Genomic DNA, 56,007 nt, shown 5'->3' on the forward strand with positions numbered 1-56,007 from the left:
GGCCCCCGACTTGGCGGCCGGCGCAGCGGCCGCGACGGGGGCCGGAGCGGGCGCCGGATCGGGAACGGGCGCCGGCGGGGGCGCGGGCGGCGCCGCGGGGACCGGGGCCGGCTCGACCGCCGGCGCGGTCAGCGGCACGACGTCGCGGACGGCGGGGAGCCGCGCGGCGTCCTGGGCGAGCGCGGCGACGAGGGCCGCGGGCGGGGACGCGCCCGCTTCGGCGGGGGGCTCGGTCGGCTGCGGGAGCGCGACCAGGGCCACGACGGTGAGCCCCGCGGCGACACCCGCCGGGACGTGCCGTCGGACCGTCATCGGGCCGACTGCCCGACCGGCTCCACCGCCCGGGCACGCGGCGATCGTCGTGTCCGCGGAAGCTCGTCGGGCATGTGGTCCCCCATCGCCGACCGTGTTCCGGCACGCCGGTGAGGGCGTGCCGGGGGCCTACCTAACTCCGATACCCCGGCGTCCGGAAGCCCTCGGCGCATCCGTGGCGCACGCGCCGGGGGACCGCGCGACCCCGAGCATCGACCGGCCGGGCCGGGACGGCCACTCGGACGCGAACGGGGGCCACGGCGCAGTGCGCCGTGGCCCCCGTCGTACCGCGTCCGGGATCAGACGGGGCGGACGTTCTCCGCCTGCGGGCCCTTCTGGCCCTGCGTGACGTCGAACTCGACCTGCTGCCCCTCCTCGAGGGACTTGTAGCCGCTACCGGTGATCGCCGAGTAGTGGCAGAAGACGTCGGCGCCGCCGCCGTCCTGGGAGATGAAGCCGAAGCCCTTCTCCGCGTTGAACCACTTCACAGTGCCCTGAGCCATGTCGTTCTCATTCCGTGCTGGAGGTCTCCGGGCCGACGAGAGAGGGCCCGGGGTCGCCGCACCGACCGGCAGGACCGAGAGGAACGTCAGGCAGAGACGACTGCGGACGTTCGAGAACGAAGCAGAGGTACGACAGCGACCGTCACCACTGTAGTCCACGACGGCCGTGAGGGGGACCCCACGCCGCGAGCATCACACTCACAGGGAGGAGCCGTGGGCCCGACGGTGCCGGTTCCTCCCGGCCGAAGGAGGGTGACCCGCATGGACATCACCACCGTCAACGACCGACACCTCTACGAGGGGCGCGTCGTCCTGCTGGACACCGACGTCCCGGCGGGACGGGTGGAACTGCCGCGACGGATCGTCCGGTTCGGTCCGGCCGGCTGGATCACGGTCGTGGACGGCCTGACCGAGGACGCCGACGTCGAGCTGTACCCGACGTGGCGGGTGCTCTCGGTGTCCGACCTCCGCGAGCTGGGCGGGGCCGCGCTCCGGTCGAGCGCGGCCCATTAGCGGTTCACCAGCGCAGCGGGTCGGTCAGCCTCGTGTGCGCCGTCCGGCAGACCCGGCAGTTCCCCCACGTGACGATGGCCAGCGGAGTCGTGGCCGAGCCGCACTCGGGGCACTCCACCGGCTCGTCCGACCGGGCTCGCGCGTCGGTGATCGCGCGCGACCGTTCCTCGTGGATCGTCTCGTCGCCCCGGCAGGGACACCCGAGGTGAGCATCAGCGCAGCGTCCGCGGTGTGTGGTGATGGGGTCCCCTCTCGTCGCCGTCGACGCTACCCCCCGCATGCGCCCCGGCGGGGTCAGCGGCGACGGCGGTTCACCCGGAGGACCTTCCCGTCGGCACCCGCGACGACGACGCGGTCACCGCGCCGGAACCGGTCCGCGACGGCGTGTCGGGGTCGGGGGAGACGTCGTCGGGCGCGTCGAGGCAGCGCTGGACGTCGGCGAGGAACGTCACGATGGGCGGGGGCCTGCGTCTCCGAACTCGTACGCGACCGGCCCCAGGGATCGCATGGTCAGATCTGACCCCCTGCCACGGTCAGGGGAAGTCGAGCAGTTCTGGTCATGTCCTGACAAGCTCCGTCGGCCACTCTGAGCAGGACGACGTCCCGCTCGTCCCGAAGGAGCAACTCATGGCTGCACCGTCCCCCGTCCTCCCCGAGCGGAGGACGGAGGAGGTCATCCCGGCGCCACTGGTGGAGGCCGCCCCCGACGAGGTCCGGCCCGGCACCCGCTGGCTGCTGAGGGCCTTCCTGGGGCTCACCCTGCTCGCCGTCCTGCAACTGCTGGTCCGGACCACGAGCGCGCACGAGGACTTCGCCTGGCCCATCCACACGGAGCTGACCGCGGCGTGGCTGGGCGCGGCGTACGGGGCCGGAGCCGTGCTGTCGCTGCTGGCCCTGCGGCGGCGGAGGTGGGACGAGGTCCGCGTCCCCGTCCTCACGGTCGCCATCTTCACCTGGCTCACCCTCCTCGCCACGCTGATCCACACGCACCGCCTGCACCTGGTCGAGGGTGGGACCACCGGGCGGCTGGCGGCGTGGGTGTGGCTGCTGGTCTACCTCGTCGTCCCGCTGGCCTGCCGGTCGGTCATCGCGGGGCAGCAGGACGCCCGGAGCGGGGCACGGCCGGCCCACCGGCCGCTCCCGCGCTGGCTGGCCGGCTGGCTCGGCGCCCAGGGCCTGGTGCTGTCGGCGGCCGGTGCGGTCCTGTTCCTCGGCGGCGTCGCGGTGCACCACGAGGCCGAGGTCGTCACGCGGTTCTGGCCGTGGGACCTGATGCCGCTGAGCGCGCAGGTGATCGGCGCGTGGTTGATCGCGCTGGGCATCGGTGCGGCGCTGGTGATCCGCGAGCGCGACCTGCTCCGCCTGCGGGTGCCGGCGGCGGTCTACACCGTGTTCGGCGTGCTGCAGCTGGGCGTGCTGGCCCGGCACCGGGCGGTGTTGGACACCGGCGACCCGTGGCTGTGGGGCTACGTCGCCGTCCTGGTGGTCGTCGTCGTCACCGGCGGGTACGGCTGGTGGGCCGCCCGCGGGTGCGCCTGCGGCGCCTGCGTCGCCGGCCGTCAGGTCACCCGCCGTACGGCCGGGTGATGATCTCCAGCACGTGCCCGTCCGGGTCCTGCCAGTAGACGCCGCGGCCCCCGTCGTTGGTGTTGATCTCGCCCGGTCGCTGCTGGAACGGGTCGGCCCAGTGGTCCAGCCCCCGCGCCCGGATCCGCCCGAAGACCTCGTCGAACTCCGCCTCGCTGACGAGGAAGGCGTAGTGCCGCGGGTGGACCTCCGCCTCCTCCATGAAGTCCAGGGAGACGTCGTTGTCGAGCTGGACGACCGCGAAGGGGCCGTACGTCGTCGGGCTGGCCAGGCCGAGGAGGTCGGCGAGGAAGGCCGCCGACGCGTGCCGGTCGCGGGCGGCGACGATGGTGTGGTTGAGCTGCACGGGCATGGGGACTCCTCCCGGCGCCGGGGCGGTGGCGGGGTCAGCCCAGCACGGATGCCGCCCGCGCGTCGAGGGCTGCCGGCCCCGGCTCAGCGGAGGTCGAACTCGACCCAGAGCGGGTAGTGGTCCGAGATCCGCCAGGACAGCTGCTGGCGGGTGTCGTCGGCCTGCAGCCACGGCACGAAGTCGAACATCCCGGCTCGCTCCGTGTAGCGCAGGGTCAGCTGCGGCACGTCGTGGGCGCCGGTGAACCAGGCGATCTGGTCGTAGAAGTGGCCGGACCCGGCGTCGTCGAAGATCGTCCGGGGCACGTCGTTGAGCTCGTCGGGTGGGCGCAGGCCGGTCGACGTGAACGCCTCGAAGAGCGCGTCGCCGCGGCGGTCGATGTTGAAGTCGCCCAGGGCCAGCAGGTTGTGCCCCCACTGCCGCTCCCGGCGGGCCCAGTCGGCCATCCACTCGGCGATGGCCTTCAGCTCACCGATCCGGTCGGCCGGGGCGTCCCCGTACCGGACGTGCAGGGTGACGAGGATGAACGTCGTCGACCCCGCGAGGAAGCTCACCGCGTAGGGGGTGCGGGCGAACTGGCGCAGGCCGGGCGGCCCCGCCGCCGGCGCACCGTCGTCCTCGGGCAGCACCAGCTCGCAGGCCAGCCCGGACGGACGGACCCGCCGGGTGTCGAAGACGAAGGCCAGGCGCTCGTCGTTGCCCTGGGAGCCCCTGGTGACGTCGGTGAGGATCAGCCCCCAGTGCGGGCCGAGCAGCTTGAGGGCGTGCCGCAGGCTGCGCAGGTTGCCCCGGACCTCCTGCACCGCCACCACGTCGAAGCGGCTGATGACCTCCGCGATCGCCGACAGTGCGGCCAGGTCGCGGCGCGGGCTGTCGCCGTCCTCGGCGTGCCACTTCTCCGTCAGGTCGCCGAAGGCGCGGATGTTCCACGTCGCGATGAGCAGGTTGTGGTCCAGCTGCCGGGCGGGGACGAGGAGGTCGAGGGCGTCGGACAGCCGCCGCAGCTCGTCGGCGACCTCGGGCGGCGCGGGCTCGAGGACCAGCGGCATGGCGCTCTCCCGGGGGTCGGCAGGCCGTGGGGGAGCGGGTGCGGCTCTCCCCGGCGGCGGACCGTAGCCGGGGCCGCGTCACCTCGGCGTCACCGGCGGCAGGTGGCGGCCGGTCGGCTCACCCGCCGGCGAGCAGGCCGCGGATCGTGTCGATCGTGTCGGCCTCGGCGGCGGACTTGTCCGGCCGGTACCGCAGCACCCGCGCGAAGCGCAGCGCGACGCCGCCGGGGTAGCGCGGGCTGCGCTGCGCCCCGTCGAGGGCGATCTCCACCACCAGCTCCGGCCGCAGCACCACCCCCCAGTCGGCGTGCTCGCTGGCGTGCTCGGGGAAGGTGCGGGTCTGCCAGTCCAGCAGCTCGTCGGTCATCCCCTTGAAGGTCTTGCCGACCATGACCGGCGGACCGCCGTCCGGGTCCCGGGCGCCGAGGTGGATGTTCGACAGCCGCCCCGACCGCCGGCCGTACCCCCACTCCGCGCCGATCACGACCAGGTCGAGGGTGTGCACCGGCTTCACCTTCTGCCAGGCCCGGCCGCGGCGGCCCGCCGCGTAGGTCGCGTCGAGCGCCTTGACGACGACGCCCTCGTGGCCGGCGCCCAGGGCGTCGTCCAGCACGCCGGCCGCCTGCTCGGCGCTGGGGCTGCGGACGCCGGGCATCCGGAGCGCGGCGTGCGCGTCGTCGGCGAGCAGGCCGGCGAGCGCGTCGAGGCGGACGTGCAGCGGCTCGTCGAGGAGGTCGCGACCGTCGAGGTGCAGCACGTCGAAGAAGAACGGGCTGAGCAGCACGCCGGCGTCGGCGGAGTCGCTGCCGAAGCGGCTCATCGTGTCCTGGAAGGCGCGCGGCCGGCCGTCGTCGTCCAGCGCGAGGGTCTCCCCGTCGAGGACGGCGGTGGCGCACGGCAGGGCGCGGACCCGCTCGACCAGCTCGGGGACGGCGTCGGTGACCTCGCGCAGCGTGCGGGTCCAGACCCGCACGACGTCGCCGTCCCGGTGCACCTGGATGCGGGCGCCGTCGAGCTTGAACTCCACGGTGACGTCGGTGCCGAGGTCGGCGAGCGCGGCGTCCAGGGAGGAGCCGGGGCTGGCGAGCATCGGCTGCACCGGGCGGCCGACCTGCAGGTGCACCGCGGCCAGCGCCTCGCTCCCGCCGCGCAGCGCCGTCGCGGCCGTCTCCGGCAGCCGGCCGGAGAGCATGAAGGCGCGCCGGACGTCCGCCGCGGGCACGCCGGCCGCCGCGGCGACGGCGTCGAGCACGACCCCCTCCAGCGCGCCCTGGCGGAGCTCACCGGTGAGCAGCCGGAGGAGGAACTGCTGCTCGTCGGCGGTGGCGGCGGACAGCAGGCCCCGGACCAGGGCCTCCCGCCGGGTCACCGAGCCGGCCCCGGACGTCGCGGCCAGGTCGGTGAGGGTGTCGTCGACGGCGCCGACGGTCAGCGTGGGCGCCGGTGCGGGGGCGCCGGCCAGCCGGGACAGGGTGCGCCAGCCGACGCCGAGCCGGCCCTGGCGCGGCTCACCCGCCAGCCACGCGGTGACCGGCTCGATCTCGGCCGGCTCGGCCCGGCGCAGCAGCTCCGCGATCGCTCCGGCCTTCGCCGTGCGGGACCGGGTGGCCGTGACGGCGGTCGAGGTGGCGAGGACGTCGGCGAGCAGCACCCCGCCATGGTGTCAGCGGGGGCGGACGGTCCCGGCCCACGTCGGTCTCCGGACCGGCGAGCCGAGCGGCGGGTGACGTCGCGCCACCCGCCGCCCGCCCGTGCGGATCAGGTGCCGGACTGCCCGGCGTCGTCCTGGCCGATGCGCTGGTCGGCCAGGTCGCCGACCTTGTCCGACTGCTGGTCGAACTTGCCGCCGGTCTTGTCGTCGGCGAACTGCTCGGCCTTGTCCAGGGCCTGGTCGCTGCGCTGTTCGCCCTGCTCGCTGTTGAGCGCGTCCTTCGCCTTGTCTCCGAGGCCACCGATGTCCATGCCGTTCTCCTTCGTCGGGTGCGGGACGGCTGACTACCCACCCGGGACGCCGCGACGCGTCGCGGGGCCCGGAGCGGTCAGGAGGTCTCGGCGTCGAGCGCGGCCGCGACGCGGCGGTGCGCCGCCCAGATCTCCTCCGGCACGCCCTCGAACGTCGACAGGTGCTCCTCGCGGTGCGCCATCTCCTGGCGCCAGCGCTCGGTGTCGATGGTGAGCAGCGTGTCCATGTCGCCGGGGCGCAGGTCGACGCCGGTGAGCTCGAGCTCCTCCTTGGTCGGCACGATGCCGACCGGCGTCCGGGTGCCGGTGACCTCGCCGTTGCGCAGCTGCATCAGCCAGAGCAGGGGGCGCAGGTTGTCCCGGTATCCCGGCCACAGGAAGTGGCCGTCCTCCGGGTCGCGCTGGAACCAGTTCACGTGCGCGAAGATCGGCTGGTCGGTCGCGGCGCCGATGACCTTCAGCCAGTGCGCGGCGTAGGGACCCTCGGCGTAGGACATGAACGGCCGCATCGACATGGGGTCGTAGCGGAGGACGCCCTCGGTGCCCTCCGCGGCGAAGGTCGCCTCCGCGCCGAGGGTGAGGCCGTCGTAGACGCCCTCGGCGAGGTCGGTGATCGCGCGGATCAGCGGCTCCCGGTCGCGGGTCCGGCCGCCGAAGATGATCCCGTCGACCGGGACGCCCTTGGGGTTCTCGTAGTCCGGCGCGATGTTGGGCACGTTGGCCAGGGTGGTGGTGAAGCGGCTGTTCGGGTGCGCCCACGGGGCGTCCTTCGCGTCCGCCGGCCGCTCGGAGATCAGCTGCCCGGCCCAGTCGCGCCAGCCGGTGGGGTCCGCCGGCGGCCGCGGCGTCTTGCCCTCCCACCAGACCTCGTGGGTCTGCTCGTTGTAGGCGACGTTGGTGAAGATGGTGCCGGTGCCCTCGGCGATGGCCTCGACGGCGGTCGGGTTGGTGACCTCGTTGGTGTCCTTGGCGACCCCGAAGGCGCCGAACTCGGGGTTGATCGCGTAGACCCGCCCGTCCTCGGGGTCGACCCGCAGCCAGGCGATGTCGTCGCCGTAGAAGTGCACCTGGTAGCGGTCGCCGAGGGCGTCGGGGGCCAGCATCATCGCGAGGTTGGTCTTCCCCGACGCGCTGGGGAAGCCGCCGCAGATGTGGTACGCGCGGCCGGTCTGCTTGTCGGTGATCCCGAGGAGCATGAACTGCTCGGCCAGGAACTGGCCCGACGCCCACCCGTCGTAGGCGGCCTGGCGCAGGCCGTGGGCGATCTTGCCCAGCAGCGCGTTGCCGCCGTAGGAGGACCCGTAGTGCAGGATCGTCCGCTCGTCGGCGACGGTGACGAAGTAGCGCTGGTCGTCCGCGGTGCCCTGGCCCAGGTTCTCCAGGTCACCCGTGACGTGCACCGCGCGGACGAAGCTGTCCTGGTCGGCGAGGTCGTTGACGTGGTCCACGCCGACCCGGGCCATGCGGATCATGTGCAGGACGACGGTGCGGGTGTCGGTCAGCTCGACCCCGGCGGCGAAGGCCTCGAGCGGCGAGCCGGGCGGCGCCATCAGGTAGGGGACGACGTACATCGTCTTGCCCGCCGACGCCCCGCGCATCCGCTCCTCGAGCAGCGGCCGCATCTCCGACGCGGGGCGCCAGTTGTTGTAGACGCCCTTGTCCGCGGGGTTGTTGGTGGCGACGACGGTGCGCTCCTCGGAGCGCGCGGTGTCCTTGGGGTGGCTCCGTGAGTAGTAGCGACCCTCACCCGCGGGGAGCAGTTCGCCGGCGTCCAGGGACTCCTGCACCAGGCGGGCGTCATCGGAGGCGTTGACCACCTCGATCCGGTCGGCGCCGGTGAGCTCGGCGTACCGGTGGACGAACTCCCGGACGCGAACGTTCTTCAGTCCTGCCTCGTCGAGCACGGCATCGATGGCGGCCACGACCCACCTTCTCCCTCACCCGGAGTTCCCGCCACCGCGCCACCGGGTGGCAGCGCGACACGGCCTGTTGATCGGGAAACTACCGAAGGCGACGACGGCCGGACGCCGGGGCGGGGCCCGCGGGCGCACCGGCGGGGGCGCGGGGCGGGACCGGGTCAGGGGCCGGCCTCGGCGCCCACCGTGTGCAGGTGCCCCAGGACGAGCCCGTACGAGGCGAGCAGTCCGGTCTCGGCGTAGCGGATCCCGTGGTCCGCGCAGAACGCCGCGACCAGTGGTCGTGCCCGGCGCAGGTTCGGTCGCGGCATGCTCGGGAAGAGGTGGTGCTCGATCTGGTAGTTCAGCCCGCCGAGCAGGAGGTCCACGAACCGTCCGCCGCGCACGTTGCGGGCGGTCAGCACCTGACGGCGCAGGTAGTCCTTCTCCTCGGCCTCCGTGAGCGGCGGCATGCCCTTGTGGTTGGGCGCGAACGAGCAGCCCATGTAGAAGCCGAACACCGCCTGGTGCACCGCGATGAAGGCCAGCGCCTGCCAGGGCGTCAGCACCAGGAGCGGCGCGGCGACGAAGGCGGCCAGGTGCACGGCCAGGAGCCCGGTCTCCAGCCACCGCGCGCGGATCGTCCCGCTGCGCAGTGCCTGCAGGCTCGCGACGTGCAGGTTCAGTCCCTCGAGCAGCAGGAGCGGGAAGAAGACGACCGCCTGGTGCCGGGTCAGCCACCCGAACAGCCCGCGCCGGCCGGCCCCGTCCTCCGGGAAGAAGATCAGCGGCCCGGCCGGGGCGACGTCGGGGTCGAGCTCGGCGTGGTTGGGGTGGGCGTGGTGCCGGTTGTGCTTGTCCAGCCACCACCCGAAGCTGAGCCCGACCGCCAGGTTGCCGTGCAGCAGGCCGAGCAGGTAGCTGCCGCGTCTCGTGCGGGCCACCTGCTTGTGGCCGGCGTCGTGCCCGAGGAAGGCGATCTGCGTGGACAGCACGCCGAGCACGGCCGCGGTGACCAGCTGCCACCAGCTCGCCCCGATCACCGCGAAGGCGAGCCAGCCCGCGGCGAAGACGAGCCAGGTGAGGGAGTACTTGGCGACGTAGTACCCGGTGCGCCGCTCGAGCAGGCCGGCGGCACGGATGCGCGAGGACAACTCGGCGTAGTCCGACCGGCCGGCGCGGACGGGGCGCAGGGTGGGGGCAGCGGTCACGTCAGTCCCGTCCCGCGCTCGGGCCGTCGACCGGGGCCGGGACGACGGCGTCCGGCGCCGGACCGCCGCCCAACCTCCGGGCGCAGCGGGCGTCGGCCAGGAAGTGGGCGACCGCCGACGACGGGTCCGCCAGCCGGAGCGTCGCCTGCCGCAGGCGCATCACCTCGTCGGCCTCGTGGATCGGCTCCATCCCGTCCTCGTCGACGGCGCGGACGCCGGAGAGGTCCAGAACCAGTTCCGCGGGGCCGCCGTCCACGGTGAACATCGACAGGAACAGCCGGAGCCGCCCGGCGGTGTCCGCGTCGAGCCGGCCTCCGACGCCGAGGACGACGGTTCGCTGGTGGAGGCTGAGGCAGGCGCACCGACGGGCGTGCCTGATCGGCACCGGGGGAGGGGCCGCGGCCGGCGGGGGGCCGTCCGTCACGAGGTGCAGGCCGTGCCGTGACCGTTGTGCCATGCCGTGCGCTCCCCGGAGCAGTGGGACGTGCCACTGCCGGGTCCGGGGCAGTGCCCGCGCGTGCGGGCCTGGTGGTCAGCCTAGGACGGCCGGACCCACCTCGCTGGGTGGTTGCGCCACGGGACGACGGTGCGCGGGGTCACCGTGCCGGACGGGACGGGGTCGAACGGTCGGTGCCGAGCTCGTCGACGCCCAGGGTGCCGGCGATGACCGCGTCCGCGACGCCGGTCAGGGTCCGCCCGGTCCGCCGGGCGTGCGTGCGCAGGAGGCGGAACGCCTCGTCGACGCTCGTGCCGGCGCGGGCCGACAGGACCCCCTTGGCCTGCTCGATGAGGATCCGGCTGTGCAGTGCGGCCTGCAGCTGCTCGGAGAGCACCACCTGGTCGTGGATGGCGCGCTCGTGCAGCAGCCCGATGGTGGCGACGTCGGCCAGGCCACGGGCGACGGCGAGGTCGTCGTCGCTCAGCCGCTTCGGCTCGACGGTGAACAGGTTGAGCGCACCGATGACCTGGCGGCGCAGCCGCAGCGGCAGGGCGTGCGAGACGGCGAACCCGAGGTCGCGGGCGGCCGCGGCGAACCGCGGCCACCGGTTCCCCGCGTCCGACAGGTCGATGTTGGCGATGGCCTGCCCGGTCGCGAAGCACTCCAGGCACGGGCCCTCGGCCTTCTGCAGCTCGAACAGCTCGAGCAGCCGCGCCGACTCGTGCGTGGCCGCCACCACCTGCAGCGTGCCGCGCTGGTCGTCGAGCATCAGACCCGCGGCGTCGGTGTCGACCAGTTCGACGCAGCGCTCGGTGAGCACCTGCAGGAAGTCGACGACGTCGAACTCGTCGACCAGCGTGTCCGCCAGCTCGACGAAGACCTGCACGAGGCGCTGTTCTCCGGCCATCGGTCCCTCCCGCCCGGGTCGGCCGGGCACCCCTGCTGTTCCCTCGAGGTCCTGGTGTCACCCGTCGTCGTCCCGACCGAGGCGGACCCGTCCCTGCAGGACGTCCCGGGCCAGCTCATCGATCGGACGGTGCTCGGCGTAGGCCCGGGCGCGCAGCAGGACCAGCGCCACCGCCAGACTGACATCTTCCTGCACGGAGACGACGCCCGTCGCCTGGTGGACCTCCGCCCGGTCGTCGAGCGCCGGGAGCGGGCCGAGGGGGAGGTCCGATCCGCCGTCCAGGAACTGTGCGTGCAGGAGCAGCACCGTGGCCGCATCGGCGAAGGCCAGTGCGTCGGTGAGCTCGGCCGGTGACAGGCCCCCGGGGCTGTCCCGGTAGAGGTCCAGCACACCGAGCCGGATGGCGCCGACCCGGAGCGGGAAGGCGAAGACGGCGCGCAGCCCCGCGAGTTCGGCCCCACCGGCGAACGCCGGCCACCGCGCCGGCGCGGTGCGGGTCAGGTCGGGCTGGAGCACCGGTCGACCGCTCCGGGAGGCGTCGACGCAGGGCCCCTCCCCGAGCGTGAACTGGAGTTCCTCCAGCTCCCGGGCGGCATCGTCGGTCGCCGCCAGCGTCCCGGCGGGTCCGCCCTCGGTCATCAGCGCCATCCCCGCGCCGGTGACCGGCAACGCCGCGGTGCACGTGCGCACCAGGGCGTCGGCGAGTCCGGCCGCGTGCGGGGCGGCGGCGACGACGGTGGACAGGATCCGGTCGACGCGTCTCGACGTCGCGGTCACCTGCGGACCGGCGGCTCCGGCCGGCGGCCCGCACCAGGGCCTGCGGACGACGCATCCCCGCGCGCCCGCCGGCCCCGACGGGGTCCCGACCTCCCGGGTGTCACCCCGGCGGCGAGCCGTCGTCGGACCCGTCCTGCGCTCCGGCGGCGCGGTCCCCTCGGGGCGCGACCGCCAGCGGCAGGGGCAGCGACGGACCGCTGCGGCCTCCGGGCGTCGGGGGCCGCTGGTCGGCCGGAGGGGCGTTCGGACGAGAGACCCGCGCGACGCGGATCCTCGTCATGACTGCCTCGCGGCCGGAGCGCGGGACGTGGCGGGGGCGCCCCGCGCGGCGGTGTGCAGCCGGCGGGCGGTCGTGGGCGTCGGGGTGGGTCCCACCAGGGACCGCCGATCTCCCTCCGGAAGCGGAGGGGCTGGGCGCCGAGCTGGCGTCACCACCGACCCTAGCCCCCGCGGTGCCGGGTGGCGGCGCCTCGCAGACGGTCAGTCCGGCGACGAGTACTCCGGCCAGGCGTCCCGGTTGGTGCCGAGGACGACGGAACCGACGGTCAGCGCGACCGCTCCGCTCACCGCTCCGGACACCGCGGCGGCGGGCCGGTCGGCCTCACGGGCGAGACTCAGCGCGGTGTAGGCCCCGAGCACCGCGCCCAGCAGGACGGTGCTCGGCGGAACGGGTCCCCCCACGCCGGTCCCCGCCGTCGCGAGGAGGTCGGCGATGGCGGACGCCAGCGGGCCGGCGTCGGGCCGCTGCCTGATCCGGGCCACCGGCTCGGCCACGTCCAGGTCCTGGAACGCGGCGCGTCCGAGCTCACGGAGGTCGCGCTCGTCGGCGTCCGTGAGGCCGGCCAGGCTCAGCCGGCGCAGGTGGTAGCGGAACCTGCGGAGCCGGGCGTCCTCGAAGGCGAGCCCCGCCGCCGCGCGGAACCGCTCGGCCGCTCCCGTCGACGCGTCCGCGGTGTCGGTCATGGTGGAGCGCCCCCTCCGACGGTTCCGGGAGGTGTAGCGCGGCCCCCGTCACCCGCGCGTCACCGACGCGAGGTCCGCCTGCGCGCCACGGCCTCCGTTCCCCCGACCAGGCGAATGGACGGCGCGCCGCTTCGGTTGGCAGCCCCGCGTGCCGATGCAGACGACGTCCGACCCCGCCGATGAGGAGCAGCCCACGATGCCGACTGCCGAGCAGTACCTGGCGCAGTACGCGCGCACCCTCGACGCGTTCCAGGGGGCGCCGGTGGCTCCCGCCGCGACGTGGCCCGTCGCCCAGAACGGCTCGATCCTCGGCGAGTACAGCGAGCTGCTGGTCGCCGCGGCGCTCACCTACTCCCCGCAGAGCTCCGGGGCCACCTGGGACCGCGCCAACGCCTGCCGCACGGGCCAGCTCGTCGGCACGTCCGCATGGGTCGCGACGCGAGCCGCGGCCGGCTACAGCAGGGCCTCGTACAGCGACGTCGACCTGTGGCTCTCCGCGCCCGTCGTCGCGGGCTCGGCGTGGGCGACGTCGGTCCCGCCGAGCCGGGGGGTGAGCGCCCTGCTCTCGGCGATCGGGGCGGGTACCGGGCGCCCGGTCCTCACCGCGCAGGTGAAGGCCCGTCACTACGAGGTCATCGACCGGTACGACGCGGTGCCGTACTGGTACGTCGTCGATCCGGCCGCGGACGGTCAGGTCACGCGGGAGGATCTGCTCAGCGCACCGGCGTCCTTCCCGTGGCGGCCGTCGACGGTCGACCTGTTCGCGTGCGTCGAGTGGACGGTGCCCTCCGGCAGCCCGGTCGCCGTGCCGCGCGTCCGGGTCCTCGCGAGGGACGACGTCCGGGACGCGATCGTGGCCCGCGAGGCCGCGATCGCGGCTCGGCACTCACCCTGCACCTGCAGCCGGCCACTGGCGTGGAGCGCGCGGAAGCTGGACTTCGTGGACGTCTTCACCGGGCAGCTGGGCACCGACCTGACCCCGGTCCTGGGCCGGGTGCCGCCGCTCACCCTGGCCTGAGGTCGGCGGCCTCCGCTCCTCCGCGGCGGAAGTCGGTTGCTCCCGGTCGGAGGATCGATCCGTGGCGGCCGAGCGGGTGCTGGTGAACTTCTTCTACGCCCAGCAGGTGGGCCACGCGGTCGAGGCGCTGCACTACTGCCACGGCCACGCGTCGGCGGTGCCGGGCCGCGAGGTCTCCGTCGTCCTGAACGCCGCGACCGCCACGGAGCTGGCCGGCTTCTGCCCCTTCCTCGCCGCCGTCCACCCGGTCGACCACCCGTTCCTGGAACCGTGCGCGGACTCGGCGCGGCGGATGCGGGACGTGCCCCGCGACTGGGACTGGGTCCTCGACGACACCCGGCGCCACCAGCCGGTGCAGTACGAGCTCAGCTGCGCCTCGAGCTGCCGTCCTCGGCGCGGCGGGCCGCCTCCGACCGGCTGGCGTCCGACCGCGAGGTGGAGAGCCGGATCGCGGTGGTGCCGGCCGGGTCGAGCGATCCGTCGCTGTACCCGTCGCCCGGCTCGTGGCGGCTGGTGCTCGACGCCCTGACCGACGCCTTCCCCGCGGTCCAGATCGCGCTGGTCGGCCGCGTGCACCGGGACGAGCGCACCAGCACCGCCCTGGGCCCGGCGAGCTGCGGGAGCTGCTGGCGCACCGGTCCGCGCCGGTCGACTGCTTCGACATCCCGCTCGCCGAGCAGCTGGCCGTGGTGGAGAGCTGAAACGTCTTCCTGGCGCCGCAGCTGCCGTACGAGCGGGCCCTGAGCGAGTGCTTCCGGGAGCTGCGGGCCGTCACCACGGCGACACGTCGGCGATCTGGTCGATCGACGGCGTCCACCTCGCCCACCTCTGACCCGCACGGACGCCAGAGCGCCCCCCACCCCGGGGGAGGTGGGGGGCGCTCGGGCGCAGCTCGCGGAGCTGCCGGGGGCTCAGCCCTGGTAGTTCACGTGCGGGTGGTCCATGTGGTTCGCCGTCGCGCTGCCGCGGTCGGACATCAGCTTCCAGACGCCGGTCGGCGAGGTGAGGATCCGCTGCTGCCAGATGACGTACTCCACGCCGAGGTCGTCCCAGTGGGCGATGTGGTACTCGGTGATGGCGTCGCCCAGGGCGGTGTCGGAGCCGACCATGTAGTCCAGCGCCAGCCCGGACGGGTGGCCGTGCGGGTCGACGGCGCTGGCGCGGGTGCCGCCGATGGTGATGCCGGCGGCACCGGGGACGTTGGCGACGACGACGTCGGCGGCGGCCTGGGCCTCCGGCCGCACGCCTCCGGCGCTGTTGGTGATCTCCGCGACCGCGGCGGCCGGTGCGGGAGCCGGCGCGGCCTCGACGACGGGGGCCGGCGCGGCCTCCACGACGGGGGCCGGCGCGGCCTCGAGGGGGGTCGCCGCGACGGCCGGGGTGATCTCGGCGGCCGGTGCGGACGCCCCCAGGGTGCCCCCCGGAGCGGCCGCGACCGGGGCCGACCCGGCGGTCAGCAGCACCTGGCCCGGGAAGATGAGGTTGGGGTTGCTGCCGATGACGGCGACGTTGCGCTCGTAGAGCGCGCGCCACGACTGCCCGGAGGCGGCGGCGATCTCGGCCACCGTGTCGCCGCGCTCGACCGTGTAGTCGGCCTCGGACGGGGCCGCCGGCGAGGGAGTGGCCGGCTGCTCGGCAGCAGGCGCCGGGGCGGCGGCCGGAGCCGGTGCCGGCGCGGCGGCCGGAGCCGGTGCCGGCGCCGCGGCGGCCGCGGTGGTGCCGTCGGCCAGGAGCTTGCCGCAGGTCGGCCACGCGCCGATGCCCTGACCGGCGAGCACCTTCTCGGCGATCTCGATCTGCTGGGCGGGGGTCGCGAGGTCGGCGCGGGGGGCGAGGTCGGTGCCCCCGAAGCCCGCCCAGGTGGCCGGGCTGAACTGCAGGCCGCCGTAGTAGCCGTTGCCGGTGTTGATGCCCCAGTTCCCGCCCGACTCGCACTCGGCGACGCCGGTCCAGTCGTGGGTGGAGCCGGCGTGGGCCGGGGAGCTCAGGACGCCGATCCCGACGACGGTGGCGCCGGCGGCGACGGGGGCGCGGGAGAGGACCTTCTTGGTGCGGACATAGCGAGGCGCGCGGTGCTTGGGCATGGGTGATCTCCGATCGCCGCCGGCGAGGTGAGCTGTCGGGTTCGGACGATCGGTGCCCGGCCGCGGTGCGCGGCTTCACCCCGAGGCGCGCGCGGCGCGCCGTGGACGTGGGTCCCCCACCCCTGCCCGGAGTTCTTCGGAGGACAGCCGGTGGGCAGGGTTTGGCGGACCGGCGCCACGCTCACTTGTTTGCTGAGCGCAGCCAAAACGCTACGACCGGTCATGTCGACTGTCGCCGTGTCGCCGGTCACACTCGACACGCGGATCGGGAATGGGCTGGTCGTCGCTGAACGCGCCGGTTCCCGTGTCCGGTGCGTCACACGACACGCCGGAACGGCTTGGCGTGGCGTCCGTCCGGGGCGGGCCGCCCGGCTCGGGCGATCGCCGGCCGGGCGGCGGCACTAGGGTCGGATGCCATGCCGACCAGGTCGACGGGGCCCGCCCCTGCGCGGACGATCGCCGACCTGGGCCTGCCGGGACGGGCGGTGACCGCGCTGACCCGCGCCGGCGTCACCCGCGTCGACGACCTCGCGGCGCTCACCCGGCGGGAGCTGGCCGCGGTCCCCGGGCTGGGCACCGGCCTGATCGCGGCGATCCGGCTCGTCGTCCCCGAGCCGCACCCGAGTCCGTCGCCGGTGACGGGCACGGAGCCCCGGCCGGCCGAGACGGAGTCGCCGCTCGCGCCCCCCATCCCGTCGTTCGACTCGCTGCGGGGCCCCCGCCGCCGCACGGCGGTCGACCTGCTCGTCCCCGACCGGCGGCCGCCCGACCCGCCGCCCGTCTCCGCTCCTCGTCCCGCGCCTGCGGCTCCCCGGCCGGCGGAGTACGCCGACCTGCTGCACCTGGGCGCGCGCCTGGCCCGCGCCGCGGCCGGCGTGCCGTGGCGGGTGGCCCGGTGGTCGGTCCAGCTGCCGGTCCGCCGCCTGCGCGGGCTGCTCGGCCGCTAGCGACGTCGTCCTGTCGGCGACCTCGACGACACTGCACGGGTGACCCGTGTCCTCCTCCGGCGCCGTGGAGCGGCCGTGGAGGTGCGCGAGCACGCCGACGACGGGACGGCGACCGAGGTGCGCCGGCTCCCGGCCGAGGAGCTGGCCGCGTACGTCCGGACACGGGAGGCGGGCCCGGCGGTCCGCTGGGTGTGGGACGACACCACGCGCTGGTACCCGGCGCTCCTGGAGGCCGGCGTCCGGGTCGAGCGCTGCACCGACCTGAGACTCGCCCACGCCGTCCTCCGGCGGACGCCGTTCGTCGACCAGGCCCTGCTGGCCGCCGACGACACCCCGGGATGGGACGCGCTGGAGCCGGTGACCGCGGCGGACTCCGCGCTCTTCCCGCTCGACGACCCCGCCGACCGGCTCGACCCCGTCGCCGAGGACGAGCGCCAGCAGGCCGCCGTCGCCGCCTCTCCGGAGCAGGCGCGCCTCGGCCTGCTCCTGGCGGCCGAGTCGTCCGGCGCGCTGGTGGCCGCGGAGATGACGCACGCCGGGTTGCCCTGGCGGGCCGACGTCCACGAGCGGCTGCTGACCGAGCTGCTCGGACCGCGGGCGGGAGCCGGCCGGCGGCCGGCGGTGCTCGAGCGGCTGGCGGGGGAGGTGCGGGCGGCCCTCGGGGCCGCCGACCTCAACCCCGACTCACCGAGCGTGCTGCTGCGGGCGCTGCAGGCGGCGGGGCTGCCGGTGACCGACACCCGGTCGTGGAGCCTGGAGCAGGTCGACCACCCCGCCGTCCCGCCGCTGCTGGAGTACAAGAAGCTGTCACGGCTGCTGCAGGCCAACGGCTGGACCTGGCTGGAGACCTGGGTGCGCGACGGCCGGTTCCGCTCGTCGTTTCTCCCCGGGGGCGTGGTCACCGGGCGGTGGGCGGCGACCGGCGGCGGCGCCCTGTCGGTCCCGACCCAGGTGCGCCCCGCGGCGGTCGCCGACGACGGCTGGCGGTTCGTGGTCGCCGACGTCGCCCAGCTGGAGCCGCGGGTGCTCGCCGGCATGAGCGGGGACACGGCGATGGCGCAGGCGGCGCGGTCCACGGACCTCTACCAGGGGATGGTGGCCGGCGGTGCGGTCGCGACCCGGGCCGAGGCGAAGGTCGGGATGCTCGGCGCCATGTACGGCGGCACCCGCGGGGAGAGCGGGCGGATGATGCCGCGGCTGGCCCGCCGCTACCCGCGGGCCATCGGGCTGGTCGAGGAGGCCGCCCGTGCCGGCGAGCGCGGCGAGGTCGTGCACACCCTGCTCGGCCGGGGGTCCCCGGCACCGACCGGCGGCTGGGCGCAGCGGCCGGCCGGACTCGGCGACCCGCCGGACGAGGCGGACCCGCGGGAGGAGCGGGACCGGCGGCGGCGCGCCTGGGGCCGGTTCACCCGCAACTTCGTCGTCCAGGGGACCGGCGCCGAGTGGGCGCTGTGCTGGCTGGCCGATCTCCGCAACCGGCTCTGGCGCCTTCACGCGAGCGGATCGCTGGCGGAGCGGCCGCACCTGGTCTTCTTCCTCCACGACGAGGTCGTCGTCCACACCCCCGAGCACCTGGCCGCGGACGTCGCCGAGGAGGTGCGGCACGCCGCGGCCACGGCCGGCCGGCTGCTGTTCGGCGACTTCCCGGTCGACTTCCCGCTCGACGTCGCGGTCGTCCGGTCCTGGGCCGACGCGGGGTGAGCGGTCAGGGGCGGCGGGCGGCCGCGAGCACCTCGGTGAGCGTCTGGTCGTCGCGGGCGACCCAGGCGCGGCCGTCGTCGGTCAGCACGATCGGTCGCTGGATGAGCCGCGGGTGCTCGACCAGGACGCGGATCCAGGCGTCGGCGTCCCGGGGGGCGTCCGGCAGCCCCAGCTCGCGGGCCAGCGGCTCGGACATCCGGGTGATGTCCCAGGGCTGGAGTCCGAGGCCGGTCAGCGCGGCGCGCAGCTCCGCCTCGCTCGGCGGCCGGTCCAGGTACCGGCGCAGCGTGTACTCGACGCCGGCCTCCTCGAGCTGGTCGCGCGCGGCGCGGCACTTGGAACAGGACGGGTTGAACCAGACCTCCACGGCCCGAGCCTAGGGCGCGCCTAGTGCGTGACAGGCCGGTGACGGGGCCCTCCCTACGGTGCACGCGGTTCGGGCACCAGGTGGGGAGCGGGCATGGGCGAGCTGGACGGGACGGCGGTCCTCTTCGACATCGGCGACACGCTCGCCTCGGTGACGCTCTCGGGCGCCGGCGACCGGATCGACCGGTTGACCCCCTACTCCTTCGTCGACTCCGTGCTGACCGAGCTCCGGGACCGCGGCGCGCGCCTGGGCATCCTCTCCGACCCGGGCCCGGTGGCCCCGGACGAGGTGGACCGGGCACTCGCCGCCGCGGGCCTGGCCGACCGGTTCGACCGCGCCCTGGTGCGGCACGGCCGGAAGGACGGGCCGGCGGCCTTCGAGCAGGCGGCCGCCGCCGCGGGGTCCTCGCGGGCGCTCTTCGTCGGGGAGGACCCCGGCGAGCGTGCGTCCGCGCTCCGCGCCGGCCTGACCGTCGCGCCGCACCCCCTGCTGGCCCTGCCGCTGCTGGAGCAGGAGTCGCCGCTGCGCTACGTCCGCGTCACGGTGCCGCCGGCGGCGGCCGACGGGGACTGGCGGCAGATGCTGCGGGACCTGCGCGTGCTGCCCGCGCACGTGACGGGGGAGGGCGGCACCACCGTCTACGCGGTCACGACGGTGGCGACCGCCGCGCAGCTCGACGACCTGGGCTTCTGGGTCGACCGGCTCGGCGCCGCCGACGAGCCCCTGACGACCGACCTCTACCTGCTGCGCGACGACCGGCAGGTGCGCACCGGGTTCCTCGCCGCCGAGGGCAACGCGGCGGCGTTCCTCGGCGCGGGACCGCCGGCGCGCGGCGTGCTCGCCTCCACGGGCGAGGGGCTGTTCGTCGCAGTCCCGGCCGGCGCCTCGGTGGAGGGGCTGCACTTCGCCGACGCCCGGCACGGGCACAACCTCAAGCTGGTCCCGTCGCCCGCGCTGCTGGCACCGGCAGAGGCGGTCCTGCCGGCCCTCGTGGCCGATCCGGTCGGGGCGGCCGCGCTCACCGGCGCGGAGCAGGAGGTCCTCGGGGCACGGGTCCAGGACCGGCTGCTCGCCGGCCACGTCGAGCGGTACGCGGGGGTGGCGTCGGCGGTCGGGGACGGCGGCGTCATCCGCAGCCGGCACATCCACCATCCGGACAACGCCGTCGCCGTCAGCACGCTCGTCGCCGACCTGGACCGCATCGGCGGCGGGCGGCTGACCGTCCGCCGGCACCGGTTCCGGCACGAGGGCCGCGACCTCGAGAACGTGGAGGCCGAGCTGCCCGGGCGTGACCTGGACGGCGTCGTCCTCGTCACCGCCCACCTGGACTCCACGGCGGCCCGCCTGCCCGGGTACCGGGCCGGCCGGGACCCGGCTCCCGGCGCGGACGACGACGCGAGCGGAATCGCCGGGGTGCTGGCCGCCGTCGAGGCGATCGCGGCGCTGGACGACACCTTGGCCCCGCCCCGCCGCACCGTCCGCTTCGTCCTGTTCAACGCCGAGGAGCACGGGCTCGTGGGCAGCCGCGCCTACGCCCGCGACCGGGCGGGGCCGGGTGAACCGCTGGCCGCGGTCCTCCAGATGGACATGATCGGCTACGACCGGCTGCCCGCCCGGACGTTCGAGGTGCACGCCGGCTTCACCCCCGCGCCCGGCGTGCAGGCGCGCTCGCTGGAGCTGGCCCGCCTCGTCGCCGGGCTGCAACCGGTGGTGTCGCCGGCCCTGCGCCCGGCGCAGGTCTACCCGGCGACGGGGGAGTGGGACGAGGCCGAGCGGCGCAGCGACCACTCGAGCTTCCACGAGCAGGGCCACGCCGCGGTGCTGGTGTCGGAGGACCTGTTCGCCGGCCCCGGTCCGGGAGCGCCCCCGGAGGAGATGAACCCCGAGTACCACCTGCCGACGGACGCGACGATCGACGCCGGGTACGCCGCGGACATCGCCCGCGTCGTCACCGCCGCCGCCTGGGTCGCCGCCACGCGCTGAGCAGGCCGGGGCTCCCGGGGGCGGCCTCAACGGGTGGACGGCGCGGATGCCGTCGAGGCCTGCAGCTGCATGCGCAGGGTCACGCCCTCGGCGAGCCCGCTCCAGTCGGGGAAGAGGTTCGCGGCGTTCGCGCCCATGGCGTCCAGGTCGGGCAGGGCCCGTACGGCCTCGGCCCGCGGGAGGCTGAACTGGGTGAGCGCACCGTCGGCGAAGCCGAGGTGCGTGACGTAGTCCTCCAGCGTCAGGTGCGGTGTGCGGGCGTAGGTGAAGCGACCCGACTGGTTGCGCAGCCGGGAGTTGCCGCCGGTCAGCGGGGCGATCAGCTCCACCCCCATCTCCGCCGACCACGCGCTGGACCGGGTGTCGAGCACCCACAGGGCCACCTGCCCGGTCGCCCCAGGCGTGTCCAGCGCCTGGCGGAAGGCGAAGAAGGAGGCCACGTAGGGACTCAGTGACCAGTCCAGCAACCGGGTGGGGAGGCCGTGGTGCTGGCCGAACGCCAGCAGCGCCCGGTCGTCACCGAGGATCTCGGGTGCGACGCCGTGCTCGGCGCACGTCTCCCGGAACGCGCCGAGCAGTGCGGTCCACAGGACGACCCGTTGGTCACCGGGGAGGAAGTGGAACCTCCGGTCGAACGACGAGGTCAGGCTCCAGCCGGCGTCGCCGCACCCACGGAACAGGTACCGGCCCGACTGGAAGGGGCCGCCGTCGAAGAGGTGCGGGATGAGATCCCGCTTCAGGTCGTACCAGGTGTCGAACGACCGGCGGCCCACCGCGCTCGTGGTCATCGTCAGTCCCGGTCGTAGGGGTAGACGATCGCGGCGCCGACCGGCTTGACGCTCGGGACGGCGTCGATGACGCACGGATGGAGCACGTACTCGTCCGCGTCGGGCGGGATGGTCAGCTGACTCATGTCGGAGACCGAGTAGAAGTGGCTGCGTCCGTCGCGGACCAGCCCGAGCAGCCCGTTCTGCCACAGGACCGAGGGCACGTGCGTGCTGTGCTCGAAGACCTCACCGGACAGTTCCTCGAGCGTGTTCAGACTGGCCCGGTCGAATCGATCGACACCCACGGCCCGGATGACGTCCTTGAGCTGCTCGCGGAGGGACGTCGCGTACTCCTGGTTGGACGTGTAGAACTCCGAGTACCCCTTCTGTGCAGCGTTCCTCGGCATGAGGTCGGCAGCGATCTGGTTCGCGCACTGGGCCAGCTGGGAGTCGCCGAACCGCTTGGCGGCGTGGGAGACCACACGTCGCATCACCTCGTTCGGGACCTCGGTGTTCCCGAGTTCCTTCTGCCGGAGGACCGCCCGACAGAGGTCGTTGCCCAGCGAGATGACGTCGCGGGGGATGAGGCGGGTGTGGCGGATCAGGTACTCCAGGACGTCCTCGGTCACGCCACGGGCCTCGTTGTGCACCCAGGGGCAGCCCAGCCACGCCTCCGGTCCGCGGGGCAGGGCGGGGGCCATCAGGTACTCGGGAGGCAGGCGCTCGATCTTCTGGCGCAGCAGGAACTCGATGGCGTCCTTGGACCAGTCGAGCACCCGGATGTGCGGCTCGTTGTAGTACTTCGGCGCGTTCTCGCTGCGGTTGATGGAACTGAGGACGAGGTCGCGGATGCACACGACGACGTGCAACCGGGAGCCGAACTTCCCGTCGCGCAGCAGCTGCATGACCTGGAAGAAAAGCCCCTCCTGGCAGCGGAGCCAGTAGAAGGGTGCGCTGTTGAGGTTGTCGTCGATCGCGTCCAGGTAGAAGAAGACGGGCTTGGTGTCGTGGAGCAGCCCGGCGAGGTCGTACTCGAGGTCGTCCCAGTCCGACTGCTCCAGGTAGCGCATGAGGTCGATGGCCGAGTTGTGGCTGTTGATGATGTCGCGCAGCTCGCTGTAGATGGATCGCGGTTTCCGGAACCGCCCCAGCAGATCGCCGTAGTCCGCGCGGATGCGTGCGGCCTCCTCGGATTCGACGCTGCCGCGCAGCTCCCGGGACTCGAGCAGGTGCGTGGTGAGGCTGCGCAGGATCGCGCGGTGCCAGATCTGCGACCACTTCTCGCTGAGGATCTCCTTGGGGAACCACTGGCACGCCCGCACGATGACGTCGGTCTGCGGCAGGGCCTGCTGGGGGTTGTCGGCGTACACCGAGTTGCTGGCGGTCTGGAACGAGAACAGGCGCCGCATGTAGACGGTCTTCCCGGCGCCCATCCGGCCGACGATGACCCGCACCTTGGCGTCGTCGGCTCGCGTGGCGACACCCCCGAAGGCCGGCCGGTCGTCGAGGTCGATGAAGTCGCGCTGGATGTCCTCGATGTCGGCACGAGACCCGTCCGGGGTGCCGAAGGGGCCGGACAGGGCGTTGGTCCTCGCAGACTCGAGCTTGGTCATCTCCGCCTCACCAGGGAACCGCCCTCACGGCAGGGGCACGATCCACCATCACGAGCCGGCGCCACCGTCGCGTCACCGCCGCGTCACGAGGCGGGCCGACACGGGGTCGAGCCTGGCCCGGACGCGGACCGGCTGACCCCGCCCGGGCCCGGCCGGGGAGTCCTCAACCGGGGAAGGACCCCGCCGTCACCTGCACGTCCGACTGCTGGTCCGCGAGCTTCCGGCAGCTGCGGTTCGGCGACCGGTAGGGCCGGTCCTGGAGCTCCCACAGCAGCGGTGCCTGCCCCGCCGCCTGGGCACCGACGAGGTGGCAGAGCCGGCGACTCACGACGTCCTCCGACCGGATGCGGTTCAGGCCGCGGTCGCCGGCCCGCATGACCGTCGTCCACTCGCCGTCGGCACTGAGCACGTTGCCGACGACGAGGCGCTGCTCCGCGCCCTCCTGGAAGGCGACCAGTTCGACCGGCGTCCACGGCCGGGTCAGCGAGCCGAGCACCACCCACAGCACCGCGACGACGAAGAAGACCGGTGTGCGGAAGAGCGGGGAGCTGGTGAGGGAGGCCCAGCGGCTCCGCCACCGCGACCGGTGGTCCGGCGCGTCGGCACCCGTGGCCTCCGCCGCGGCGCGGGGCCCCCGGGCGACGAGCAGGAAGACCAGGAAGGCCAGCCCGCAGGTGAGCAGGGACCGGACCGGCGAGAGCAGGGCCGAGAGGGCCGCCAGGCCCAGCAGCGCGGCCCCCTCCCAGGTCCAGGCCCCGATCCTCCGCCGGGCCCGGACGGCGCCGTACAGGAGGGCGAGCGCGGCCAGCGGCAGGATCCAGTAGGCGTAGGACATCAGGCTGCCCAGCAGGACCGTCAGCGGGGCCGTGGTCAGCAGCGCCGCTCCGGTCGTGAGCGAGAAGTGGCCCACCGCGTAGCTCTTCACCAGGGCGAAGCCGGTGAGCAGGACGGCGCCCACGATGCTCAGGTGGGCCGCGTCCTGGAGGAGGGACGCGTGTTCCCGGACCGCCCGCTCCCTCGCGCTCTCCCCACCTGGACCGCGTTCGTCGACGGTAGCCATGTGCCGATCGTCGGCTCCGGCTGTCACGACCTCGTCACGGCACCGCCATGGCCGGCCGCTGCGTTGACGCCGGCGTGACGGCGGGGTGACGACCCCGACCGATCATCGTCCGCGCCGCCCGACCGGGTGGCAGCCCTGCCTCGAGCGAGGTGGCCATGGACGACCAGTCCGTCGACCTGCACGCGGCGCGCCCGCTCATCCTCATCCGTGGCTTCGGCGGCCTCGGCACCGCCGACGAGCGGCGGGTGGCCTACCAGGGCTTCAACGACGGCACCGTCTACCCGCACAAGCGCGGCGAGAACTTCATCTACGAGGGCCTGGTCCTCCGCCTGCTGAAGTCGGACTGGAACTACCAGGACGCCACCAACATCGTCAGCTACCACGCCCACCGGCAGGCGGCTCCGGAGCGGCTGCCGGACGAGCTGGCCGGCCTGCGCTCGTTCTTCGAGGGACGGCTGGTGGCCGACGCGGCGATGGCGCTCGACGTGGTCCGGTCCACGCGGTCGGTGGCGAACACCATCTGGGTGTTCCGCTACTACGACTTCGAGGACCGGTCCTTCTCGACCTACGGCTCAGAGCTCGTGCGGCTGATCGACTTCATCCGCGCGCTGGCCGCGCACCGGCAGCAGCCGGTGCCCAAGGTCGACGTCATCGCGCACTCGATGGGCGGGCTGATCGTCCGCCACGCCGTCCAGGTGGACTATCCCGCGCTCAAGGACGGCAACCCGCGGGCCGCCGAGGACCACATCAACAAGATCGTCACCCTCGGGACGCCGCACCAGGGCATCTCCTTCCAGGTCCTCGACCAGCTCGGCGGTCTCGGCGCGGCCGAGGAGCTGGAGGCGTTCGCGCCGGACGGACCGGCCGCCCGGTCCGGGGACCCGAGGGCCTGGTCGTTCCAGACCTTCGGCGAGCACTTCGACCCGCGGCGGCTGCTCACCGTGGTGGGGACGAACTACCGGTCCTACGGCAACGGTGCGGCCAGCCTGCTCAACCGCCTGGCCTCCGTGCCGGGGGAGTACGGCCCCCGCTACAACCGCAGCGACGGCCTGGTGAAGCAGGCGTACGCGCAGGTCCCCGGTGCGCCGCGGACCTTCGTCCACAAGTGCCACGGAGGCGAGGACTCGCTGGTCACCAGCCGCGAGTCCTTCGAGGTCGCGATGCGGTTCTTCCACGGGGACGTGCGCGCCCGCCTGCGCCTCGTCGACGCGCGGGTGACCCGCGGCAAGGACGCGTTCGGCCGCAGCGAGTTCTTCCTCGGGGTGTGCGTCAAGCCGCGGCTGGTGGACTTCGAGCTGTTCCACCAGAGCTCCGAGGCCGAGAACTGCTACGGCCCCTTCCACCGCGAGGGGCTGGACGACGAGCTGGACGACCGGGGGTTCGACTGGGCCGATCCCGACGACCGCACCATCTGGGAGGGGTGGCTCAACACGCAGGTCCGGCGGGCCGGCCGCAGCGCCGAGGACCTGGTGGTCCGGCTCGACGTGTACGTGGGGGAGCGGGACAGCTGGGGGATGGGCTTCTCGGACAACCTGGTCTTCCAGAAGCAGTACTACCTGCAGGCCTTCCTGGAGCCGCAGGTGCGGCTGTTCCTGCACACGGGCGAGCGGTACCTGTCCGACCAGCGGCCCACCGACACCGCGGAGCTGCTGCGCCAGGTGACGGCGGCCGGCGCCGAGGACGGCGACGCGGTCGTGGCCTGCGAGCAGGTGGACGGCGAGTGGCGGTTCCCGGTGCGCGGCACCGGGTTCACCGCCACCTTCGGGGTGCGCCTGGCCCGCGAGGAGGCCGCCGAGGACCGCCGCGACCGGGCGCCCACAGGAGCCGGCCCCGTCGCCTGACGCGGGGCGGTCACCCCGGCCGGTCGAGCGCCCGCTCCTCCAGCGCCTCGACGAGCGGCAGCAGCTCCGGGGGCAGCCGGCTCTCGTCGAACCGCAGCGACACGACCTCGCCGCCACGGTGGATGGTCAGGTCGTAGCGGTACTCGTCGGCGCCGGTGCCCGTGCCGGGCAGGTCGGCGAAGCGCGCCGGGCCGGGGCCCTCCAGCACCCGGGCGAGCGCCGCGGCGCCGGCCGGGCCGAGCTCGTCCTGGGTCAGGGCGAGCTCGACCCGGTTGCCGGCGAACATGCCGCCGGTGCGCCGGAACTCGACGCGGGTCGGTTCAGAGGTCGACGCCAACGCCGCTCCACGCCTCCTCGACGGCGGACACCTGCCGGCTCCCGGTGCCGAACAGGGTCGAGGCCACGTAGCGCGTGATGCGAGCGAACTGGCGGAACGTGGCGGTCGGCAGCAGGCGTTCGTGTCCGAGCGAGGCGTACCAGATGCGCCCGGCGTCCTCCCACGCGTTGCCGCCCAGCCGCTTGGCCGCGAGCGTGAACGCCCGGTTGGGGATGCCGGAGTTGATGTGCACGCCGCCGTTGTCCTCGTCGGTCTCCACGTACTGGTCCATGTGGCCGGGCTGCGGGTCCTTGCCCAGCACGTCATCGTCGTAGGCGGTGCCGGGCTCGGCAAGGGAGCGCAGCGCCTTGCCGGTCACGCCCGGCGCGAGGATCTCCCGGCCGACGAGCCAGTCGGCCCGGTCGACGCCCTGGCCGAGGGACCACTGCTCGACGAGCACACCGAGGACGTCGGCCATCGACTCGTTGAGCGCGCCCGACTGGCCCTGGTAGACCAGCGGCCCGTCGTACTGCACGACGCCGTGGCTCAGCTCGTGCCCGCACACCGTCAGCGACTGCGCCAGGTTGGTGAACAGCCGCCCGCTGCCGTCCCCGAACACCATCTGTGTGCCGTTCCAGAACGCGTTGTCGAAGTTCCGGCGGTAGTGGACGACGCCCTCGATCGGCATGCCCGCCTTGTCGATGGAGTTGCGGGCGAACACCTGGAAGAAGAAGTCCCAGGTGGTGCCGAGACGCTCGAAGGCGGCCTCGACGGTCTTGTCCTCGCTCGCCGTCCCGGCCTCGGTCCGCACGATCGGGGCGCGCAGGTTCGTCGTGTTGCGGGCGTCGCGGATGATCCGCTCCTTGGTCGGGGGCGACAGGGAGATGGTCAGCTCGGGCATGGCCGACCGCGGCAGGACCGACCGGCGGGCCTCCGCCTGGACCCGCAGCGAGCGCATGGTCCCCGAGGACGCCAGGGCCTCGAGGGCCATGCGGCGTTGCTCGTCGTCGCCTCGCTCGGCGATGTTGCGGAGGACGTGGTCGGGGATGAGCCGGCACACGGCGTCCATCCGGGGCTGCGGGACGAGGCTGGTCATGGGATCTCCGATCTCGAGCACCGGGCCGGCCCCCTCGTGGGAGCGCGTCCCGGCGTGGGGACTCAGGTGCCGTCGCCATCCTGGGGAGGGGCAGTCACCGGGGCGTCACCTGCTCGTCACGGGCGGCGCCCCGAGCCGGTCGACCAGGGGTTCCTCGATCTGCGCGACGGGGGCCACCCCCATACCGTGGAGCCCATCCTGAGCCGCTCGGTCGAGCAGGGGGCGTCATGGCCGTCTTCCGGATCCTCGAGGCGAAGGCGCGTCCGGGCAGCATCGACCGGCTGGCCGACCTCCTGCTCCGGCAGAACGAGAGCGTCGTCACCTCCGCGCAGGGGGCGCTGTTCGCCCAGGCGCTGCGCAGCGGGGACCAGGTGCTCGCCGTGTCGAGCTGGCGGAGCGCCGAGGACATGCAGCGCTACCTCGACCAGGAGGTCACCCGGGAGTTCTACCGGGCGCTGCCCGAGCTGCTGATGGGGACGCCGAGCATCCGCACCTACGAGGTGATCGGCAGCGGCGACGGCGGCTCCGGCTGGACGGGAGCCGGCGAAGGAGGTCGGCGATGAGCTGGTACTACCCGAAGGGCTGGACCGACCAGGGGGACGGCGTCGAGCAGGTCGTCATCCACTACGTGACCACGCCGCCCGGTCAGTGGCCGGACTGGTCCTGGGGGCACGAGTCACGGGTCCTGGAGGACCGCGGCGGCTCCCCGCGCACCCGGCTGAAGGTGCTGCGCATGCCGCGCGACGTCTGGGACATGGAGAACGGGTGGGCGACGCCCGAGTACCGCTTCCACTACTACTTCGAGGTCTTCCAGGACGGGCACCGGTGGACCACCGACCTGTTCAGCGAGGACATCGTCTACCGCGACCTGGAGTACGTCGACGAGCACGGCTGGGCGACCAACATCTGCATCTACTGGTCGGTGGGGGACTGGAGCGCGCCGGTCTACAGCCCCATGGAGGATCCCCGGTTCCCGGGCGGGTCGGAGTTCCGCTCGACGAAGTACTACTCGTACTGGGACAAGGAGCGGTTCCACCACGAGAAGTTCCACATGCTGCGGGGGCTCGAGCGACCGCACCGGTGGCAGGCGCGCATGTACGGCCCGCGCGGGGCGACGCTGGTCCAGCAGTACCACGTGGGCCGGATGTACCCGCCCGAGGAGAAGGACGAGTTCTGGCTCGGCCCGGACGGCCGGGCCGCTCCCGGCGGCAACTGGTGGGTGCACCACCTGTGACCCTGCCCGGTCGACCCCTGGACGCTCTGGACGCGAGGTGCCCGTGAGCCACCTGTCCGCCGCCGTCGCGGCCGAGGCCGCGGACTTCTTCGGCCTGCGCAAGACCTGGGTCGACCCCGCTCCCGGCATCGAGATGGTGGAGCTCCACTACGCCTGGACGCCGCTGGGCGGGGAGCCGGACTGGGAGGCCGGCGACTCCCGGGTGCTGACCCCGGCCGACTCCACACCCGGCCTGCGCACCGCCGTCATCGAGGTGCCGCGCCGGGTCGACGGGAGCGCCGCCGGGTACGCCCTCCACCACTTCTTCTTCGTCGTCCACGGCACCGAGCGGAGCACCTCGCCGGTGGTCACCGAGGAGATCGTCGCCCGCGAGGTCAGCTACCAGGACGACACCGGCCGGTGGACCCACGTCGGGATCGGCTGGGGCGTGTCCCCCGGGGCCCCCGAGCTGGCGGCGCCCAACTACACGTCGGCGGCCATGGACGGCCTGCCGTTCGAGGACGCCGGCGCCGGCGCGCTGCCCGAGCCGGCGTCGATCGCGGAGTTCGTGCGGGCGCAGCCGCTGCCGCACGTGTTCCGGGGGCTGGTGTTCGGCCCCCGGGGCTTCGAATTGCGCTACGTCGTCCACCTCGTGTGCGCCGGCAGCCCGCGACCGGAGGAGGACGCCGAGACCTGGGACGACGCCGACGGGGACGGGTGGACGCTGACGCTCTAGCTCCGGGCCGACGCCGTCCACCTCCGACCCCCGAGGAGACCCCGCATGCCCAGCCCGTCGCCCGCCCCCCTGCCGGTGGAGTGGGTGTCGCCCGTGGGCGAGCGGGCCCCGGCCGGACGGGTGCGCTACCGCGGGCCTCTCGCCGCGGCCGACCGTCCGCTGCACCTGCACCTGGCCTTCGACGGAGCGCCGCCGCCGTTCCGGCACGTCCCCCTGGAGCGCGACGGCGACGGCAGCTGGGCCGCCGACATCCCCGAGGCCGACGGCCACATCCTGCTGGACTTCGCGATCGCCGCCGCCGACGACGACTGGGACAACAACGGTGGAGCCAACTACCGGCTCTGGATCGGGCTGGACCCGGTCGACGCCCACGTGCACGCGCGCACGCCCGGTCTCGACGAGCTGGGTTTCGAGAGCCTGCGGATCGCCCTGGCGTCGGGAGGCATGACCCACGGGCTGGTGTCGTGGCAGGACAACGCCTTCGTCGACCGGGTGACCGAGGGGGTCGGCTGGCTGACGAAGCTGGTGTGGGTCAGCCCGGGCGGCCCGGAGCCCGACGACGTCCGCCGCCGGCTGGCCGTGGGTGCGGTGGGGCTGAAGCTGCACCCGACGTACGACGGGTACCCCGCCGACACCCCCGGCCTCGACCCCTTCCTGCAGGTGGCGGCCGAGGCCGGGGTGCCGGTGACGGTGCACACCGCGCCGGGCCCCTCGGACCCCGACCTCGTGCGCCGGCTCGCCGAACGGTTCCCCAAGGTGCCGTTCGTCCTCTACCACACGTTCCTCGGCCACCCGGAGGGCCGACGGCGGGCGGCGCGGCACGCCCAGGAGCTGGCGAACCTCCACCTCGAGACCTCGTGGTGCCGCTCGGCGGAGGTCCGCCGTCTCATCGACGAGGTCGGTGCCGACCGGGTCCTGTTCGGGTCTGACGCCGCGACGGACGGGCCGGTGCACTTCGTCCGCTCGCCGCCGAACCTCGAGATGACGGAGAACTACAACGAGAGCCTGCTGACCCTGGCCCGGCAGCTGCCGCCGGAGACCCTCCGCGCCCTGCTGGAGGACAACACCCGGCGACTCTTCCGCCTCGCGCCGCCGCGGCTGCCGCAGGCCGTGCCGGAGCCGGTCGAGGACGTCCGCGAGCTGTTCACCGCCGCGCTCGAGCAGGCGGAGCGAGTGGTCGCGCGGGTCGGCCGCGAGCAGTTCGCGCTCCCGACGCCGTGCGCCGAGTGGAACGTGCAGGCGCTGCTCGGGCACCTGCTGGCGACGGTCCAGCGGGCCGAGCGGGTCGCCGGGGGACAGCCGGCCTCGTCCGTGCCGCAGGTCCTCGCCGTCGACACCCGCGGCCGCTGGGCGTCCCGGTTCGAGGCGGCCACCGCCAAGGCCCGGCACGCGTGGAGCCGGGACACCGCACCGGCCGACGTGCCGGCGCCCTGGGGGCTGGTGCCCGGCCCCGTCGCCCTGTCCGGGTTCGTCCTCGAGCTGGTCGCGCACACCCACGACCTCGTCGTCGGCACCCGCTCCCCGGAGCCGCTCGACGACCGGCTCGCGACCGCGGCCCTCCGGATCGCCGAGCGGCTGGTGCCCGCCGCGCTGCGGGGGGCGGCCGTCGCCGACCCGGTGCCGGCCGCGCCGGGGGCCGCGGACTACGCCCGGCTGGCGGCGTTCCTGGGGCGCGCTCCGGCCTGACTCAGGCCGGCACCCAGCGGGCCGGCCGCTTCTCGCGGAACGCGGCGATGCCCTCCTGCCCCTCCTCGCCGGCGAAGAAGCGGGCCGACAGGCCCAGCAGCTCGGGGAACTGCTCGGCCAGTGTCCCGGTCCGCTCGGCGCGCAGCAGCCGCTTCGTCTCCGCCAGGGCGAGCGGCGCGCCCTTGCCGAGCGCGTCGACCTGGGCGGCCAGGCAGGCGTCGACGTCGGCGTCGGGGACGACGAGGTCCACCAGCCCACCGGCCAGCGCCGTCGCCGTGTCGAACACCTCGCCGGTCAGCATCAGCCGGTGCGCCACGTTGGGCACCATCCGGGGCAGCACGACCGCGGAGATCACCGCGGGGACGATCCCGATGCGCACCTCGGTGAAGGCGAACGTCGCGGCGGATCCCGCGACCACCACGTCGCAGGCGGCCAGCAGGCCGACCCCGCCGGCCCGGGCCGGCCCGCGGACGGCGGCCACCACGGGCTTCGGGGAGGTCCAGAGCAGCTCCAGCAGCTCGGGGAACTCGTTCACCCCCTGGTCCTCGGCGGACCCGCCGGCCGCCTCGGTCAGGTCCATCCCCGAGCAGAAGACCCGGCCGGTGTGGTCGAGCACCACGACCCGCACCGCGTCGTCGGCGAGCGCGTCGGTGAGCGCGGTGCGCAGCTGCGCGCGCATCGCCCGGGACAGGGCGTTGCGGTTGGCGGGGGAGTCCAGGGTGAGGACGGCCGCGCCGCGGCGGACCTCGGCCTGCAGCACCCGGTCGCCGGTCACGCGTCGAAGTCCACGGTCACCGTCTCCGAGAGGGGCACCGTCTGGCAGGTCAGCACGTACCCCGCCTCCACCTCCCGGAGCTCGAGGGCGTAGTTGCGCCGCATCTGCACCTCGCCCTCGGTGACCCGCGCCCGGCAGGTGCCGCACACCCCGCCCTTGCAGGCGAAGGGCAGGTCGCCGCGGACCTTCTGGGCCGAGTCGAGCACCGGCACGTCGCGGGGCAGGGCCAGGGTGGTCTCCCGGCCGTCGAGGACGACCGTCACCTGGCTGCTGGGCCCGGTCACCGTCTCCTCGTCACCGCGGACCGGCTCCGGCGGGACGTCGTCGACGTAGAACAGCTCCTGGTGCACCTTCTCGGGCGGGACGCCGAGCTCGGTCAGGAGGCCGCGGGCGTCGCCGACCATCCCGTGCGGACCGCACAGCCACCAGTGGTCGACGTGCTCGGCGTCGACCAGGCTGTCCACCAGCGTGCGCAGCCGTGCGCCGTCGAGCCGGCCGCTGGTCACCTCGGCGTCCCGCGGCTCGCGGGAGAGGACGTGCACCAGCTGCAGGCGGGTGCCGTAGCGGTCCTTCAGGTCGGCGAGCTCGTCGGCGAACATCACCGTGTTGGTGCGCCGGTTGCCGTAGAAGACGGTGACGGTCGACTCGCCGTCGCGCAGCACGCTGGCCGCCAGCGACAGCGCGGGGGTGATGCCGGAGCCGGCGACGACGAAGACGTGGTCGGCCGGCTGCGTCAGGTCGGCGGTGAAGGTGCCCGACGGCGGCAGCACCTCGATCTCGTCCCCGGGCCGCACGGAGTGCACCAGGTAGGAGGAGAAGTAGCCGCCGGGCACCTCCCGGACGCCGACCCGGGGCGCGGCGCCCACCGGCGCGCAGATCGAGTAGGAGCGGCGCTCGTCGCGGTCGCCGTCCACCCGGCGCAGGGTCAGCGCCTGACCCGGCTTGAACGTGTAGTCCTCGGCGAGCTCCGGGGGCACGTCGAAGGTGACCGCGACGGCGTCGTCGGTGAGCTGCTCGACGTGGGCCACCTTCAGCGGGTGGAACTGCGGCCGGCGCCGGGTGCTCACGGGGGCCTCGGTGGTCGCCGTCATCAGATCTCCTTGACGTGCTCGAAGGGCTCGCGGCAGCTGCGGCAGCGGCGGAGGGCCTTGCAGGCGGTGGCGCTGAACTCGCTGAGCTCCTCGGTGTCCGGGGAGCCGCACACCGGACAGACCGCGGTGCGCCGGGAGGGTCCGAGCTGCAGCGGCACCGGGCCGGCGGTACGGACGGGCGCCTTCCCGGGCGGCGCGATGCCGCCGGCGGCCAGCTTGCGGCGTCCCTCCGCGCTGATCCAGTCGGTGCTCCAGGCCGGGGAGAGGACGGTGCGCACCTCGACGTCGCCGAACCCGGCCCGGTGCAGCGCGTGCAGCAGGTCGGCGCGCATCGTGCCCATCGCCGGGCAGCCCGAGTACGTGGGGGTGATCTCGACGACGACGGTGCCGTCGTCGTCGACCCGGACGTCGCGGAGGACGCCGAGGTCGGCGAGGGTCAGCATCGGCAGCTCGGGGTCGGTGACCGTCTCGGCCACCGCCCTGGCGTCGTCCACCGAGGGGCAGACATGGCCATCTCTGCCCTGGAGGGCCGTCACCACGTCGCGGCCGGGTGCTGGCGGGCGAGGCCCTGCAGGGTGGCCAGCAGCTCGGTCAGCTCGGCCGTGTGCGCGCCGCGCCGGCCGCGGGGCGGCGCGGCGGACGGCCACGCGGGCACCCGCAGCGTGGCCCGCTCGAGCACCTGGGTGAGCACGTCGGTCACCTCGTCCCGGACGTCGGCGGGGTCGACGGCGACGCCCGCCCGGGTGAGCCGGACCTCCACGTCGGTCGCGGTGAGGACGTCGTCCAGCAGCGGCCAGACGGCGTCGGCGCCGGCCTGGGCCCGGCGGTGCGACTCCTCCGTCCCGTCGCCGAGGCGGAGCACCCAGCGGGCGGCGTGGTCGCGGTGGTAGGCCAGCTCGTTGACGCCCTTGGCGGCGATCGCGGCGAGCACCGGGTCGCGCGAGTCGCGCAGCCGGGTGAAGACGGCGAGCCGGACGGTGGCCGCGACGAGGAGCCGGACCATCGTCCGGGCGAAGTCCCCGTTCGGCGCCTCGACCAGGTCGGTGTTGCGGAACTCGTCGGCATCGCGGAAGTAGGCCAGGGCGTCCTCGTCGGGGATGCTGTCGGTCGCCTTCTCCCGCGAGCGGCCGAGCACGCCCACCGACCCGGCGCGGGCCAGCAGCAGCCGGGCCTGGCCGAGCAGGTCGAGGGCGACGTTGGCGACCGCCACCTCCTCCTCCAGCTCCGGCGCGGCGGTGATCCACTGGGTCAGCCGCTGCGCCAGGACCAGGGCGTCGTCGCCCAGCATCAGGCAGTACTCGCCGAGGTCGGCCGGGTCGATGCCGTCCGGGACGGTGGTGTCCACACCGGCCAGCGGCTCGTCGAAGCCGGTGCCGAACGCCCAGTGGCCCTCGCCGCCATGGGCGTGGTCGAGCGCCTCGTACACGGTCTCTTCGTGCGCCATGGGAACCCTCTCTTCCGGGCACGGGGTGCTCGGACATCGGCCTCCTCTCAGGGGCCCGCCCGCCGAGGAACGAGGCGGGTGGGGGGAGAGGAGGTCCTTCACATGTGCGGGACGCTCTCGGGGATCTCGTAGAACGTCGGGTGGCGGTAGACCTTGTCGCCGCTCGGGGCGAACAGCGGGTCCTTCTCGTCGGGGCTGGACGCGGTGATGTCGGCGGCCTTGACCACCCAGATGCTCACGCCCTCGTTGCGCCGGGTGTAGAGGTCGCGGGCGGAGTGCACGGCCATCTCGTCGTCCGGGGCGTGCAGCGAGCCGACGTGCACGTGGTTGATGCCGCGCTTGCCGCGCACGAACACCTCGTAGAGCGGCCAGTCCCGCCGGGTGGTCGCCGGCTTCGGCTCGACCGGCACCTCGGGCCCCGTGGGGACGGCGCCGTGCCCGCCCTCGGCGGTGACGTCGGTGGCGCTCATGCCGCACTCTCCTCGTGCTCGGTGGTCGGTCGCCCGCCGTCGTGCTTCCGGGCGTACGCGGTGGCGGCTTCCCTGACCCAGGCGTTGTCGTCGCGGGCGGCCCGCCGGCGGGCGATGCGCTCGGCGTTCGCCGGGCCGTTGCCGCTGATGACCCGCTTGAACTCGTCCCAGTCGATGGCGCCGAAGCGGTGGTGGCCGGTCGCCGGGTCGAACCGCAGCTCCGGGTCGGGCAGCGTGACGCCGAGGAACTCCGCCTGCGGGACGCTCATGTCGACGTAGCGCTGGCGCAGCTCGTCGTTGCTGTGCCGCTTGATGCCCCAGGCCATCGACTGCGCGGAGTTCGGGCTGTCGTCGTCCGGCGGGCCGAACATCATCAGCGACGGCCACCACCAGCGGTCGACGGCGTCCTGCACCATGGCCCGCTGCTCGTCGGTGCCGCGCATCATCGTCATCAGCAGCTCGTAGCCCTGCCGCTGGTGGAAGGACTCCTCCTTGCAGATGCGGATCATCGCCCGGGCGTAGGGCCCGTAGGAGGAGCGGCACAGCGGCACCTGGTTGCAGATCGCCGCGCCGTCGACGAACCAGCCGATGACGCCGACGTCGGCGTAGGTCAGCGTCGGGTAGTTGAAGATGGAGCTGTACTTCTGGCGGCCCTCGATGAGCTTGTCGGTGAGGTCGGCCCGGTCGGCACCGAGGGTCTCGGCGGCGGAGTACAGGTACATCCCGTGGCCGGCCTCGTCCTGCACCTTGGCCAGCAGGATCGCCTTGCGCCGCAGGCTCGGTGCGGCCAGCAGCCAGTCGCCCTCGGGCTGCATGCCGATGATCTCCGAGTGCGCGTGCTGGGCGATCTGCCGGATCAGCGTCTTGCGGTAGCCGTCGGGCATCCAGTCGCGGGGCTCGATCCGGTGCTCGGCGGCGATGACGGCGTCGAAGTGCTCCTGCAGCGCGGCGTCGTCGGCCGCGCGCCGGTCCAGGGTGGGCGCTGACATCTCGTTCCCCTCGGTGGCAACGGCGGTCGCTGATTTACTGACCGCTTGGTCGGTAATGAGTGTGCACGACCGGCCTCCGTCGCACAACCCCGGCCGGGCGGGTGTCCGCCGGGGCTTGACAGCGGCCGTGGCGGGGAGTTGGTTACCTGACCATCTGGTCGGTATTTGGGGGAGACCTGGCTGCCGACCGTCCCGCGAGGACGCTGCGACCACGGAGGCGACGGCCATGACGGCTGCGACCAGCGAGACCACCCGGCGCCTGGGGCCGACGCCCGACCCGGCCATCCTCGACCCGGCGGAGCGCATGTCCGTCGACGAGCTCCGGGCCACGCAGCTCGAGCGGCTGCAGTGGACCCTGCGGCACGCGTACGAGAACGTGCCGCACTACCGGCGGGCCTTCGACGCTGCCGGCGTGCACCCCGACGACTGCCGCGAGCTCGCCGACCTGGCGCGGTTCCCCACCACGAGCAAGGCCGACCTGCGCGAGAACTACCCGTTCGGGATGTTCGCCGTCCCCCAGGAGCAGGTGCGCCGGGTGCACGCCTCCTCCGGGACCACCGGCCGGCCCACCGTCGTCGGCTACACGGAGAAGGACATCGACACGTGGGCCACCGTGATGGCCCGCTCCATCCGCGCGGCCGGCGGCCGCGCCGGCGACCGGCTGCACAACGCCTACGGCTACGGCCTGTTCACCGGCGGGCTGGGCGCGCACTACGGCGCGGAGAAGCTCGGCTGCACGGTCATCCCCGTCTCGGGCGGCATGACGCCGCGGCAGGTCCAGCTGATCACCGACTTCGAGCCGCGGATCATCATGGTGACGCCGTCCTACATGCTCACCGTGATCGACGAGTTCGAGAAGCAGGGCCTCGACCCCCGGGCCAGCTCGCTGGAGGTCGGCATCTTCGGCGCCGAGCCGTGGACCGAGCAGATGCGCCGGGAGATGGAGGAGCGCCTCGACATCCAGGCCGTCGACATCTACGGCCTGTCGGAGGTGATGGGCCCCGGTGTCGCGCAGGAGTGCGTGGAGACCAAGGACGGCCTGCACATCTGGGAGGACCACTTCTACCCCGAGGTCATCGACCCGCTGACCGGCGAGGTGCTGCCGGAGGGCGAGCAGGGCGAGCTGGTGTTCACCTCGCTGAGCAAGGAGGCCATGCCGGTCATCCGCTACCGGACCCGCGACCTCACGCGCCTGCTGCCGGGCACCGCCCGGCCGGGGATGCGGCGGATGGAGAAGATCACCGGCCGCACCGACGACATGATCATCCTGCGCGGGGTGAACCTCTTCCCGACCCAGATCGAGGAGATCGTGCTGCGCACCCCCGGCCTGTCGCCGCACTTCGCCCTGGAGCTGGTCACGCGGGGGCGGATGGACCACCTGATCTGCCGGATCGAGGCCCGACCGGACTGCCCGCCCGAGCGCCGGCCCGCCGCCGCCGGCGAGGTGGCGAAGGGGGTCAAGGACATCGTCGGCACCAGCATCGAGGTGCAGGTCGTCGATCCGGAGACGCTCGCCCGCTCGGTGGGGAAGCTGCAGCGGCTGGCCGACCACCGGGAGCGTGCATGACCTCGATGGCCGATCCCGCCCGCGTGCGGCGGGGCCGTCCCGGGCACTCCCTGGACTCGCTCCTCGACGTCGCCGTGGAGGTGTTCAACGAGCGCGGCTACGACGCGACGAGCATGGACGAGCTCGCCGCGCGGCTGGGCATCACCAAGTCGGCGATCTACCACCACGTGTCCAGCAAGGTCGAGCTGCTGCGGCTGGCCCTCGACCGGGCCCTGGACGCGCTGTTCGCCGTCACCGAGGAGCCCGGCGCGACCACCGGGTCGGCGATCGACCGGCTCGAGCACGTCGTCCGGGGCTCGGTCCGCGTGCTCACCGCGGAGCTGCCCTTCGTCACCCTGCTGCTGCGGGTGCGCGGCAACTCCCCGGTCGAGCAGGAGGCGCTGCAGCGACGTCGCCGGTTCGACCGGATCGTCACCGACCTGGTCCGCGCGGGGGAGGAGGAGGGCGACGTCCGCCCCGACGTCGACCCCGCCGTCACCAGCCGGCTGCTCTTCGGCGCCGTCAACTCCCTGACCGAGTGGTACCGCCCCGACCGCGGGCTGGACGCCTCGGCCGTCGCCGACGCGCTGGTCGCGATCACCTTCGACGGCCTCCGCACGACGACCCGCTGACCGCCGCCGCCCCACCGGCGGTCCCCGCGGGGATCGCCGCCGCTCCACCGGACTCTCCGCGCCGAAGGTGCGCCGTTCCACCGGACTCCCGGCGCCGCCGGGAGTCCCCGAGAGGAGATCGCCGTGACCGCACCCCTGCTCGAGAGCTACGTCGCCGGCCGCTGGTACGCCGCGCCGGACGACGGGACGCCGATCGCCGACGCGGTGACCGGCGAGACCGTGGCGCGCGTCAGCAGCACCGGCCTGGACGTGCCCGCCATGCTCGACCACGCGCGCACCGTCGGCGGGCCGGCGCTGCGGGAGCTGACCTTCCACCAGCGGGCCGGCCTGCTCAAGCAGCTCGGCCTGCGGCTGATGGCCGGCAAGGACGACTTCTACGCGTTGTCCCGCCGCACCGGCGCGACCGACCGGGACAGCGCGGTCGACGTCGACGGCGGCTTCGGCACGCTGCTGTCGTACGCGTCCAAGGCGCGCCGCGAGCTGCCCGACGACACCGTCGTCCTCGACGGCGCGGTCGAGCCGCTCGGCAAGCGCGGCACGTTCGCCGGCCAGCACCTCTACACCCCGCTGCGCGGCGTCGCCGTGCAGATCAACGCCTTCAACTTCCCGGTCTGGGGCTTCCTGGAGAAGCTGGCCCCGGCCTTCCTCGCCGGCGTGCCCACCATCGTCAAGCCGGCCAGCCAGACCTCCTACCTGACCGAGGCGGTGGTCCGGTCGGCCATCGAGTCCGGCCTGCTGCCGGAGGGCTCGGTGCAGCTGCTCGCCGGCAGCGCCACCGGCGTGCTGGACGGGCTGGCCGGGCAGGACCTCGTCTTCTTCACCGGCTCGGCGGCCACCGCGCGCAAGCTGCGCAGCCACCCCGCCGTCGTCGCCAACTCGGTGCGGTTCAACGCCGAGGCCGACTCGCTCAACTGCTCGGTGCTCGGCCCCGACGCCGGCCCGGACACCCCGGAGTTCGAGCTCTTCGTCGAGCAGCTGGTCACCGAGATGACCGTCAAGGCCGGGCAGAAGTGCACCGCGATCCGCCGCGCCCTCGTCCCCCGGGAGCTGGTGGACGACGTCGTCGAGGCCACCCGGGAGCGGCTGTCCCGCGTCGTCGTCGGGGCGCCGGGAGCCGAGGGCGTGACCATGGGCGCGCTGGCCGGCCTCGACCAGCGCGAGGAGGTGCTGCGGTCGCTCAAGGCGCTGCGCGGCGTCGCCGAGCTGGTGGTCGGCGACCCGGAGCGCTTCGAGGTGGTCGGCGCCGACCGCGACCGCGGCGCCTTCCTGCCGCCGATGCTGCTGCGCTGCGACGACCTCGGCGCCGCCGAGCCGCACGACGTCGAGGCCTTCGGCCCGGTGAGCACCGTGCTGCCCTACGACGAGATCGCGCAGGCCGTCGAGCTGGCCGCCCGGGGCCAGGGCAGTCTCGTCGGCTCGATCGTCACCCACGACGAGGCGGTCGCCCGGGAGTTCGTGCTCGGCGCCGCGCACTCCCACGGTCGCATCCTGGTGCTCGACCGCGACGACGCGAAGGAGAACACCGGGCACGGCTCGCCGCTGCCGGTGCTCGTCCACGGTGGCCCCGGCCGCGCCGGCGGCGGCGAGGAGCTGGGTGGCATCCGCGGCGTGCTGCACCACATGCAGCGCACCGCCGTCCAGGCCTCGCCGGACATGCTGACCGCCGTCGGCGGCCGCTGGGTGACCGGCTCGCGGCGGAACGACGACGGCGTGCACCCCTTCCGCAAGTCGCTGGCCGAGCTGCGGATCGGCGACTCGGTGACCGCGGGCCCGCGCGCGGTCACGCTCGAGGACATCGAGCACTTCGCCGAGTTCACCGGCGACACCTTCTACGCGCACATGGACGAGGAGGCCGCGGCGGCCAACCCGCTGTTCGGCGGCCGGGTGGCGCACGGGTACCTGATCGTCTCCTGGGCGGCCGGGCTGTTCGTCGACCCCGACCCGGGCCCCGTGCTGGCCAACTACGGCGTCGACAACCTCCGCTTCCTCACGCCGGTCAAGCCGGGGGCGGAGCTGACCGTCACGCTGACGGCCAAGCAGATCAGCCCGCGCGGCGGCGCCGACCACGGCGAGGTCCGCTGGGACGCCGTCGTCGTCGACACCGAGGGCAAGCCGGTCGCGACCTACGACGTCCTGACGATGGTCGCCAAGACCTGGCCGCCGGCCGCCTGACCGGCGAGCGGAGTCGTTCGGTGGCGGGAACCGCCACCGAACGACTCCGTCAGGCGGCGGTCCAGCGGATGGGGAGGCGCTTGACGCCGCGCTGGAAGTTCGACCGCAGCAGGGCCGGTGGCCCGTCGGGCTCCAGGACGCTGGTGCGGCGCAGCAGCGCGGCGAACAGTGCGCGCATCTGCACGCGGGCCAGCTGGGCGCCCAGGCAGAAGTGCGGCCCGTGCCCGAAGGTGAGGTGCGGGTTGGGCGCGCGCCGGATGTCGAACGCGTCCGGATCGGCGAACACCGACTCGTCGCGGTTGGCCGAGGTGAAGGACACGACCACCTTGTCCCCGGCCCGGATGCGGACCCCGGCGAGGTCGACGTCGGTGGTCGCGGTGCGGCGGAACACCATGACCGGCGTCCACCAGCGCAGCATCTCCTCGACCGCGCCGGGCAGCAGCGACGGGTCCGCCCGCAGCGCGGCCGGCGCCTCCGGGTGCTGGAGCAGCGCGATCAGGCCGCCGGGCAGCCCGTTGCGCAGCGTCTCGTTCCCGGCGACGGCGAACAGCCAGAACATGTTCTCGAACTCGGCGTCGCTGACCCGCCCGCCGCCCTCGTCCACCTGCGCGAGCAGGATCGACATGACGTCGGCTCCGGGGGAGCGGCGCTTCTCCTCGGCCAGCAGCCGGGCGTACGCGTAGAGGTCGGGCATGCCGGCCCGCGTACGGGGGTCGGGCATCCGGCCGTCCGGGCCCGGCGCCGGCCGCAGCGCCACCGCCTCCCGGGCCATCGGCGTCCCGCCGGTGCCGTCGAACGCGGCCGAGGTGGCGTAGTCCGGGTCCTGCCAGCCGATGACCCGGTTGGACCAGTCGAACATCAGCCAGCGGTCCTCGGCCGGCACCCCCAGCACGTCGGCGAGGGTGAGCAGCGGGAGGTCGGCGGCGACGTCCTTGGCGAAGTCGCACCGGCCCGCGGCCGCGCCGTCCACCATCCGGTCGACCAGCCGCTCCGCCGTCGCCTCGATCGAGGCGGTGAGCGCGGCGACCGCGCGCGGGGTGAACGACCGGGTGAGCAGCCGCCGCAGCCGGGAGTGGTCCGGCGGGTCCGTGTTGAGCATCATCCGGCGGACCCAGTCGAGGTCCGCGGCGTCCCGGATCTGGGTGGCCCCCAGCCACGAGGAGAAGGTCGCGGGGTCGCGGAGCACCCGCTCGACGTCGGCGTGCCGCAGCACCAGCCAGAATCCCGGGCCGGCCGGCTGGCCGTGCAACGCGGGCTCCTCGACCCACGTCACCGGCGTCTCTGTCCGCAGCTGGCGCAGCAGCTCGAACGGGGGCCCGCCCTCGTAGGTCGACGGGTCGACGAGAGCGACGGTGTCCAGCGCCGCAGCGGCCATGCCGGCTCCTCGGGTCAGGTGTAGTCGTGGAAGCCGCGGCCGGTCTTGCGGCCCAGGTCCCCGGCGGCCACCTTGTCGCGAAGCAGCTGCGGCGGGGCGAACCGCTCGCCGAGGGTGCGGTGCAGGTACTCGGCGATGGCCAGCCGGACGTCGAGGCCGACGAGGTCGGTGGAGCGCAGCGGGCCCATCGGGTGGCGGTAGCCCAGCTCCATCGCGGTGTCGATCGCCTCGGCGTCCGCGACGCCCTCCTCGAGCATCCGGATCGCCTCCAGCCCCAGCAGGACGCCGAGCCGCGACGAGGCGAAGCCGGGGGAGTCCTTCACCACGACGTCGGTCTTGCCCAGTGCCCGCACCCAGCCGCTCGCCGTCCCGACCAGTTCCGGGTCGGTGTCGCGGGCCACGACGACCTCGACCAGCCGAGAGGCCGGCACCGGGTTGAAGAAGTGCAGCCCCAGGAAGCGGGCGGGGCGCTCCAGCGCGGCGGCGAGTTCGGTGACCGACAGCGAGCTGGTGTTGGTGGCCAGCACGGCGTCGGGGCCGACGGCCGCCTCGGCGGTGCGCAGCACCTCGGCCTTGAGGTCGGCCCGCTCGGGCACCGCCTCCACGACCAGGCCGGTCGACGGGTCGAGCGCCGCGGCGGAGTCGAGCAGGGTCAGCCGGCCAAGGGCGGTGGCCGCGTCCCCGTCCAGCTTGCCCCGGCGGGCGGCCTCGTCCAGCCCGTCGGCGACGCGCCCGCGGGCGGCCTCCGCGGCGTCGCCGCCGGCCTCGACGACGGCGACCTGCGCACCGGCCGCCAGGAAGACCTGCGCGATGCCGGCGCCCATGCGCCCGCCGCCGATCACGGCGACCCGGGTGGGGACGGCGCTCATCTGCGCTCCTCTGCGACAGGGTCGGCGAAGGCCGCGGCGGTCCCGCTCGCTCGAAGTTCCCGACCAATCGTTCAGTAATTGACGGGTGGAGTCTGGCCCACAGCACGGACACCGTGCAAGCCCCGCGATCGGCCTCGCAACAGACGTCCTGGACATCTGTTGCGAGGGCGGCCCGCGACCGGCACGCTGTCGGCGGGCGGGGCCCCGGGGGGCCTCGGGTGTGCTCCGCCCGCCAACGTCCGACGTCGCGTCGACGACGTCGAGGAGCGCGGGCGGGCCACGCCTGGTGGCCGCGGCGGGACGGGACGAGCATGGGCCGGTGCCCTTCGACGTCGAGCGACTGCTGCGCCTGTGGACCGACCCGCTGCCCGAGGACGACGACGTCGCGGCGGCGTCCTTCCGCGAGCTGTACACCGATCCGGTCACGGTCAACGGCGCACCGCTGACCGTGGCCGACCTCGTGACCCGCGCCCGCGTCATGCAGGCGGCCCTGGAACGGCCGGAGCGGGAGGTGCTGGCCGTGGCCGACGCCGGCGACTCGGTCGCGCTCGCGTTCCGCCTCGCGGGCCGGCAGGTGGGCCCGCTGGACACACCGGCCGGGCGGCTGCCCCCGACCGGCCGCCGGATCGACCTGCGCGTCATCGACCTCCTGTCGCTCACCGACGGCCGGGTGAGCGGCATCTGGATGGTCGGTGACTGGCTGGCCGCGCTGGCCGGGACCGGCGCCGTCCGCCTGGCGACGGAGGCGTGACCCGCGCGGCGGGCCGGTCCCGCCGACGGCAGGACCGGCCCGCCGGAGGGGCCGGGTGAGCGCGGCCGGATCCCTGCACGTCGGCGTCGTCGGCGCCGGCATCGTGGGCCTCGCGGTGGCCCGCCGGCTCGCCCGGCTGCGGCCCGACGCGCGGATCACCGTGCTCGACAAGGAGGACGACGTCGCGGTCCACCAGACCGGTCGCAACAGCGGCGTCGTCCACGCGGGCCTCTACTACCGGCCCGGGTCGCTGAAGGCCGAGCTGTGCACCCGCGGCCGTGAGCTGCTCCGGGAGTTCTGCGCCGACCACGGCCTGGTCTACGACGAGTGCGGCAAGCTCGTCGTCGCCCGCCGCGCCGACGAGCTCGCTGCCCTGGAGGAGATCGAGCGCCGGGCGACGGCGAACGGGGTGCCGGGCCTGCGCCGGCTGTCCGGCGCGGAGCTCCGGGAGGTGGAGCCCGAGGCCGCCGGGGAGGCGGCCCTGCACTCGCCGCGCACCGCCATCGTGGACTTCCGCGCGATCGCGCGGGCCGTCGCCGACGAGCTGCGGCGGACCGGCCACGAGGTCCGGCTGGGCTTCGAGGTGACCGGTGTGCGCCGGCAGGCCGGCGGAGGAGTGCTGGTCACCTCCCGCGACGACGCGCTCTCCGTGGACCGGCTCGTGGTCTGCGCCGGGCTGCAGGCCGACCGGGTGTCGCGCCTGGCCGGCGACGAGGAGGGGCCGGTGATCGTGCCCTTCCGCGGCGAGTACTACCGGCTGGTCCCCGAGCGCAGCGCGCTCGTGCGCGGGCTGATCTACCCGGTCCCCGATCCGCGCTACCCGTTCCTGGGCGTGCACTTCACCCGGCGCGTGGACGGGGGCGTCGACATCGGGCCCAACGCCGTCCTCGCCCTGGCCCGGGAGGGCTACCGCTGGGGCGACGTCCGCCCCGGTGAGCTGCTCCGGACCCTGACCTGGCCCGGGATGCGTCCGCTGGCCAGGCAGCACTGGCGGATGGGGATCGCGGAGTTCCGCGGCTCGCTGTCGCGCAGGGTGTTCCTCGCCGCGGCCCGGGAGTTCGTCCCGGCGCTGACCGACGCCGACGTCCGGCGGGCCCCGGCCGGCGTCCGGGCCCAGGCCGTCGACCGGGACGGCACCCTGGTCGACGACTTCCGGATCAACCGGCTCGGCCCGGTCGTCACGGTGCGCAACGCCCCCTCACCGGCGGCCACCTCGGCGCTCGCGATCGGCGAGTACGTGGCCGACCGCGTCCTGGCGGCGGATCCGGGCTGAGCCGCGGTCAGTCTCCGCCGGCGTCCGGCGACCCGTCGGCCGGGGTCACGGGACCGTCGGCCAGCAGCAGGTAGAGGGCTCGGCGCGCCTCGGCGAGGATCGCCGCCGCCGAGGTCTGCTGTGCCTCGGTGCCGCTGCGCGCTACCTGGCGGGCCGCGGCGTGCAGCTCGTCGAGGAGCCCGCGCAGATCCGCGCCCGCGCCGGCTCCGGTGTGCCCGGCGAACGGGTCCGGGCTCGTGCCGCGCCGGGACTCGACGTGCTCGCGACCGGTGTCGGTCAGGGTGACGAGCTTGCGCCCGGCGTCCGCCGTGACGGTCACCAGGCCCTCGTCCTCGAGCTGGCTGATCGTGGGGTAGATGGCGCCGGGACTCGGGGTCCACCGGCCGCCGCTGCGCTCGGCGATCGACTGCATGAGCTGGTAGCCGTGCATCGGCTCCTCGGCGAGGAGCAGCAGGACGGCGGCGCGGACGTCGCCGCGCGGAACGCGGCCGCGGCCGCCCCGGCGGTGCGCCATGGGGGCGCCGTCCGGCAGATCCGGCCGGCCGCGGCGTGGGTGGTGGTGGCGCCGGCCGGGGGTGCGGCCGTCGCGCTCTCGCATGGGGTGCATGTGTCCTCCTCGGACTATCGAATGACAGTAACGATACATCGGTACTGTCATTCGTCAACGTCGAGGCGGCACGACATGGGACTCCCGGAGCGGGGGTCCCGGACCGATCGAGGACTTTCGGTGCCGAAAGTCGGGGGTCGGGTCCCCGAGGGGCCGACCGGGGTGTCGCTCAGGCGCTGAGCGGCGTCTGGCGCTGGAGGCGCAGCCGGCGACGCTCCCGCTCGGACAGGCCGCCCCAGATGCCGAACCGCTCGTCGTTGGCGAGGGCGGACTCGAGGCACTCGGCACGCACCTCGCACCCGGAGCAGACGCGCTTGGCCTCGCGGGTGGAGCCACCCTTCTCCGGGAAGAAGGCCTCGGGGTCGGTCTCGGCGCAGAGCGCGTCCAGACGCCACGCGTCGTCGGTGGCGACCGCGGGCCACGGCGACGCGGGCAGCGGCTCGGCCCAGGCGGGGGTGGCCTCGGTGAGCAGGGTCAGGGACGGGCGGGAGAAGGAAGGCACGGGGAGCTCCTCGACGTGGGCGGTGTACCGGCGTGACGGACCGGTACGACATGCTTGCTGTCTGTGACGTTACGGATGCCCGGCCCGGGTTGGCACTGGCAAACCGTACGAAACCGTCTCGTGCTGTTGGAGGAATGTGTCGCTCCCCCGTCACACCCGCACCACCGTCGGCGTGGCCGGCGACCGGCGAGCCGGCCCGGATCTGGCCGTGGAGCCCGCAGCGGGCGCATGCTGTCAGCGTCCCGGATCGCCCCCGCCCGAGAGCGCACACGGCGGCCGGGAGCAGCGCGTGGCACGACGGCAACGGGAGCGTGGGCCATGGACGAGTCCGCTCTGCACCACTCGGGCGTCGGTCACGTCCGGGTCCGCTCGCCCAGACCGGAGACGGGGCCACCGGAGCGTCGACGCCCGGCCGAGCGTCCCGGGCAACCGACCGGTGCGGCGCCGCTCCACCTGCAGCGTGCCGTCGGCAACAGCGGGTCCGCGGCGCTCCTGGGCGCGCGCGACGACGCGGCCTCCTCCGTGGAGGGCGTCGTCCGGTCGCCGGGGGAGCCGTTGCCGGTCGGGGTCCGCACCGACATGGAGGCCCGGCTCGGCGGCGACTTCGGCGACGTCCGGGTGCACACCGACGACGCGGCCGCGGCGTCCGCCCGCGCGGTGCAGGCCAGTGCCTACACGGTCGGCTCCCACATCGCCTTCCAACGCTCGGTGTACGACCCCTCGAGCGACGGGGGCCGGGCCACGCTGGCGCACGAACTCGTCCACGTCCTCCAGCAGCGCAGCGGTCCGGTCGACGGCACGGAGGGCCCCGGCGGGATCCGGGTCAGCCACCCCACGGATCGGTTCGAGCGGGACGCGGAGGCCACGGCGGCACGGGCGCTCGGTGCCCCGGCGCCGGAACCCGCCGGGCCGGCCGACGTCCAGCGGCTGGACGAGCCGTCGGACGAGGCGCCCGTCCAGCGGGTCGCCACCGAGCCGGAGGTGGAGGAGCCCGAAGAGGAGCCCCCCGGCTGACACCGGGCGTGCACCCGGATCACCCCGACAGCCGCGCCTCGACCGACGACGGACCGGGCGCAGGCGCGCTCGGCGCCGCGTGCAGGGGGGCCAGAAAGCGCGCGAGGTCGGAGCGGGAGCGCAGGCCCAGCTTGCGGTAGACCCGGGTGAGGTGGGCCTCGACCGTCTTGCGGGACAGGTAGAGCACCGCCGCCGCCTCGGCGTTGTTGAGGCCGTCGGCGACCACGCGCGCGATCTGGAGCTCCTGGGGGGTGAGCACCGCCAGACCGGGCGCCGCCGGGTCGCAGCGGGGGGTGCGGTGGACGCCCGTCGCCGCCAGCTCCGTCTCGGCCCGGGCCGCCCACGGACGCGCCCCCAGCCCCTCGAAGACGGACAGGGCTTCCCGCAGCACCGGCCGGGCGGCCGCCGGACGCCGTAGCCGCCGCAGGACCTCTCCGGAGCAGAGCAGCGTCCGGGCCCGCTCGAACGGCACGGGACGTCGCGCGTGCAGGCGGGCGGCCTCGGCGAAGGCGCGCTCCGCCGGCTCGAGGTGGTCGGCGAGCAGGCCCCGGCAGCGCGCGGCGGCCGCCGCCGGGAACACCAGACCCGTGGTGGCGGCTGCCTGCTCCAGGGCCGCGAGGACCTCCTCGGCCCGGGACGTCGAGCCGCACCGGACGTGGGCCTCCACCAGGTCGCCGACGAAGGGCACCACCGTGGTCGCGGCCAGCCCGGCCGCCTGCGCCGCACGCCAGGCCTGCTCCAGGTGCTCCACGGCCTCGGCCGGGTCGCCGGCGCCCAGCGACGACAGCCCGAGGACGGCGGCCCGCTCCAGGTCGGCCCGCCCCAACCCGTAGGCCCCGCTCTCCCGGAGCGCACGGTCCAGCGCGGCGCGGCAGCCGGCCGCGTCCCCGCGGGAGGCGTCCAGCCGGGCCAGGGACGACAGGGCCGCGGCGGTCACGGCCGGCAGCCGGAGCTCCTCACCGCAGCGGACCGCCGCGGCGGCGTCCGCGGTCGCCGCCGCCCAGTGGCCGGTCCACCAGCCGAGCTCCGCTCGGGCCGCGAGGGCCAGGCCGGCGAGCCACGCCGAACCCTGCCGCCGGGCCTGCTCCACCAGCGCGTCCAGGGCCGCCGCGGCGGTCCCGTGGTCCTCGAGCCAGGTCCGGCACTGCGCCAGCAGCACGAGGGGCTCCAGGTCCCAGGCGCGGCACCGGCTGTCGGCGCCGGCCCGGTCGTCGCTGACGACCGGACGGGGTCCCGGAGACCCTCCGGCGAAGGCGTGGCCGGCGGCGGCCGCAGCGGCTCCGACCACCGCGCCCTCGCTGTCGCCCGCGGCGACCCGTGCGCAGCGCGCCGCGGCCTGCCGCACCAGGTCTCCGCGGCCGGCGAGCACGGCCGGCAGCACCGACTCGGCGTGCAGGCGGCGGGCCCGGCGGGGATCGTGGGCGAGCACCGCGTCCCCGGCCCTGACCAGTCCGTCGAGGGCGCGCTGGGGGTGTCCCGCCCACGCCACCGCCCGCCCCTGCACGAGGGCCACGTCGGCGGCGAAGAGCGGCTCGGAGCGGAGGGACAGCGCCTCGTCGCAGGCACCGCAGGCGGCGTCCATGCGCCCGGCCAGGTAGGCATCGGTCGCGGCGGCCAGCAGCCGCTCGGCCCGGCTCCTCCGGTCCGGGGTGAGCTCGGCCGCCCGCCGCCAGATGCGCGCCGCGGTGCGGTGTGCGCCGCGGCCGCGCGCCGCCTCGGCGGCCTCGACCAGGTCCCGCGCCGCCGGCTCGTCGGGGCCGACGGCGCAGGCCGCCACGTGCCACACCCGCTGCTCGGCCTCGGCGTGCTCGGCGAGGGCCCGGTGGACCAGCAGGCGCGTGGCCAGCGGGGTCCGGTCCTCGACGACCCACCGCAGGAGCGCGCTCCGCAGCCGCGGGGTCCCGTCACGCACGGCGACCAGACCGATCCGCTCGGCCGGGACGAGGTCGTCGAGGGACCCGCCGAGCGCGGCGAGCACCGGCTCGACCGCGCGCACGCCGGCCGGCCGGCCGGCCGCGATCGCGAAGAGCGCCGTCCGGGTGGGCTGGGGGAGCGCGTCGACGACGCAGCCCCACACCGTGCGCAGCGTGGGGCCGGGCGAGCCGAAGCCGGTGTCGAGTTCCGCACCGCACGACGCCCCGGACGGCAGGGCGGAGACGGTCTCCAGGAGCGCGAGCGGGTTGCCGCTGGACCGCTCGACGATCTCCTCGACGGCCTGGCGGCCGAGGGCGGCGTCCTGCGCGGCGACCAGGGTGCGCGACTCGGCCTCGCTCAGGCCGCCCAGGTCGACCGTCGGGATGCCCACCGGCGCGTCCACCGGTCCGGGACGGTCCCGCAGGCCGAACAGGAGCAGGACGCGTTCGGTGGCCAGCCGCCGGGCGACGAACTGCAGCACCCGCGAGGACGCGGGATCGACCCACTGCAGGTCGTCGACGAGCACCAGCAGCGGCGCCCGCCGTCCCGCCGCGGCGAGCACCCCGAGCGTGGCCGCGCAGACCGCGAGCGGGTTCCCCGGCCCGCCGGTCCGGAGCGCCATGCTCGCCTCGACGGCGTCCCGCTGGACGCCGGGGAGCTCGGCGAAGTGCGCCCGGAGGGGCAGCAGCAGATCGGTCACCGCCACGTACGGCAGGACCTCCTCGGCCTGGAAGCCCCGGATCCGCTCGGTGCGCGCCCCGCTCTCCGCGGCGACCCGCTCCAGCAGCGCGGTCTTGCCGACGCCGGCCTCGCCCCGGACCACGACCGCCCCGCCGCGGGTCCCGATCCGCCGGGCGAGCGCCCCGAGCAGGTGGACCTCCCGCTCACGACCGACGAAGCAACCGCACGCCCCGGGTCCGCCGCCGTGCATGTCGCCCTCCCCGCCGAGCCGCCGTCGGCCCGTGCCGCCGAGACGGCACGGTGCTACGGACAGTTCAGGGGGTCGGTCGTCACCAGGGCGTCACCGGACCGTCGCGCCGGCGGGAACGGTCAGAGGAACTCCAGGTCGAGGGTGCCGCGCGCGTACCGGCCGTGGAGGTCCTCGGCGGCGACCGTGACGAGCGCGACGGTCTCCGCGACCGAGCGGAGGGTGATCTCTGCGATGCCGCCCCGGAGCTGGACCAGGCCGCCGCGCTCGGCGAGCTTGCCCCGCGTCGTCGACACGCGCACCCGGTCGGTCCGGTCGTCGAGCAGGCGGCCGTGGGCGTCCCTGGCCGACACGGTGACGACGACGGAGTCCTCGCCGTCGCCCTCCAGCTGCCGGCGGTCCGCGGTCACCGCCAGCTGGGGGCGGGGTGCCAGCCGGCCCGACCCCGGATCGACCCACACGTCGGTGGCCATGGCCTCGACCGGGTCGGCGACGGCCAGCACGCCCACGTCCGCGTCCGCGGAGACGGCGCCGTCGGGGAGGAGGCCGGCGTCCCTCGCCACGGCGAGGACCGACTCCTCGTCCAGCTCCGCGTAGCCGCCGTCACCGACGCTGTACCGGCTGTACCGGCCCAGGACGGCGCCACTGGCGCGGTCGTACAGGACGTGCACCACGGGACTCTCCGTCGGCCGGATGGCGCTGCTCTCCTCCGGCACGGCGGGCAGCTCGGCTCCACCGGTCTGGTCCAGGCTCACTCGTAGAACACCACCCCGATGCCGAGGACGCTGGCCGCCGCAAACGACCGCGCGCGGAACGTGATGACGCGACCCTGCCCCCAGAAGGTCCTGGCCAGCACGTTGCTGTCCTGCCCGTTGGCGCCCCAGTGGTCGCCACCGAAGAACGAGGTCGCGGTTCGGGCCCCGTCCACCCGGAAGATGTCCAGGGCGATGGCGTGACTGCGGTCGAAGGCGTTCCGGGGGTCGTTGCCGCAGCTGGCGACGAAGGCGGTGAACTGGCGGGGCGCCCCCAGGTCCACGTCGGCCAGGCTCGTCCCGGCATCCGCCGACAACCACACGGACTGCATGTACCGCGCCGCGTTGCCGCCGAGCTGGCGCCAGTCGGGGCCGTTGACCCAGACCCGCCCGGCCGCGCCCTCCAGCACGACGGCGTCGGCGCCGGCGTTCCGGACCCAGACCGACCCGCTGCCTCCGTCGGAGAACACCGAGAGCCCGGTGCGCCCCGTCGGGTCCTGGACGTGGACCCGGCCGGCGCTCTGCGACCCGCCGGCGATCACCGAGCCGCCGGCGGTCACCGAGCCGCCGGCGGTCACCGATCCGCCCGCGGTCACCGATCCGCCCGCGGTCACCGCCGCGCCGGCCGCCACGGAGCGCGCCTGCAGCGAGCCGGTGACCGTGGCGGCCCTGCCGACGGTGAGCTGCCCGTCGACGGTCGCCCGATCGCCGACCGCGAGCGCCCCGGTGACGGCGGCGGCCCCGCCGACGGTGAGCTGCCCGTCGACGGCCGCCCGGTCGCCGACCTCGAGCGCCCCCGTGACGGCGGCGGCCCCGCCGACGGTGAGGTCTCCTCCGGCGGTCAGCGCGAGGCCCGGGGTGGTGCCGCCGGCGGAACGGACGGTGAACCCGCCGGCGAGGTCGGTCCGCAGCACCGCGCCGGCCCGCTCGGAGACGACCGTCTCGCCGCCCGCGGGGGACGAGGTCCCGGTGGCCCGCAGCTCCAGCTCGGTGGCGCCCACCGTCGGCCCGGAGCGGTCGCCCGGCGCGACCCCCTCGGCGGCGACCTGGCCGTCGTCGGTGAGGGACAGCGTGGCCAGGACGACGTCGTCGTCGGCCGGCGTGCCGGTCGCGGGGGTCAGGAACAGCCAGGGCGTCTGGTGCGTGATGAACACCCGCTGGCCCTCCGCGTCCCACAGGGCCTTGTCGAAGGTCTCCCGCCACCGGAGGGCCAGCCGGCACTGTCCTCCGTGGCCGGCCAGCGGGACCTCGACACCCAGCTCGGTCACGGGGACCAGCCGGCTCTCCTCCTCCGGCTCGGCGGCCAGTTCCGCCCGGCCGCCGGGCGCCAGCACGATGTGCCGGCCGGCGCGGTCGACGGCCACGCCGGGACCGACGCGCACCGACGCGGCACCGCCGGCGGCGTGCACGGTCAGCCCGGTCGCCACGCCGGCTCCGTGCAGGGCGCCGGCGTGCGCCCGCTCCAGGGAGCGCAGGTGTGACAGGAGGTCGGTCTGGTCCTCGGCGTGACTGGCCGGCCCCGGGCGGGGTGCGCTGGACCCCGGCACCAGGTGCTCGGTACGGCTGATCGGACGGATGACCACAGGTGACCTCCTTGCCGCGGCTGCCCCATGCTCGGGGAACGGCTGCGGCGGCGCTTCCGGGATCACCCCCGCCCCGCCGGTCCGGAGCGGCGGCCCTCTGCCGCCGCCGCCGGCGGGAGGAACGAGGGAGTTCCCCGATGCGTCGCCCAGCGGCCGGCCGGTCCACTCGGGGCCCTCGGCCCACCGTCAACGAGCCGGGCCGGCCGGCCCGCGAGGAGGCGACGATGCCCTACATCCTCACCAGCAAGGCGTCGTCGCGGCCCCTGCTGGTGTTCCTCGCCAGCGGCTCCAGCGTGCGGCTCTCCCCCCGGCAGGAGTCCGAGGTGCTCGCCGACGTCGACGTGCTCGACGTGCCGGCGATCGAGCGGCTGGAGCGGCAGGGCCTGCTCGACGTCCGCCGGGTGGACGACGGGGACGAGGGTGGCGCCCCGGTCGAGGATGTCGCGGTCGAGGACCGGGACGGCGGCCAGGAGCCGGCGCCCGCAGACCCCGAGGCACCGGCCGCCGCCCCGGCCCGGGGGAGAGCGCGGACCGGGCGGACCCGGCAGAGCAGCGAGCCGAGAGCGTCCGCGGAGGACGCCCCGGCCGAACCCACAGCGCCGTGACGCGGCCGCGACCGCGGAGGGAGAACCGGACGTGCCAGCACTGACCTACCCCGGCGTCTACGTCGAAGAGGTCTCGAGCGGGATCCGCCCGCTGGAGATCGCCGGCACGTCCACCGCGGCGTTCGTCGGCCTCGCCGAGCGGGGCCCGGACACCGGCGCCCCGCGGGTGACGAGCTGGGCCCAGTTCCAGCGGGACTTCGGCTCGTTCATCACCGACGGGCACCTGCCCCTGAGCGTCTTCCAGTTCTTCAACAACGGTGGACGCCAGTGCTACGTGATCCGGATGACCCGGAACGACGCCGAGGCGGCGTCGGTGACGGTGCAGAACCGGGCCGACCCACCCACCGAGGGGCTCGTCCTGGAGGCGAGCAGTTCGGGGGCCTGGGGCAACTTCCTGGTCGCGAACATCCAGAACGGGTCGGGGGACCCCGACAACGAGTTCCGGGTGAGCATCCGCCGCCAGCCGGATGCCACGACCGTGCCCAAGGACTTCCTGAGCACCGAACCGCTCGAGGACTTCGACGACCTGAGCATGGACCCCGACGCGCCCAACTTCGTCGTCGACGTCCTGGAGCGCCGGTCCGCGCTGGTCCGGGCGCGGGTGTCCGGCGAGAACACCGCACAGCAGGCCGGCGTCCACCGCGGCGGCCGGGGGGCGAAGGTGCCCCTGGACGAGCTGCTCAACCTGCAGATCATGATCGACGACGACGGTCTGCGCACCGTCGCGCTGCCGCCCGAGGCCGGTGCGTTCGACACGCTGGCCGAGGTGGCCGCCGCACTGCAGGCGGCCGTCCGGGCGCTGACGCCGGTCCGGACGTCCACCGACCCGGACGCCTACGCCGGGTTCACCTGCGCCGCGGAGGGCGAGGGGACCCAGGCCCGGCTCGTGCTGAACTCCGGCAGCACCGGTCCGCGCTCCTCGGTCCGGGTGCTGCCCGGTGCCGCGTCCGACGCCAGTGGGCTGCTTCGGCTCGGCGTCGCCAACGGGGGTCGATCGGAGGGTGGCATCGCCGTCCGCCGGCCGCCGGTCACCGGACCGCTCCAGCTGGGGGACGCGGCGCGGAAGGCCCCCGTCGTGGACGTCGTCCCCGGGGACGACGGCGTCGCCGCGCTGACCGAGACCTCGTTCCAGGAGGCGTTCGCCCGCCTCGACCCGGTCTCCGACGTCAGCCTGCTCGCGGTCCCCGGCGAGGTCGCCGTCGGCGTCCGCACCCTGATGGACCTGGGCACCGAGTACTGCTCGCGCCGGCCCCTGCAGGACCTCTTCTTCATCGGGGAGACCGACGCCGAGGCCGTCACGCCGGCCCTGGGTCTGGCCTTCCGCGACAAGGTCAACTCGGCCAACTCCTACGGGGCCCTCTACTTCCCCTGGGTGACCGGACCCGACCCCCTGGGCCGGTCCAGCACGCCGGTCCCGCTGCCGCCCTCGGGCTATGTCGCCGGGCTCTACGCCCGGACCGACGCCGCCCGCGGGGTGTGGAAGGCACCGGCCGGCACGGCCGCGAGACTCAACGGCGTCGCGGGGCTCGTGACCGAGGTGGGGGACGTCGACCACGGGAACCTCAACCGCAGGGACGTCGCCGTCCTGCGCCGCTTCCCCGGGGTGGGCGTCGTCGCCTTCGGGGCGCGCACCGTCGCGTCCGACCCCGAGTGGCGGTACATCCCGGTGCGCCGGACCGCGATCATGCTCCGGGTCAGCATCTACCGCGGGATCCAGTGGGCGGTGTTCGAGCCGAACGACGAGGTGCTGTGGTCGCAGTTGCGGCTCACCATCGGCTCGTTCATGACGACCCTGTTCCGCCAGGGCGCCTTCCAGGGTGCGTCCGCGACCGACGCCTTCTTCGTCAAGTGCGACGCGGACACGACCACCCAGGCCGACATCGACGCCGGCGTGGTGAACGTCCTCGTGGGTTTCGCGCCGCTCAAGCCCGCGGAGTTCGTCGTCGTCCGGATCAGCCAGCAGGCCGGCGCGGCGTCCGCGTGATGCCGGGCGGCCGGAGAGGAGCAGGGGGATGGCGCGGTTCACCGTCAACAGCACCCGGTTCGACCCGTACCTCGGGTTCAAGTTCAAGATCAAGTGGGACGGTCAGTACGTCGCCGGGCTGAGCAAGTGCGGCGCCCTCAAGCGGACCACCGAGGTGACCACCTGGTGGGAGGGCGGGGACTCCAGCGGACCCCACCAGATCCCCGGCAAGAGCCGGTACGACGCGATCACGATGGAAGCCGGGGTGACCCTGGACACCGCCTTCGAGGACTGGGCGAACAAGGTCAACAACTTCCGGGGCGACGCGGCCATGTCGCTGGCCACCTTCCGGAAGGACATCTCGATCGAGGTCTTCGACCACCAGGGCCACAAGGTCCTGGCCTACAACGTCTTCCGCTGCTGGGTCTCGGAGTACCAGGCGCTGCCCCAGCTGGACGCCTCGACGAACGCGGTGATGATCAGCACGATCAAGCTCGAGAACGAGGGCTGGGTCCGCGACACCTCGGTCGTCGAGCTCCCGGAGACCTGACCGGCGATGCTCGACGACCGCGCCGGCGTGCTCCCCGGCGGCTTCTGGGACGAGGCCGGGCGACGTCACCGGACGGTGGCCCTGCGCCCCCTCACCGGCCACGAGGAGGAGTTGCTGGCCGGCGGGGACGGCGGCAACCCGCCGGCCCTGGTGACGGCGGTGCTCGGTCGCTGCCTGACCCGCCTGGGCGAGATGGCCCCCGTGCCCACCGACGTGGTGCGCCGGCTGCTCGTCGGCGACCGGGACTACCTGCTGCTGCAGCTGCGGCAGCTCACCTTCGGCGACGAGGTCCGCGCCACGCTGGTCTGCCCGTGGGAGGCCTGCGGCGAGCAGGTCGCGATCGAGTTCGCCGTGTCCGACGTCCCGGTGCACGGGTCACCGCTCCCGGCCCCCGACTACACCGTCCGGCTCTCGTCCGAGGCGGACGACGCGCGCAGCGAGATCCGCTTCCGCCTGCCCAACGGGGCCGACCAGGAGGCGGTGGCGCCCTGGGCCGAGCACAACGAGGCGGCGGCCCTGACCGCGCTGCTGCGCCGCTGCGTGCTGGGCGCCGACCCGCCGAGCGAGGACTGCGTGGCGGCGCTGAGCCCGCGGGCCCGCGCGGAGCTCGAGGCGGAGATGGAGCGGCTGGCGCCCCGGGTCGAGCGCACCATGACCACGAGCTGCGTCGAGTGCGGCCGCCCCTTCACCGTGCCGTTCGACCTGCACCGCTTCTTCTTCGGGGACCTGCGCACCGACGCCGACCTGCTGTACCGCGAGGTGCACGTGCTCGCCTGGCACTACGGCTGGAGCGAGCCGGACGTCCTGGCGCTGTCGCAGGCCCGGCGCCGCACCTACATCGACCTCCTGGCCGAGGAGATCGAGGGGCTCGACGATGGCCACTGACGGCCTCCTGACCGCCGTGCTGGGCGGCAGCGGTCAGCGGTTCCGCCACCGCGGCGGCGTCCTGCGGCTCCTCGGCCTCCCGGACCCGGCCGGTGTCGAGGTCCGCTTCTCCCCACCGGGCGGCGCGGGGAGTCGCTGGTTCCGCGAGCCGGCCCCCCGGTCGCGGCGGTCGGCGCCCGCCTCCCGGCGGCGCACCGCGGCACCGCAGGCCTCCGCCCCGCGGACGGGGCCTACCGCCGTGCTGCCGCTGCGGTCGGCGGCCGGCGCCGCGCCCGATGGCCGCGCCGAGGTCCACGGAGTGCCCGGGGAGGGGACCCCCGCGCCGGCACGCCGGCGTCCGGACGACGCGGATCCCGGCCGGCCGGCCCGACCGGACCGCCCCGCCGTTCCGTCGCCGGCCGCGGCGCCTCCGCCTCCGA

General features: G+C 74.7%; 53 protein-coding genes, 1 pseudogene and 1 riboswitch. Of the genes and pseudogenes, 22 read left to right on the forward strand and 32 right to left on the reverse strand.

Features of this window, described 5'->3' with window-relative positions:
- Positions 1-312 (reverse strand): annotated as a pseudogene (locus MY526_RS19980) (hypothetical protein); the annotation flags it as partial.
- Positions 313-611: 299 nt separating this feature from the next.
- Positions 612-815 (reverse strand): cold-shock protein, encoded by a 204-nt coding sequence (locus MY526_RS19985; protein WP_436695752.1) that lies wholly within the window; start codon positions 813-815, stop codon positions 612-614.
- Positions 816-1,076: 261 nt separating this feature from the next.
- On the opposite strand from MY526_RS19985, the gene MY526_RS19990 reads away from it, so the two are divergent.
- Positions 1,077-1,328 (forward strand): hypothetical protein, encoded by a 252-nt coding sequence (locus MY526_RS19990; RefSeq protein WP_436695753.1) that lies wholly within the window; start codon positions 1,077-1,079, stop codon positions 1,326-1,328.
- A 627-nt stretch (positions 1,329-1,955) separates the two neighbouring features.
- A complete protein-coding gene (locus MY526_RS19995) occupies positions 1,956-2,915 on the forward strand; it encodes a hypothetical protein (protein ID WP_436695755.1) in 960 nt (319 codons plus the stop codon).
- Here MY526_RS19995 and MY526_RS20000 read toward each other — a convergent pair.
- The 10 genes from MY526_RS20000 to MY526_RS20045 form a co-directional block, all read right to left on the reverse strand.
- The gene (locus MY526_RS20000; protein ID WP_436695756.1) at positions 2,893-3,267 is read right to left on the reverse strand and encodes a VOC family protein; all 375 of its coding nucleotides are present in this window, start codon (positions 3,265-3,267) and stop codon (positions 2,893-2,895) included. The genes MY526_RS19995 and MY526_RS20000 overlap by 23 nt on opposite strands.
- A gap of 83 nt (positions 3,268-3,350) precedes the next feature.
- Complete coding sequence (locus MY526_RS20005; protein ID WP_436695757.1) at positions 3,351-4,316, reverse strand: endonuclease/exonuclease/phosphatase family protein; 966 nt, start codon at positions 4,314-4,316, stop codon at positions 3,351-3,353.
- Positions 4,317-4,434: 118 nt separating this feature from the next.
- The gene (locus tag MY526_RS20010) at positions 4,435-5,967 is read right to left on the reverse strand and encodes an ATP-dependent DNA ligase (RefSeq protein WP_436695758.1); all 1,533 of its coding nucleotides are present in this window, start codon (positions 5,965-5,967) and stop codon (positions 4,435-4,437) included.
- Between the two features lie 107 nt (positions 5,968-6,074).
- Complete coding sequence (locus MY526_RS20015; RefSeq protein ID WP_436704907.1) at positions 6,075-6,278, reverse strand: antitoxin; 204 nt, start codon at positions 6,276-6,278, stop codon at positions 6,075-6,077.
- Positions 6,279-6,355: 77 nt separating this feature from the next.
- Positions 6,356-8,200 carry a phosphoenolpyruvate carboxykinase (GTP) gene (locus MY526_RS20020; RefSeq protein WP_436704908.1) on the reverse strand — a complete coding sequence of 615 codons (1,845 nt, stop codon included), beginning with the start codon at positions 8,198-8,200 and terminating at the stop codon, positions 6,356-6,358.
- Between the two features lie 155 nt (positions 8,201-8,355).
- A complete protein-coding gene (locus tag MY526_RS20025; protein WP_436704909.1) occupies positions 8,356-9,384 on the reverse strand; it encodes a fatty acid desaturase family protein in 1,029 nt (342 codons plus the stop codon).
- Between the two features lies 1 nt (position 9,385).
- Positions 9,386-9,841 carry an STAS domain-containing protein gene (locus MY526_RS20030; RefSeq protein WP_436704910.1) on the reverse strand — a complete coding sequence of 152 codons (456 nt, stop codon included), beginning with the start codon at positions 9,839-9,841 and terminating at the stop codon, positions 9,386-9,388.
- A 139-nt stretch (positions 9,842-9,980) separates the two neighbouring features.
- Positions 9,981-10,730: a GAF and ANTAR domain-containing protein gene (locus MY526_RS20035; RefSeq protein WP_436695763.1), complete on the reverse strand. Its 750-nt coding sequence runs from the start codon at positions 10,728-10,730 to the stop codon at positions 9,981-9,983.
- Between the two features lie 57 nt (positions 10,731-10,787).
- Complete coding sequence (locus tag MY526_RS20040; RefSeq protein WP_436695764.1) at positions 10,788-11,507, reverse strand: GAF and ANTAR domain-containing protein; 720 nt, start codon at positions 11,505-11,507, stop codon at positions 10,788-10,790.
- 480 nt (positions 11,508-11,987) lie between these two features.
- Positions 11,988-12,470: a hypothetical protein gene (locus tag MY526_RS20045; protein WP_436695765.1), complete on the reverse strand. Its 483-nt coding sequence runs from the start codon at positions 12,468-12,470 to the stop codon at positions 11,988-11,990.
- Positions 12,471-12,666: 196 nt separating this feature from the next.
- Here MY526_RS20045 and MY526_RS20050 point away from each other — a divergent pair, with 196 nt between their 5' ends.
- Positions 12,667-13,488 (forward strand): hypothetical protein, encoded by an 822-nt coding sequence (locus tag MY526_RS20050; protein WP_436695766.1) that lies wholly within the window; start codon positions 12,667-12,669, stop codon positions 13,486-13,488.
- 61 nt (positions 13,489-13,549) lie between these two features.
- Complete coding sequence (locus tag MY526_RS20055) at positions 13,550-14,017, forward strand: hypothetical protein (protein WP_436695767.1); 468 nt, start codon at positions 13,550-13,552, stop codon at positions 14,015-14,017.
- Positions 14,018-14,399: 382 nt separating this feature from the next.
- Here MY526_RS20055 and MY526_RS20060 read toward each other — a convergent pair whose 3' ends face one another.
- A complete protein-coding gene (locus tag MY526_RS20060; RefSeq protein ID WP_436704911.1) occupies positions 14,400-15,572 on the reverse strand; it encodes a transglycosylase family protein in 1,173 nt (390 codons plus the stop codon).
- Positions 15,573-15,574: 2 nt separating this feature from the next.
- A riboswitch (cyclic di-AMP (ydaO/yuaA leader) is annotated at positions 15,575-15,721 on the reverse strand.
- 267 nt (positions 15,722-15,988) lie between these two features.
- On the opposite strand from MY526_RS20060, the gene MY526_RS20065 reads away from it, so the two are divergent.
- The gene (locus tag MY526_RS20065; protein ID WP_436694809.1) at positions 15,989-16,519 is read left to right on the forward strand and encodes a DNA-directed RNA polymerase subunit alpha C-terminal domain-containing protein; all 531 of its coding nucleotides are present in this window, start codon (positions 15,989-15,991) and stop codon (positions 16,517-16,519) included.
- Between the two features lie 39 nt (positions 16,520-16,558).
- Entirely contained in the window at positions 16,559-18,220 is a 1,662-nt protein-coding gene (locus MY526_RS20070; protein ID WP_436704912.1) for a bifunctional 3'-5' exonuclease/DNA polymerase, read from the forward strand.
- Between the two features lie 4 nt (positions 18,221-18,224).
- Here MY526_RS20070 and MY526_RS20075 read toward each other — a convergent pair whose 3' ends face one another.
- Positions 18,225-18,587 carry an ArsC/Spx/MgsR family protein gene (locus tag MY526_RS20075; RefSeq protein ID WP_436694807.1) on the reverse strand — a complete coding sequence of 121 codons (363 nt, stop codon included), beginning with the start codon at positions 18,585-18,587 and terminating at the stop codon, positions 18,225-18,227.
- Between the two features lie 93 nt (positions 18,588-18,680).
- On the opposite strand from MY526_RS20075, the gene MY526_RS20080 reads away from it, so the two are divergent.
- Positions 18,681-20,570 carry a M20/M25/M40 family metallo-hydrolase gene (locus MY526_RS20080; protein WP_436694806.1) on the forward strand — a complete coding sequence of 630 codons (1,890 nt, stop codon included), beginning with the start codon at positions 18,681-18,683 and terminating at the stop codon, positions 20,568-20,570.
- Between the two features lie 26 nt (positions 20,571-20,596).
- On the opposite strand, the gene MY526_RS20085 is transcribed toward MY526_RS20080, so the two are convergent.
- The 3 genes from MY526_RS20085 to MY526_RS20095 form a co-directional block, all read right to left on the reverse strand.
- Complete coding sequence (locus tag MY526_RS20085) at positions 20,597-21,358, reverse strand: FRG domain-containing protein (protein ID WP_436694805.1); 762 nt, start codon at positions 21,356-21,358, stop codon at positions 20,597-20,599.
- A 2-nt stretch (positions 21,359-21,360) separates the two neighbouring features.
- Positions 21,361-22,950, reverse strand: coding sequence for a P-loop ATPase, Sll1717 family (locus MY526_RS20090; protein ID WP_436694804.1), 1,590 nt, complete (start codon positions 22,948-22,950; stop codon positions 21,361-21,363).
- 163 nt (positions 22,951-23,113) lie between these two features.
- Positions 23,114-24,010 (reverse strand): hypothetical protein, encoded by an 897-nt coding sequence (locus MY526_RS20095; protein ID WP_436704913.1) that lies wholly within the window; start codon positions 24,008-24,010, stop codon positions 23,114-23,116.
- 155 nt (positions 24,011-24,165) lie between these two features.
- On the opposite strand from MY526_RS20095, the gene MY526_RS20100 reads away from it, so the two are divergent.
- The gene (locus MY526_RS20100) at positions 24,166-25,851 is read left to right on the forward strand and encodes an esterase/lipase family protein (RefSeq protein ID WP_436694802.1); all 1,686 of its coding nucleotides are present in this window, start codon (positions 24,166-24,168) and stop codon (positions 25,849-25,851) included.
- Positions 25,852-25,861: 10 nt separating this feature from the next.
- On the opposite strand, the gene MY526_RS20105 is transcribed toward MY526_RS20100, so the two are convergent.
- Both MY526_RS20105 and MY526_RS20110 read right to left on the reverse strand, forming a co-directional pair.
- A complete protein-coding gene (locus MY526_RS20105; RefSeq protein WP_436694801.1) occupies positions 25,862-26,188 on the reverse strand; it encodes a protealysin inhibitor emfourin in 327 nt (108 codons plus the stop codon).
- On the reverse strand, positions 26,172-27,263 hold the full coding sequence (locus tag MY526_RS20110; protein ID WP_436704914.1) for a M4 family metallopeptidase: 1,092 nt from the start codon (positions 27,261-27,263) through the stop codon (positions 26,172-26,174). The genes MY526_RS20105 and MY526_RS20110 overlap by 17 nt, the downstream gene beginning before the upstream one ends.
- A 227-nt stretch (positions 27,264-27,490) precedes the next feature.
- On the opposite strand from MY526_RS20110, the gene MY526_RS20115 reads away from it, so the two are divergent.
- From MY526_RS20115 to MY526_RS20130, 4 genes are read left to right on the forward strand one after another with little or no spacing between them, the layout of a single operon-like run.
- On the forward strand, positions 27,491-27,826 hold the full coding sequence (locus MY526_RS20115) for an antibiotic biosynthesis monooxygenase family protein (RefSeq protein WP_436704915.1): 336 nt from the start codon (positions 27,491-27,493) through the stop codon (positions 27,824-27,826).
- A complete protein-coding gene (locus tag MY526_RS20120; protein WP_436704916.1) occupies positions 27,823-28,497 on the forward strand; it encodes a hypothetical protein in 675 nt (224 codons plus the stop codon). Before MY526_RS20115 ends, MY526_RS20120 begins: the two co-directional genes overlap by 4 nt.
- A 43-nt stretch (positions 28,498-28,540) precedes the next feature.
- A complete protein-coding gene (locus MY526_RS20125; protein WP_436704917.1) occupies positions 28,541-29,212 on the forward strand; it encodes a hypothetical protein in 672 nt (223 codons plus the stop codon).
- A 45-nt stretch (positions 29,213-29,257) separates the two neighbouring features.
- Entirely contained in the window at positions 29,258-30,898 is a 1,641-nt protein-coding gene (locus MY526_RS20130; RefSeq protein WP_436704918.1) for a TIGR03086 family metal-binding protein, read from the forward strand.
- A gap of 1 nt (position 30,899) precedes the next feature.
- Here the strand turns inward: MY526_RS20130 and MY526_RS20135 are convergent, their stop codons facing one another.
- From MY526_RS20135 to paaA, 6 genes are all read right to left on the reverse strand, one after another.
- Complete coding sequence (locus tag MY526_RS20135) at positions 30,900-31,673, reverse strand: enoyl-CoA hydratase-related protein (protein ID WP_436694795.1); 774 nt, start codon at positions 31,671-31,673, stop codon at positions 30,900-30,902.
- A complete protein-coding gene (gene paaE / locus MY526_RS20140) occupies positions 31,670-32,764 on the reverse strand; it encodes a 1,2-phenylacetyl-CoA epoxidase subunit PaaE (RefSeq protein WP_436704919.1) in 1,095 nt (364 codons plus the stop codon). The genes MY526_RS20135 and paaE overlap by 4 nt, the downstream gene beginning before the upstream one ends.
- A complete protein-coding gene (paaD, locus tag MY526_RS20145) occupies positions 32,764-33,240 on the reverse strand; it encodes a 1,2-phenylacetyl-CoA epoxidase subunit PaaD (protein WP_436704920.1) in 477 nt (158 codons plus the stop codon). The genes paaE and paaD overlap by 1 nt, the downstream gene beginning before the upstream one ends.
- Before the next feature lie 56 nt (positions 33,241-33,296).
- Entirely contained in the window at positions 33,297-34,208 is a 912-nt protein-coding gene (paaC, locus tag MY526_RS20150) for a 1,2-phenylacetyl-CoA epoxidase subunit PaaC (protein ID WP_436704921.1), read from the reverse strand.
- Positions 34,209-34,306: 98 nt separating this feature from the next.
- Positions 34,307-34,678, reverse strand: coding sequence for a 1,2-phenylacetyl-CoA epoxidase subunit PaaB (gene paaB, locus MY526_RS20155; RefSeq protein WP_436694791.1), 372 nt, complete (start codon positions 34,676-34,678; stop codon positions 34,307-34,309).
- Positions 34,675-35,667, reverse strand: coding sequence for a 1,2-phenylacetyl-CoA epoxidase subunit PaaA (paaA, locus tag MY526_RS20160; protein ID WP_436694790.1), 993 nt, complete (start codon positions 35,665-35,667; stop codon positions 34,675-34,677). Before paaA ends, paaB begins: the two co-directional genes overlap by 4 nt.
- A gap of 226 nt (positions 35,668-35,893) precedes the next feature.
- On the opposite strand from paaA, the gene paaK reads away from it, so the two are divergent.
- The 3 genes from paaK (at position 35,894) to paaZ (ending at position 40,017) form a co-directional block, all read left to right on the forward strand.
- Positions 35,894-37,234, forward strand: a complete 1,341-nt coding sequence (gene paaK, locus MY526_RS20165) for a phenylacetate--CoA ligase PaaK (RefSeq protein ID WP_436704922.1) — start codon at positions 35,894-35,896, stop codon at positions 37,232-37,234.
- Complete coding sequence (locus MY526_RS20170; protein WP_436694788.1) at positions 37,231-37,845, forward strand: TetR/AcrR family transcriptional regulator; 615 nt, start codon at positions 37,231-37,233, stop codon at positions 37,843-37,845. Before paaK ends, MY526_RS20170 begins: the two co-directional genes overlap by 4 nt.
- Before the next feature lie 123 nt (positions 37,846-37,968).
- Positions 37,969-40,017 (forward strand): phenylacetic acid degradation bifunctional protein PaaZ, encoded by a 2,049-nt coding sequence (gene paaZ / locus MY526_RS20175; RefSeq protein ID WP_436694787.1) that lies wholly within the window; start codon positions 37,969-37,971, stop codon positions 40,015-40,017.
- A 49-nt stretch (positions 40,018-40,066) separates the two neighbouring features.
- Here the strand turns inward: paaZ and MY526_RS20180 are convergent, their stop codons facing one another.
- Together MY526_RS20180 and MY526_RS20185 are read right to left on the reverse strand one after the other, a co-directional pair.
- Positions 40,067-41,392: a cytochrome P450 gene (locus MY526_RS20180; RefSeq protein WP_436704923.1), complete on the reverse strand. Its 1,326-nt coding sequence runs from the start codon at positions 41,390-41,392 to the stop codon at positions 40,067-40,069.
- A gap of 14 nt (positions 41,393-41,406) precedes the next feature.
- Positions 41,407-42,261, reverse strand: coding sequence for a 3-hydroxyacyl-CoA dehydrogenase family protein (locus MY526_RS20185; RefSeq protein WP_436694785.1), 855 nt, complete (start codon positions 42,259-42,261; stop codon positions 41,407-41,409).
- Positions 42,262-42,580: 319 nt separating this feature from the next.
- Between MY526_RS20185 and MY526_RS20190 the strand changes: the two genes are divergently transcribed.
- Both MY526_RS20190 and lhgO read left to right on the forward strand, forming a co-directional pair.
- Positions 42,581-43,012, forward strand: a complete 432-nt coding sequence (locus tag MY526_RS20190; protein WP_436694784.1) for an ester cyclase — start codon at positions 42,581-42,583, stop codon at positions 43,010-43,012.
- Between the two features lie 55 nt (positions 43,013-43,067).
- Positions 43,068-44,285, forward strand: a complete 1,218-nt coding sequence (lhgO, locus tag MY526_RS20195; protein WP_436694783.1) for an L-2-hydroxyglutarate oxidase — start codon at positions 43,068-43,070, stop codon at positions 44,283-44,285.
- A 7-nt stretch (positions 44,286-44,292) separates the two neighbouring features.
- On the opposite strand, the gene MY526_RS20200 is transcribed toward lhgO, so the two are convergent.
- A complete protein-coding gene (locus tag MY526_RS20200; protein WP_436694782.1) occupies positions 44,293-44,892 on the reverse strand; it encodes a PadR family transcriptional regulator in 600 nt (199 codons plus the stop codon).
- 169 nt (positions 44,893-45,061) lie between these two features.
- Positions 45,062-45,394: a WhiB family transcriptional regulator gene (locus tag MY526_RS20205; protein ID WP_436694781.1), complete on the reverse strand. Its 333-nt coding sequence runs from the start codon at positions 45,392-45,394 to the stop codon at positions 45,062-45,064.
- 318 nt (positions 45,395-45,712) lie between these two features.
- Between MY526_RS20205 and MY526_RS20210 the strand changes: the two genes are divergently transcribed.
- Positions 45,713-46,408 (forward strand): eCIS core domain-containing protein, encoded by a 696-nt coding sequence (locus MY526_RS20210; protein ID WP_436694780.1) that lies wholly within the window; start codon positions 45,713-45,715, stop codon positions 46,406-46,408.
- Between the two features lie 19 nt (positions 46,409-46,427).
- Here the strand turns inward: MY526_RS20210 and MY526_RS20215 are convergent, their stop codons facing one another.
- The 3 genes from MY526_RS20215 to MY526_RS20225 form a co-directional block, all read right to left on the reverse strand.
- Complete coding sequence (locus tag MY526_RS20215; RefSeq protein ID WP_436704924.1) at positions 46,428-49,253, reverse strand: AAA family ATPase; 2,826 nt, start codon at positions 49,251-49,253, stop codon at positions 46,428-46,430.
- A 119-nt stretch (positions 49,254-49,372) separates the two neighbouring features.
- Positions 49,373-50,005 (reverse strand): hypothetical protein, encoded by a 633-nt coding sequence (locus MY526_RS20220; protein ID WP_436704925.1) that lies wholly within the window; start codon positions 50,003-50,005, stop codon positions 49,373-49,375.
- Complete coding sequence (locus MY526_RS20225) at positions 50,002-51,585, reverse strand: hypothetical protein (RefSeq protein WP_436704926.1); 1,584 nt, start codon at positions 51,583-51,585, stop codon at positions 50,002-50,004. Before MY526_RS20225 ends, MY526_RS20220 begins: the two co-directional genes overlap by 4 nt.
- A 224-nt stretch (positions 51,586-51,809) precedes the next feature.
- On the opposite strand from MY526_RS20225, the gene MY526_RS20230 reads away from it, so the two are divergent.
- Genes MY526_RS20230 through MY526_RS20245 form a run of 4 tightly spaced genes read left to right on the forward strand, consistent with a single transcriptional unit; the run spans position 51,810 to position 55,588 of the window.
- Positions 51,810-52,190 (forward strand): hypothetical protein, encoded by a 381-nt coding sequence (locus MY526_RS20230; RefSeq protein ID WP_436694776.1) that lies wholly within the window; start codon positions 51,810-51,812, stop codon positions 52,188-52,190.
- A gap of 31 nt (positions 52,191-52,221) precedes the next feature.
- Entirely contained in the window at positions 52,222-54,174 is a 1,953-nt protein-coding gene (locus tag MY526_RS20235) for a phage tail sheath family protein (protein ID WP_436704927.1), read from the forward strand.
- Positions 54,175-54,202: 28 nt separating this feature from the next.
- Positions 54,203-54,703: a phage tail protein gene (locus tag MY526_RS20240; RefSeq protein WP_436694774.1), complete on the forward strand. Its 501-nt coding sequence runs from the start codon at positions 54,203-54,205 to the stop codon at positions 54,701-54,703.
- A 6-nt stretch (positions 54,704-54,709) separates the two neighbouring features.
- Complete coding sequence (locus MY526_RS20245; RefSeq protein ID WP_436694773.1) at positions 54,710-55,588, forward strand: hypothetical protein; 879 nt, start codon at positions 54,710-54,712, stop codon at positions 55,586-55,588.
- Positions 55,589-56,007: the final 419 nt, after the last annotated feature.

Source organism: Geodermatophilus sp. CPCC 205761 (assembly GCF_051383655.1).
Lineage (GTDB): Bacteria > Actinomycetota > Actinomycetes > Mycobacteriales > Geodermatophilaceae > Geodermatophilus.

Bases quoted from the DNA above. Each gene is read 5' to 3' on its own strand.
- MY526_RS19985 (WP_436695752.1), bottom strand. From the start codon at position 815: ATGGCTCAGGGCACTGTGAAGTGGTTCAACGCGGAGAAGGGCTTCGGC.
- MY526_RS19990 (WP_436695753.1), top strand. From the start codon at position 1,077: ATGGACATCACCACCGTCAACGACCGACACCTCTACGAGGGGCGCGTC.
- MY526_RS19995 (WP_436695755.1), top strand. From the start codon at position 1,956: ATGGCTGCACCGTCCCCCGTCCTCCCCGAGCGGAGGACGGAGGAGGTC.
- MY526_RS20000 (WP_436695756.1), bottom strand. From the start codon at position 3,267: ATGCCCGTGCAGCTCAACCACACCATCGTCGCCGCCCGCGACCGGCAC.
- MY526_RS20005 (WP_436695757.1), bottom strand. From the start codon at position 4,316: ATGCCGCTGGTCCTCGAGCCCGCGCCGCCCGAGGTCGCCGACGAGCTG.
- MY526_RS20015 (WP_436704907.1), bottom strand. From the start codon at position 6,278: ATGGACATCGGTGGCCTCGGAGACAAGGCGAAGGACGCGCTCAACAGC.
- MY526_RS20030 (WP_436704910.1), bottom strand. From the start codon at position 9,841: ATGGCACAACGGTCACGGCACGGCCTGCACCTCGTGACGGACGGCCCC.
- MY526_RS20035 (WP_436695763.1), bottom strand. From the start codon at position 10,730: ATGGCCGGAGAACAGCGCCTCGTGCAGGTCTTCGTCGAGCTGGCGGAC.
- MY526_RS20045 (WP_436695765.1), bottom strand. From the start codon at position 12,470: ATGACCGACACCGCGGACGCGTCGACGGGAGCGGCCGAGCGGTTCCGC.
- MY526_RS20050 (WP_436695766.1), top strand. From the start codon at position 12,667: ATGCCGACTGCCGAGCAGTACCTGGCGCAGTACGCGCGCACCCTCGAC.
- MY526_RS20060 (WP_436704911.1), bottom strand. From the start codon at position 15,572: ATGCCCAAGCACCGCGCGCCTCGCTATGTCCGCACCAAGAAGGTCCTC.
- MY526_RS20065 (WP_436694809.1), top strand. From the start codon at position 15,989: ATGCCGACCAGGTCGACGGGGCCCGCCCCTGCGCGGACGATCGCCGAC.
- MY526_RS20080 (WP_436694806.1), top strand. From the start codon at position 18,681: ATGGGCGAGCTGGACGGGACGGCGGTCCTCTTCGACATCGGCGACACG.
- MY526_RS20085 (WP_436694805.1), bottom strand. From the start codon at position 21,358: ATGACCACGAGCGCGGTGGGCCGCCGGTCGTTCGACACCTGGTACGAC.
- MY526_RS20090 (WP_436694804.1), bottom strand. From the start codon at position 22,950: ATGACCAAGCTCGAGTCTGCGAGGACCAACGCCCTGTCCGGCCCCTTC.
- MY526_RS20095 (WP_436704913.1), bottom strand. From the start codon at position 24,010: ATGGCTACCGTCGACGAACGCGGTCCAGGTGGGGAGAGCGCGAGGGAG.
- MY526_RS20100 (WP_436694802.1), top strand. From the start codon at position 24,166: ATGGACGACCAGTCCGTCGACCTGCACGCGGCGCGCCCGCTCATCCTC.
- MY526_RS20110 (WP_436704914.1), bottom strand. From the start codon at position 27,263: ATGACCAGCCTCGTCCCGCAGCCCCGGATGGACGCCGTGTGCCGGCTC.
- MY526_RS20115 (WP_436704915.1), top strand. From the start codon at position 27,491: ATGGCCGTCTTCCGGATCCTCGAGGCGAAGGCGCGTCCGGGCAGCATC.
- MY526_RS20120 (WP_436704916.1), top strand. From the start codon at position 27,823: ATGAGCTGGTACTACCCGAAGGGCTGGACCGACCAGGGGGACGGCGTC.
- MY526_RS20130 (WP_436704918.1), top strand. From the start codon at position 29,258: ATGCCCAGCCCGTCGCCCGCCCCCCTGCCGGTGGAGTGGGTGTCGCCC.
- paaE (WP_436704919.1), bottom strand. From the start codon at position 32,764: ATGACGGCGACCACCGAGGCCCCCGTGAGCACCCGGCGCCGGCCGCAG.
- paaC (WP_436704921.1), bottom strand. From the start codon at position 34,208: ATGGCGCACGAAGAGACCGTGTACGAGGCGCTCGACCACGCCCATGGC.
- paaB (WP_436694791.1), bottom strand. From the start codon at position 34,678: ATGAGCGCCACCGACGTCACCGCCGAGGGCGGGCACGGCGCCGTCCCC.
- paaA (WP_436694790.1), bottom strand. From the start codon at position 35,667: ATGTCAGCGCCCACCCTGGACCGGCGCGCGGCCGACGACGCCGCGCTG.
- paaK (WP_436704922.1), top strand. From the start codon at position 35,894: ATGACGGCTGCGACCAGCGAGACCACCCGGCGCCTGGGGCCGACGCCC.
- MY526_RS20170 (WP_436694788.1), top strand. From the start codon at position 37,231: ATGACCTCGATGGCCGATCCCGCCCGCGTGCGGCGGGGCCGTCCCGGG.
- MY526_RS20180 (WP_436704923.1), bottom strand. From the start codon at position 41,392: ATGGCCGCTGCGGCGCTGGACACCGTCGCTCTCGTCGACCCGTCGACC.
- MY526_RS20185 (WP_436694785.1), bottom strand. From the start codon at position 42,261: ATGAGCGCCGTCCCCACCCGGGTCGCCGTGATCGGCGGCGGGCGCATG.
- MY526_RS20200 (WP_436694782.1), bottom strand. From the start codon at position 44,892: ATGCACCCCATGCGAGAGCGCGACGGCCGCACCCCCGGCCGGCGCCAC.
- MY526_RS20210 (WP_436694780.1), top strand. From the start codon at position 45,713: ATGGACGAGTCCGCTCTGCACCACTCGGGCGTCGGTCACGTCCGGGTC.
- MY526_RS20215 (WP_436704924.1), bottom strand. From the start codon at position 49,253: ATGCACGGCGGCGGACCCGGGGCGTGCGGTTGCTTCGTCGGTCGTGAG.
- MY526_RS20230 (WP_436694776.1), top strand. From the start codon at position 51,810: ATGCCCTACATCCTCACCAGCAAGGCGTCGTCGCGGCCCCTGCTGGTG.
- MY526_RS20240 (WP_436694774.1), top strand. From the start codon at position 54,203: ATGGCGCGGTTCACCGTCAACAGCACCCGGTTCGACCCGTACCTCGGG.
- MY526_RS20245 (WP_436694773.1), top strand. From the start codon at position 54,710: ATGCTCGACGACCGCGCCGGCGTGCTCCCCGGCGGCTTCTGGGACGAG.